Annotated in this window: 39 protein-coding genes (1 of these 39 running past the window's edge); 18 read left to right on the top strand and 21 right to left on the bottom strand. The window is 70.9% G+C overall.

Annotation, left to right across the window (positions count from 1 at the left end; genetic code table 11):
- The 3 genes from WH85_RS31005 to WH85_RS30995 all read left to right on the top strand — a co-directional run.
- Nucleotides 1-1,469, top strand: the 3' portion of a protein-coding gene (locus WH85_RS31005) for an FAD-linked oxidase C-terminal domain-containing protein (protein WP_083449386.1). It extends 145 nt beyond the left edge of the window; only the last 1,469 of its 1,614 coding nucleotides appear in the window; its start codon lies beyond the left edge, outside the window; it ends in the stop codon at nucleotides 1,467-1,469.
- Nucleotides 1,469-2,620, top strand: coding sequence for an FAD-binding oxidoreductase (locus WH85_RS31000; protein ID WP_045745592.1), 1,152 nt, complete (start codon nucleotides 1,469-1,471; stop codon nucleotides 2,618-2,620). Before WH85_RS31005 ends, WH85_RS31000 begins: the two co-directional genes overlap by 1 nt.
- 325 nt (nucleotides 2,621-2,945) lie before the next feature.
- Nucleotides 2,946-4,307 carry a (Fe-S)-binding protein gene (locus WH85_RS30995; protein WP_045745607.1) on the top strand — a complete coding sequence of 454 codons (1,362 nt, stop codon included), beginning with the start codon at nucleotides 2,946-2,948 and terminating at the stop codon, nucleotides 4,305-4,307.
- A 314-nt stretch (nucleotides 4,308-4,621) separates the two neighbouring features.
- Here WH85_RS30995 and WH85_RS30990 read toward each other — a convergent pair whose 3' ends face one another.
- Nucleotides 4,622-5,542: an alpha/beta fold hydrolase gene (locus tag WH85_RS30990; protein ID WP_045745591.1), complete on the bottom strand. Its 921-nt coding sequence runs from the start codon at nucleotides 5,540-5,542 to the stop codon at nucleotides 4,622-4,624.
- 87 nt (nucleotides 5,543-5,629) lie between these two features.
- Here WH85_RS30990 and WH85_RS30985 point away from each other — a divergent pair, with 87 nt between their 5' ends.
- Entirely contained in the window at nucleotides 5,630-6,106 is a 477-nt protein-coding gene (locus tag WH85_RS30985; RefSeq protein WP_045745606.1) for a MarR family winged helix-turn-helix transcriptional regulator, read from the top strand.
- Between the two features lie 345 nt (nucleotides 6,107-6,451).
- Here WH85_RS30985 and WH85_RS30980 read toward each other — a convergent pair whose 3' ends face one another.
- Complete coding sequence (locus WH85_RS30980; RefSeq protein ID WP_045745590.1) at nucleotides 6,452-8,266, bottom strand: rhamnogalacturonan lyase; 1,815 nt, start codon at nucleotides 8,264-8,266, stop codon at nucleotides 6,452-6,454.
- A gap of 80 nt (nucleotides 8,267-8,346) precedes the next feature.
- On the opposite strand from WH85_RS30980, the gene WH85_RS30975 reads away from it, so the two are divergent.
- The 3 genes from WH85_RS30975 (at nucleotide 8,347) to WH85_RS30965 (ending at nucleotide 12,929) form a co-directional block, all read left to right on the top strand.
- The gene (locus tag WH85_RS30975) at nucleotides 8,347-9,375 is read left to right on the top strand and encodes a cellulose binding domain-containing protein (protein WP_045745589.1); all 1,029 of its coding nucleotides are present in this window, start codon (nucleotides 8,347-8,349) and stop codon (nucleotides 9,373-9,375) included.
- A gap of 114 nt (nucleotides 9,376-9,489) precedes the next feature.
- A complete protein-coding gene (locus tag WH85_RS30970) occupies nucleotides 9,490-10,296 on the top strand; it encodes an IclR family transcriptional regulator (protein ID WP_045745588.1) in 807 nt (268 codons plus the stop codon).
- A 962-nt stretch (nucleotides 10,297-11,258) separates the two neighbouring features.
- A complete protein-coding gene (locus WH85_RS30965; protein ID WP_157411309.1) occupies nucleotides 11,259-12,929 on the top strand; it encodes a hypothetical protein in 1,671 nt (556 codons plus the stop codon).
- 30 nt (nucleotides 12,930-12,959) lie between these two features.
- On the opposite strand, the gene WH85_RS30960 is transcribed toward WH85_RS30965, so the two are convergent.
- A complete protein-coding gene (locus WH85_RS30960; RefSeq protein ID WP_245674163.1) occupies nucleotides 12,960-13,727 on the bottom strand; it encodes a suppressor of fused domain protein in 768 nt (255 codons plus the stop codon).
- Between the two features lie 92 nt (nucleotides 13,728-13,819).
- On the opposite strand from WH85_RS30960, the gene WH85_RS30955 reads away from it, so the two are divergent.
- The 3 genes from WH85_RS30955 to WH85_RS30945 all read left to right on the top strand — a co-directional run bounded on the left by WH85_RS30955 (nucleotide 13,820) and on the right by WH85_RS30945 (nucleotide 15,854).
- Nucleotides 13,820-14,119: a hypothetical protein gene (locus WH85_RS30955; protein WP_045745586.1), complete on the top strand. Its 300-nt coding sequence runs from the start codon at nucleotides 13,820-13,822 to the stop codon at nucleotides 14,117-14,119.
- A 78-nt stretch (nucleotides 14,120-14,197) separates the two neighbouring features.
- Nucleotides 14,198-14,692, top strand: a complete 495-nt coding sequence (gene smpB / locus WH85_RS30950) for an SsrA-binding protein SmpB (protein ID WP_045745585.1) — start codon at nucleotides 14,198-14,200, stop codon at nucleotides 14,690-14,692.
- A 142-nt stretch (nucleotides 14,693-14,834) separates the two neighbouring features.
- The gene (locus WH85_RS30945; protein ID WP_045745584.1) at nucleotides 14,835-15,854 is read left to right on the top strand and encodes an LLM class flavin-dependent oxidoreductase; all 1,020 of its coding nucleotides are present in this window, start codon (nucleotides 14,835-14,837) and stop codon (nucleotides 15,852-15,854) included.
- Between the two features lie 202 nt (nucleotides 15,855-16,056).
- Here WH85_RS30945 and WH85_RS30940 read toward each other — a convergent pair whose 3' ends face one another.
- Nucleotides 16,057-17,181, bottom strand: coding sequence for a sugar ABC transporter substrate-binding protein (locus tag WH85_RS30940; RefSeq protein ID WP_045745583.1), 1,125 nt, complete (start codon nucleotides 17,179-17,181; stop codon nucleotides 16,057-16,059).
- 683 nt (nucleotides 17,182-17,864) lie between these two features.
- The gene (locus WH85_RS30935) at nucleotides 17,865-18,383 is read right to left on the bottom strand and encodes a hypothetical protein (RefSeq protein ID WP_045745582.1); all 519 of its coding nucleotides are present in this window, start codon (nucleotides 18,381-18,383) and stop codon (nucleotides 17,865-17,867) included.
- Between the two features lie 436 nt (nucleotides 18,384-18,819).
- On the opposite strand from WH85_RS30935, the gene WH85_RS30930 reads away from it, so the two are divergent.
- A complete protein-coding gene (locus tag WH85_RS30930) occupies nucleotides 18,820-19,356 on the top strand; it encodes a GNAT family N-acetyltransferase (RefSeq protein ID WP_045745581.1) in 537 nt (178 codons plus the stop codon).
- Here WH85_RS30930 and WH85_RS30925 read toward each other — a convergent pair.
- On the bottom strand, nucleotides 19,346-20,773 hold the full coding sequence (locus WH85_RS30925; protein WP_083449388.1) for an NAD-dependent succinate-semialdehyde dehydrogenase: 1,428 nt from the start codon (nucleotides 20,771-20,773) through the stop codon (nucleotides 19,346-19,348). The two genes, WH85_RS30930 and WH85_RS30925, sit on opposite strands and share 11 nt — an antisense overlap.
- Before the next feature lie 102 nt (nucleotides 20,774-20,875).
- On the opposite strand from WH85_RS30925, the gene WH85_RS51775 reads away from it, so the two are divergent.
- Together WH85_RS51775 and WH85_RS53290 are read left to right on the top strand one after the other, a co-directional pair.
- Nucleotides 20,876-21,025 carry a hypothetical protein gene (locus WH85_RS51775; protein WP_169792503.1) on the top strand — a complete coding sequence of 50 codons (150 nt, stop codon included), beginning with the start codon at nucleotides 20,876-20,878 and terminating at the stop codon, nucleotides 21,023-21,025.
- 147 nt (nucleotides 21,026-21,172) lie between these two features.
- Nucleotides 21,173-23,137, top strand: coding sequence for an alpha-amylase family glycosyl hydrolase (locus tag WH85_RS53290; RefSeq protein ID WP_045745579.1), 1,965 nt, complete (start codon nucleotides 21,173-21,175; stop codon nucleotides 23,135-23,137).
- 226 nt (nucleotides 23,138-23,363) lie between these two features.
- Here WH85_RS53290 and WH85_RS47560 read toward each other — a convergent pair whose 3' ends face one another.
- Together WH85_RS47560 and WH85_RS30910 are read right to left on the bottom strand one after the other, a co-directional pair.
- On the bottom strand, nucleotides 23,364-24,638 hold the full coding sequence (locus tag WH85_RS47560) for an HNH endonuclease signature motif containing protein (RefSeq protein WP_052720924.1): 1,275 nt from the start codon (nucleotides 24,636-24,638) through the stop codon (nucleotides 23,364-23,366).
- A 95-nt stretch (nucleotides 24,639-24,733) separates the two neighbouring features.
- A complete protein-coding gene (locus WH85_RS30910) occupies nucleotides 24,734-25,180 on the bottom strand; it encodes an NUDIX hydrolase (RefSeq protein ID WP_045745578.1) in 447 nt (148 codons plus the stop codon).
- Between the two features lie 23 nt (nucleotides 25,181-25,203).
- Between WH85_RS30910 and WH85_RS30905 the strand changes: the two genes are divergently transcribed.
- Nucleotides 25,204-25,827 (top strand): L-threonylcarbamoyladenylate synthase, encoded by a 624-nt coding sequence (locus tag WH85_RS30905; protein WP_045745577.1) that lies wholly within the window; start codon nucleotides 25,204-25,206, stop codon nucleotides 25,825-25,827.
- A 100-nt stretch (nucleotides 25,828-25,927) separates the two neighbouring features.
- Here WH85_RS30905 and WH85_RS30900 read toward each other — a convergent pair whose 3' ends face one another.
- The 5 genes from WH85_RS30900 to WH85_RS30880 all read right to left on the bottom strand — a co-directional run bounded on the left by WH85_RS30900 (nucleotide 25,928) and on the right by WH85_RS30880 (nucleotide 38,006).
- On the bottom strand, nucleotides 25,928-29,203 hold the full coding sequence (locus tag WH85_RS30900) for an AfsR/SARP family transcriptional regulator (protein ID WP_083449384.1): 3,276 nt from the start codon (nucleotides 29,201-29,203) through the stop codon (nucleotides 25,928-25,930).
- A 427-nt stretch (nucleotides 29,204-29,630) separates the two neighbouring features.
- Nucleotides 29,631-30,968, bottom strand: coding sequence for an SGNH/GDSL hydrolase family protein (locus tag WH85_RS30895; protein ID WP_052720923.1), 1,338 nt, complete (start codon nucleotides 30,966-30,968; stop codon nucleotides 29,631-29,633).
- A gap of 249 nt (nucleotides 30,969-31,217) precedes the next feature.
- Nucleotides 31,218-32,276: a lytic polysaccharide monooxygenase auxiliary activity family 9 protein gene (locus tag WH85_RS30890; RefSeq protein ID WP_045745575.1), complete on the bottom strand. Its 1,059-nt coding sequence runs from the start codon at nucleotides 32,274-32,276 to the stop codon at nucleotides 31,218-31,220.
- A gap of 4 nt (nucleotides 32,277-32,280) precedes the next feature.
- Nucleotides 32,281-35,205, bottom strand: coding sequence for a glycoside hydrolase family 48 protein (locus WH85_RS30885; protein WP_425394675.1), 2,925 nt, complete (start codon nucleotides 35,203-35,205; stop codon nucleotides 32,281-32,283).
- 98 nt (nucleotides 35,206-35,303) lie between these two features.
- Complete coding sequence (locus tag WH85_RS30880; RefSeq protein WP_045745574.1) at nucleotides 35,304-38,006, bottom strand: cellulose binding domain-containing protein; 2,703 nt, start codon at nucleotides 38,004-38,006, stop codon at nucleotides 35,304-35,306.
- Between the two features lie 373 nt (nucleotides 38,007-38,379).
- Here WH85_RS30880 and WH85_RS30875 point away from each other — a divergent pair, with 373 nt between their 5' ends.
- From WH85_RS30875 to WH85_RS30860, 4 genes are all read left to right on the top strand, one after another.
- Nucleotides 38,380-39,744, top strand: coding sequence for a UDP-glucose dehydrogenase family protein (locus tag WH85_RS30875; protein WP_045745573.1), 1,365 nt, complete (start codon nucleotides 38,380-38,382; stop codon nucleotides 39,742-39,744).
- A 408-nt stretch (nucleotides 39,745-40,152) separates the two neighbouring features.
- A complete protein-coding gene (locus WH85_RS30870) occupies nucleotides 40,153-41,514 on the top strand; it encodes an ABC transporter substrate-binding protein (RefSeq protein WP_045745572.1) in 1,362 nt (453 codons plus the stop codon).
- A 196-nt stretch (nucleotides 41,515-41,710) separates the two neighbouring features.
- A complete protein-coding gene (locus WH85_RS30865; protein ID WP_045745601.1) occupies nucleotides 41,711-42,646 on the top strand; it encodes a carbohydrate ABC transporter permease in 936 nt (311 codons plus the stop codon).
- Nucleotides 42,646-43,557, top strand: coding sequence for a carbohydrate ABC transporter permease (locus WH85_RS30860; RefSeq protein WP_211275499.1), 912 nt, complete (start codon nucleotides 42,646-42,648; stop codon nucleotides 43,555-43,557). The genes WH85_RS30865 and WH85_RS30860 overlap by 1 nt, the downstream gene beginning before the upstream one ends.
- Before the next feature lie 1,625 nt (nucleotides 43,558-45,182).
- Here the strand turns inward: WH85_RS30860 and WH85_RS30855 are convergent.
- The 8 genes from WH85_RS30855 to WH85_RS30825 all read right to left on the bottom strand — a co-directional run bounded on the left by WH85_RS30855 (nucleotide 45,183) and on the right by WH85_RS30825 (nucleotide 57,589).
- Entirely contained in the window at nucleotides 45,183-45,851 is a 669-nt protein-coding gene (locus tag WH85_RS30855) for an ABC transporter ATP-binding protein (RefSeq protein WP_045745570.1), read from the bottom strand.
- Entirely contained in the window at nucleotides 45,848-46,789 is a 942-nt protein-coding gene (locus WH85_RS30850; protein ID WP_045745569.1) for an ABC transporter ATP-binding protein, read from the bottom strand. The genes WH85_RS30855 and WH85_RS30850 overlap by 4 nt, the downstream gene beginning before the upstream one ends.
- The gene (locus tag WH85_RS30845) at nucleotides 46,786-49,452 is read right to left on the bottom strand and encodes an FtsX-like permease family protein (protein ID WP_045745568.1); all 2,667 of its coding nucleotides are present in this window, start codon (nucleotides 49,450-49,452) and stop codon (nucleotides 46,786-46,788) included. The genes WH85_RS30850 and WH85_RS30845 overlap by 4 nt, the downstream gene beginning before the upstream one ends.
- Entirely contained in the window at nucleotides 49,449-52,400 is a 2,952-nt protein-coding gene (locus WH85_RS30840) for an ABC transporter permease (protein ID WP_045745567.1), read from the bottom strand. Before WH85_RS30840 ends, WH85_RS30845 begins: the two co-directional genes overlap by 4 nt.
- 330 nt (nucleotides 52,401-52,730) lie before the next feature.
- Nucleotides 52,731-54,632 (bottom strand): zinc metalloprotease, encoded by a 1,902-nt coding sequence (locus WH85_RS30835; protein ID WP_052720922.1) that lies wholly within the window; start codon nucleotides 54,630-54,632, stop codon nucleotides 52,731-52,733.
- 156 nt (nucleotides 54,633-54,788) lie between these two features.
- Nucleotides 54,789-55,622 (bottom strand): hypothetical protein, encoded by an 834-nt coding sequence (locus WH85_RS52425; protein ID WP_052720921.1) that lies wholly within the window; start codon nucleotides 55,620-55,622, stop codon nucleotides 54,789-54,791.
- Between the two features lie 367 nt (nucleotides 55,623-55,989).
- On the bottom strand, nucleotides 55,990-56,511 hold the full coding sequence (locus WH85_RS51770; RefSeq protein WP_169792502.1) for a hypothetical protein: 522 nt from the start codon (nucleotides 56,509-56,511) through the stop codon (nucleotides 55,990-55,992).
- Between the two features lie 100 nt (nucleotides 56,512-56,611).
- Nucleotides 56,612-57,589 carry an aldo/keto reductase gene (locus tag WH85_RS30825; protein WP_045745566.1) on the bottom strand — a complete coding sequence of 326 codons (978 nt, stop codon included), beginning with the start codon at nucleotides 57,587-57,589 and terminating at the stop codon, nucleotides 56,612-56,614.
- Between the last annotated feature and the right edge of the window lie 82 nt (nucleotides 57,590-57,671).

The raw sequence follows: 57,671 nt of genomic DNA, 5'->3' as shown, positions 1-57,671 counted from the left end.
CGGTCCGATCGCCGGCCATCGACGCCCTCGCGGCGCGGCTGCGGGACGTGCTCGGGCAGGGGCAGGTGCTCACCGACCGGCAGCAGTTGCGTACGTACGAATGCGACGGCCTCGCCCAGTACAGGGTCGTCCCCGCGCTCGTCGTCCTCCCGCGTACCGCCGGGCAGGTCGCCGCCGTGGTCCGCGCCTGCGCCGACGGCGGTGTCCCGTTCGTCGCCCGGGGTTCCGGCACCGGACTGTCCGGCGGGGCGCTGCCGCACGCCGACGGGGTGCTGATCGTGACCTCGCAGCTGCGCGACATCCTCGCGGTGCGGCCCGCCGACGAACGCGCCGTGGTCCAGCCCGGTGTGATCAACCTGCAGGTCAGCCGGGCCGCCGAACCGTACGGCTACTACTACGCCCCGGACCCGTCCAGCCAGCAGATCTGCTCGATCGGCGGGAACGTCGCGGAGAACGCCGGCGGCGCGCACTGTCTCAAGTACGGCTTCACCACCAACCACGTGACCGGGCTGGAGATCGTCACCCCGGACGGTGAACTGGTCCGGCTCGGCGGGGACGCCCCGGACACCCCCGGATACGACCTGCTCGGCGCGTTCGTCGGCTCGGAGGGGACGCTGGGCATCGCCACCGAGGTCACCGTCCGGCTGACCCGGCTGCCGGCCACCGTACGGACGCTGCTCGCCGCCTTCCGCACCGTCGACCAGGCCAGCGCCGCCACCTCGGCGATCATCGCGGCCGGGGTGGTGCCGGCCGCCGTCGAGATGATGGACGCGCTCGCCGTCGAGGCCGCCGAGGCCGCGGTGCACTGTGACTATCCGGCCGGGGCGGGCGCGGTCCTGATCGTCGAACTGGACGGTCCGGCGGCCGAGGTGCAGGCCCAGTTCGAGCAGGTCACCCGCCTCTGCGACGAGGCCGGCGCGTTCGAGACCCGGGTCGCCGCCGACGACACCGAACGGCAGCTGATCTGGCGGGGCCGCAAGTCGGCGTTCGCCGCGGTCGGCCGGATCAGCCCCAACTACCTGGTGCAGGACGGGGTGATCCCGCGGACTGCACTGCCCGAGGTGCTGCGGCGCATCGGTGAGGTGGCCGGCGTGCACGGGTTCCGGGTGGCGAACGTGTTCCACGCCGGCGACGGGAACCTGCACCCGCTCGTCCTGTTCGACGACTCCCGGCCCGGGGAGGCGGAACGCGCCGAGTCGGTGTCCGGGGCGATCCTGGAACTCTGCATCGAACACGGCGGTTCGATCACCGGGGAGCACGGGGTGGGGATGGACAAGTCCCGGTACATGCCGCTGATGTTCTCCGCCGACGACCTGGAGACCATGCATCTGGTGCGGTGCGCGTTCGACCCGGACGGCCTGGCCAACCCGGGCAAGGTCTTCCCCACGCCGCGGCTGTGCGGGGAACGGCCGGGTGTGCACTCCGGCGCCCACCCGCTGCAGGAGGCCGGGCTCGGGGAGGTCTTCTGATGAGCGCCCTCGACGACCTCGCCGTCCCGGCCGGCGACGACGACCACGTCGCGGGGGTGCCCGCCCACCTGGTCGCCGCGCCCGCCGACACCGCGCAGGCCGCCGCCCTCGTCGCCGCCGCCCGGGACCTGCACGTCGTGATCCGCGGCGGCGGCACCAAACTCCACTGGGGACCGCCGCCGCGCGCCCTCGACCTGATCATCGACACGCGGCGGCTGACCGGGGTGGTCGAGCACGCGGCCGGGGATCTGATCACCGTGGTCCGGGCCGGCACCCCGATGTCCCGGTTGCACCGGCTGCCCGGCCAGCAGCTGGCCCTCGACGCCCCGGACGGCGCCACCGCCGGCGGCACGGTCGCCGCGAACGCCAGCGGACCGCGCCGCCTGCGCTACGGCACCGCCCGCGACCTGCTGATCGGCATCACCGTGATCCGCCCGGACGGGGTGGTCACCCGTTCCGGCGGCAAGGTCGTGAAGAACGTCGCCGGTTACGACCTGGGCAAGCTCTACACCGGCGCCTTCGGCACCCTCGGGCTGATCACCGAGTGCGTGTTCCGGCTGCACCCCGAGCCTGCGGCGCATTCCTTCGTACGCGCGAAAGCACCGCCCGGTCAGGCCGCGCGGGTGCTCGCCGCCCAGCCGGCCGCCAGCGCTCTCGAGGTGCACGCCGTCCCCGGCGCCGACCCGGAACTGGCGGTGCTGCTCGAAGGCACTCCCGCCGGTGTCCGCGACCGGTCCGCGGAGATGGCCCGGCTGCTCGACGGCGAGGTGTCCGCGGACCCGCCACCGTGGTGGGGTGCGATGCCGCCGGGTGACGTGACCGTCAAGCTGACCGGGGTGCTCTCCCAGGTCCCGGCACTGGTGGCGACCGCGGTGGGCGCGGGCGCGACGGTCAGCGGCTCAGCCGGGGCCGGTGTGCTGCACGCGGGTTTCCCGGCCGACGGCGGCGACCCGCACGCCCGGGTCGCGCTGCTGCGCGCGGCGGCCGTGCGGGCCGGCGGGCACGCGGTGGTCCTCACCGCGCCGGACGGGGTGCGCCCGGCACTGGACATGTGGGGCCCGGTTCCGGGGCTGGCGCTGATGCGGCGGGTCAAGGACCGGTTCGATCCGGGGCACCGGTTCGCCCCGGGCCGTTTCGTGGGAGGGATCTGAGCCGATGGCCGATGTGGACGCCAACCCGGGACCCGGAACTCCCCCACCCGACGGCCTCGCGAACGCAACTCCGCCACCCGACGGCCTCGCGAACGCAACTCCCCCACCCGACAGCCCCACGAACGCAACTCCACCGCCCCGCGCCCCTTCCGTCGGCGTCGACCCGGTTCAGGATCCGGCTCCAGCTCCGGATCCGAAAAAGGTTCCAACCCCTGCTACGGCCCCGGCCCCGGCCCCGGTTCCGGCTACTGCCCCGGCTACAGCCCCGGATCTCTCCAGCGCACGGCTCCCGGGTTCCGCCGGTGCTCCCCCTCCGGCCGACGCGCTGCGAGCCGCCGAGCGGGGTGGACCCGTCGTCGGTGGCCCGGCCGGCGGCGGAACGGATCCCGCGTTCGACGGCGACCGCCCGCCGCGGGCCGACCTGGTGGCCGACTGCGTGCACTGCGGGTTCTGCCTGCCGAGCTGCCCGACGTACACGCTGTGGGGCGAGGAGATGGACTCGCCGCGCGGCCGGATCCACCTGATGGCACAGGGTCTCGAGGGCGAGCCGCTCAGCGCCCGCATGGCCGGTCACTTCGACAACTGTCTCGGCTGCATGGCCTGTGTGACCGCCTGCCCGTCGGGGGTACGGTACGACCGGCTCATCGAGGACACCCGGGCCCAGGTGGAACGCCGCCACGACCGGCCGCTGCGGGAACGTGCCCTGCGGCGGGCGGTGTTCGCCCTGTTCCCGTACCCGCGACGCCTGCGTGTTCTGCGGGGGCCGCTTCACGCGTACCAGAGAACGGGTCTTCAGAAGCTCGTGGGCCGCAGCGGCCTCCTGCGCCGGGTGGCACCCAGCCTCGCCGCTCTGGACGGCCTGGCGCCGCGGCTGCGCAGCGTGCCCCGCACGCCCGGTCGCGTGCCCGCGCGGGGGCAGCGGCGTGCGGTCGTCGGCATGCTGACCGGTTGTGTCCAGTCGGCGTTCTTCCCGGAGGTCAACGCGGCGACCGCCCGGGTGCTCGCCGCCGACGGCTGTGACGTGCTGATCCCGCCCGGTCAGGGCTGTTGTGGCGCATTGAGTGTGCACAACGGACGGCGGGCCGAGGCGCAGGGTTTCGCCCGCCGCCTGATCGACCTGTTCGAGATGACCGCGATGGACTACATCGTGATCAACGCGGCGGGGTGTGGTTCGTCGTTGAAGGAGTACGGCGAACTGCTCGCCGACGACCCGGAGTACGCGGAGCGGGCGGCCCGGTTCGCCGCGCGGGTCCGCGACCTGGCGGAGATCCTGGTCGAGCTGGGTCCGGTGGCGCGCCGGCATCCGCTGCCGGTCACCGTGGCCTACCACGACGCGTGCCATCTGGCGCACGCGCAGGGCATCCGCGCGCAGCCGCGGCAGTTGCTGGCCGGGATACCGGAGTTGGAGGTCCGCCCGATCGCCGACGCGGACATCTGCTGCGGCTCGGCGGGGGTGTGGAACGTGCTGAACCCGGAACCCGCCGCCGAACTGGGCGACCGGAAGGCCGCGGCCGTGCTGGACACCGGGGCGTCGTTGCTGGTGACCGCGAATCCCGGTTGCCTCATGCAGGTGGCGTCCGCGATCCGCCGGCGCGGCGACCGGCCGGTGGCGCTCGCGCACACCGCGCAGGTCCTGGACGCCTCGATCCGCGGACTCCCTGTCGAACGCCTGACCAGACCCGCCTAGACACCTGTCACGGTCAGCGTCCGTGTGGTGATTTGGGGCGGCACAGCGCGTTCGTAATCACCACGGTCCACGACGGGTGTGGCGACTACGGGCACCCAGCACGGCCGTGTTCACCACAGTCCACGACGGGTGTGGCGACTTCGGGCGCCCAGCGCGCCTGAAGTCACCACACGGACGGGCTTCGCACCCTGACCATGAACACGTGTACAGGTGACTGGTGTCGAACGCGCCGTGTTCGATGGATCAGGCTCCGGTCCCGCCGAGGCGTATGTGCTCTGCCGTCCCGGCGCGGTGGTGGGGTGGCCGGCGCAGGTTCACGGGTGGCGGTGCGGGGACTCGGCCGTTGCGCGCCTCCGGTCGACACGGTCGGTGAAGGCGCCGACCGCGGTGGCGAAGGCGGCGGGCGCCTCCTGCGCGACGAAATGCCCCACGTCCGGGACCGTGACCGCGGTGACGTCGCCGGCGACCTGGCGCATGGTCAGCTCGGTGAAGGGAGCGTTGACGCCGTCGACGGCGAGCACGGGAACGGTCAGCGGCCGCGACTCGGCCAGTGCCCGCATCCGGTCGCCGCCGGTCAGGGAGGAACGGTAGAGCCCTGCGGTGCCGCGCCAGCCGTCCGGCCGCGCGTAGGTGCGGGCGAACTCGTCGAGGTCGGCCTCGGTGACCCCGCCCGGCACCGTCGTCATCGCCGAGACGGCCCAGTCGATGATCACTCGTTCGCGGCCGGCCAGGAACAGCTCCGCAATTCCCGGGGCGGCCAGGAATCCCACGTGCCAGGAGCCGCCGTTCTTCACGTCGGCCAGCATCTCCCAGCCGTACCCCGGAAGGGTGGTCTCGACGGCGGTGAGGCTGAGGACGTCGCCGGGGTGCGTGGCCGCGAACGCGAAGACCGGCCCGCCGCTGATGTCCTGGCAGGTCACGTGCACGGGCCCGACGCCGAGGTGGGCGACCAGCCGGTGCAGGTCCTCCGCCATGGTGGTCAAGTCGTGGTCGCCGTCGGCGATGCCGGAGTCGCCGAAGCCGCGCAGGTCGACGGCGAACACCCGGTGGGTGGCGGCGAGCAGCGGGATGACGTCGCGGAAGGCCCACCAGGACTCCGGCCACCCGTGTACCAGCAGGATCGGGGAGCCGGTGTCGCCCGCCGAGACGTAGTGCAACGTGGTGCCGTTGACCTCGGCGGTGTGGTGCGTGACGCCCGCCACGGCGGGCGAGGCGGTCACGAAAGAGCTGGTCATGCGATGACTCCCGAAATAGACAACCAGGTTGACTTCAGTGTTGGTCAACCTGGTTGTCCATGTCAAGGCGGGATCTAGACTGTGGTCATGTCCTCACGATCCGGTGCCGATCTCGCCCTGCTCCTCCTGGGCAGTTATCGCAATCTGGTGGACGAAGTGGTCCGGGAGCTGGCGAACCGGGGATACCCCGACGCCCGGCCGTCGCACGAGTACGCGATCCGGGCCATCCGGGCCGGCGCCGACAGCGCCTCGGACCTGGCCCGCCGACTCGCCATCACCAAGCAGGCCGCGGCGAAGACGATCGCCGCGCTCGTCGAACGCGGGTACGTCACCACCGAGACCGATCCCGCCGACATCCGCCGCAAGAACATCCGGATCACCGATCACGGGATCGGGCTGATCACTGAGGGCACGGCGATCTTCGACGAGGTGCGGGCCCGCTGGGAGACGCGCCTGGGCACCGCCGAACTCGCCGAGCTGGAAACGCAGCTCGAACAGTTCGTCGGCGACTCGCCCATCAACCTCGACGCTCCGGGCTGGGCGGCGGGACAGGAACTGCGCTAGGCGCCCGGCGCCGCACGCGGGTCGATCAGGGTTCTCGATCGGCCCGCACCGGTCTTCGAGAACTGCTGGACACCGCACGGGTGACCAGCCGCCGTGCCACACCGGTCACCCGGTCATGGGGAGTGCGCGGGCCAGGGTCGGGACCACCCCTCCCCGCGCACTCCCCACAGGCTGCGGCACACGCGCCGGATCGCGACTGCTCCATCCGGCGCGTGCCCAGGCCCGCAGCCGGCGTGGCCGCCCGGGCGCCCTCCGCGCCCGGCGACGCCCACACCGTGCCGGACGCGCCCCGGCATGCGAGACAAACCCCCCAGCTCCCCACGCTGCCCGGACGCGCCCGGTTGCTCAGCCGATCGAGAAGCTCGGGTGCGGCGGCTGGTTGTAGGCGGTGTTCTGCCAGGCCAGCGCCTCGCGGTACTGGATGTCGTGCAGCAGGGTGATCGCCCGGATGCCCGTCGACGTCGGCGTGCTGAAGATGCGCAGCTTCGTGTTGTCGGTCGTCGGCCAGATCACCTCCTCACGCCAGTCGCCGAGGATGTCGCCGGACAGCGACGGCGTCGCCTTGGTGCTGTTGTTCGAGTGCACCCCGGAGGCGGTCAGCAGGTTGGTGTCCGCCGACGTGCCGTACTTGTCGATCCGAGTCTGGTCGAGCAGTTCCCGCTGCGCGTCGCCGTCCCACCAGATCACGAAGTTCGCACTCGACGGTTTGCGCCCGATGTTGGTGCCGGACGTGTTGAACAGGCCGGACACCGCCGACGACCAGGACTCCGCGCCGGCACTGCCCGCGTAGATGTCCGCCGACACGCCGCGACCGTTGTCGCAGCCGCACGTCGGGTTCGACCAGATGATCGCCCCGGTGCGGGCGTCGGCCATGTACGCGGCGAGCTTCGTCGTGCTCTCGTTGACGTGCCACAACTCCAGCCCGGCGCGGCTCGGAATCAGGTCGCTGACGTGGTACGCGTCGCCGTGCCCCTGCCCGTTGGTCCACAGCCCGTAGCCGTTGTCGTCGATCGCCATCGACCCGTACAGGATCTCGTCCCTGCCGTCGGCGTCCACGTCGGCGATGGACAACTGGTGGTTGCCCTGTCCCGTCCAGGCCGAGCCGTTCGTCGACGAGTTGCTGTCGAACGTCCACCGCCGGGTCAGCGTGCCGTTGCGGAAGTCCCAGGCGGCGACGACGCTGCGGGTGTAGTAGCCGCGCGCCATGATGATGCTGGGCCGGGCCCCGTCCAGGTACGCCGTGCCGGCCAGGAACCGGTCGACGCGGTTGCCGTACGAGTCGCCCCACGACGAGACCGTCCCGCGCGCCGGCACGTAGTCGACCGTCGACAGGGCAGCACCGGTCCGCCCGTCGAACACGGTCAGGAACTCCGGACCGGTCAGGATGTACCCGCTGGAGTTGCGGTAGTCCGCGGCCGCGTTCCCGATCACCTGACCGGTGCCGGAGACGGTGGCGTCGGCGGTCTTCATGGCGATCTCGGCGTCGCCGTCACCGTCGTAGTCGTACACCTGGAACTGGGTGTAGTGCGCACCGGCCCGGATGTTGCGGCCCAGGTTGATGCGCCACAGCCGGGTGCCGTCCAGTTTGTAGCCGTCGATGTAGACCACATCGGTGACGCCGGACTGCGAGTTGTCCTTGGCGTTCAGCGGTTCCCACTTGAGGACCAGGTCCAGTTTGCCGTCGCCGTCCAGATCGCCGACGCTGGCGTCGCTCGCCGCGTACAACGAGCTGTTGGGGTTCTGGATCGGCACGTCGAGGTACCCGTTGGCGAAGCTCAGTGACGCGGCGGACGCGGCCTGTTCGGTGCCGTTCACGACGGGACGGATCGTGTACGACTCGCCGGCCGCCGCACCGGCGTCGAGGTAGTTCGTCGAAGTGGTCACCGGTGACGCGGTGAGTTTGGTGCTGCCACGGTAGACGTTGAACCCGACCGCGGCCGGGTCGGTGGCGAGCAGCCGCCAGCTGACCAGGTTGCCGGCGCCGGAGTGGACGCTGACCACGCCGCGGTCGAGGTTCTCGCGCTGTCTGCCGTCGGTGAGCGGCGGGGGTGGGGGTGCCGCGACGGCCTGCGCCGCGACCAGAGCTCCGGCACCGACGGTGACGACGGTGAGGGCCGTCGCCAGGGATCTGCGGGAAACAGCTCTCGGGGATAGAGCCATTTCTCCCTCCTCACATAGATGTACATTGATGGGAGCGCTCCCAGCCTGCGCGTTCTCCGTCCTCACGTCAAGGAGATCCCATGCGAGGTACCATCTCGGCCGCCCTCACCGTCCTCCTGGTGTCCGGCAGCCTCACCGTCGCCACCAGGGCCGACGCCGCAGCCGGCTGCACGGTGAAGTACACCGTCGGCAGCCAGTGGGCCGGCGGTTTCGGCGCCGCCGTCGACATCACCAACCTGGGCGATCCGCTCACCTCCTGGTCGCTGGTGTTCACGTTCACCGCCGGGCAGAGCGTCACCCAGCTCTGGAACGGCAGCGTCACCCAGTCCGGCGCCGCCGTGACCGTCCGTAACGCCGCCTGGAACGGTGCCGTCCCCACCGGCGGCACCGCCTCGTTCGGCTTCAACGGCTCCTGGACGGGCTCCAACCCGGCCCCCACGTCGTTCGCCCTCAACGGCGTCACGTGCACCGGTTCGACCACTCCCGATGATCCCGGCTCCCCTTCGCGAGTCAAGATCATGCCACTCGGAGACTCGATCACCGGCTCGCCCGGCTGCTGGCGGGCCCTGCTCTGGCAGAAACTCCCCGCCGACGAGGTCGACTTCGTCGGCACCCTGCCCGGCCAGGGCTGCGGCTTCGACTACGACGGCGAGAACGAGGGCCACGGCGGCTACCTGGCCACCAACGTCGCCTCGCAGAACCTGCTCCCCGGCTGGCTCGCCGCCACCGACCCGGACGTGGTGCTCATGCACTTCGGCACCAACGACGCGTGGAGCAACCTGTCCACGTCCACGATCCTCGCCGCGTACACCACCCTGGTCCAGCAGATGCGCGCCACCAACCCGGCCATGAAGATCATCGTCGCGCAGATCATCCCGCTGAACCCGTCCACCTGCACCGACTGCGGGCAGCGGGTGGTCGCCCTCAACGCCGCCATCCCGGCCTGGGCCGCGTCACTGACCACCACCGCCTCCCCGATCACCGTCGTCGACCAGTGGACCGGTTTCGACACCACCACCGACACCTACGACGGCGTCCACCCGAACGACGCCGGCAACGTCAAGATCGCCGACCGCTGGTACCCCGCCCTCGCCGCCGCACTTCCCTGAAAACCACATTTCCGGGGTACGCGCTGACGGCCGCAACCCGTCCTGCGCCCACGTTGTTTCGCGCCATCGGTCGGGTGGGTTCCGCCCGGCCGACCGGCCCACCACTCTGGGGGCATGACTGGGGGCATGACCGGGGGCGGAACCAGCGGCGGCAGCGGTGTCCTGCAATCCGTGGAACGGGCCATGCGCGTCCTCGACCGGGTGGCCACCGCCGACGGCCCGATCACCGCCCGTGAGGTGGCCCGCGACCTGGGCCTGACCCTGCCCACCACGTACCACCTGCTGACCACCCTGGTCACCGGCGACTACCTGGTCCACCTCGCCGACGAACACGCGTACGCCCTGGGCCACCACGTCGACGACCTGGCCCGCGCGCTGCACCAGCAGATCGCCCCGCCGCCCGCGGTCCGCCGGGTCGCCGCCGTGGTCCACCGCCAGGCCCACGCCGCCGCCTACTACGCCACCCTGCGCAACACCGAGATGATCGTCGCGCACGTCGACGCCTGCCCCGCCCACCCGAGCGCCGACACCCTCAGCGTCGGCTTCCACGGCGCCCCACACGCCACCGCCTTCGGCAAACTGATGCTGGCCACCCTGGACCCCGCCGACCGCGAGGCCCTCCTGAACCGCACCGGCACCCCCGCGGTCACCCCCGACACGGTGACCGACCGCGGCCGCCTCCTCCGGCAACTCCACCAGGTCCGCGGCTCCGGCCTGGCCGTCGAGGTCAACGAGTTCCGCCCCGACCTGAGCTGCATCGCCGCCCCGGTGAACGACGCCGCCGGCCGCTTCATCGGGGCGGTCGCGGTCTCCCTCCCGACGGCCCGCCTGCAGACCGACCGGCGCGCACTGGAACGCGTGGTCCGCCTGGGCGCCGTACGCGCAAGCCGCGCGGTGGTGGCCCACGCCAGCCCCAACTGACCACCCGCCCCACGCCGGCTGTGGGCGTCGCTTCGTTCGCGCGCACGCCGCAGTCCCCCGGCCCGCATGGACCCACTCCGCGTGGACCCGCCCCGCGTGGACCCGCCCCGCGCGGACCCCACCCTCCCTGGGGGAAGCCCCCGCAAACATTGTCCCGCGAAGCGCGGACCTCGGCGGGCGGCCTGTGGACAACGACCCGATGTGGACAACGACCGGACCCGTACAACAACCGAACCCGGACGACCGGATTCTCGCGGCGCGGGAGCGGGCAACGGGTGGGCGATGCCCGGGAGCACGGGCGGGGGATCCCGGGCATCGGCCACCGTTGAGCCGGGTCAGGCCGGGCGCACGGACGGCGCGTCGGCAAACGCGGTCCACGCGCACCCCACCATCGTCGCCGCGCCGCCGGGGCTGCGACGAGAGCCCGGCTCGGAGGACGTTCTCGTCGGTGGGACGTTCTTACCAGCGGACTCTGCTCGGCCTGCGAGCCAGGCGGAAGCAGGCGTTCAGATGGTGACAACGACACGGGACCCTGCTCGCCTCTTCCCATATGCGTTCAGGCTCCACGTGCGTTCAGGCTCCACGTGCGTTCAGGCTCCACGTGCGTTCAGGCTCCACGTGCGTTCAGGCTCCACGTGCGTTCAGGGCGACTCACCGCACCGACCATCTCGATGCACTATGAAGGCTCCGGCAGCCGGCGGGACGACGAGAGCGCCGTACGACGGCGACGACCCTGAGAACGGCATTGACGTTCACCGACGGGAAACACCTATCATCGGGGCATGCCGTCCGGGTTCAGGCGGAAACTGATCAACAAGATGAGAGCCACCGTGGTCGCGGTCTCGACCCAACCGACATCCTCGTCATTCACGTGGGGCGGGCGACTTTCACCGCTCCCACTCGCGACCTTCTACGCCGTACACTATCTGCGCCTCGCCTCCCCGCTGCAGTGGATAAAGTTCGTGGTTCGTCAGCGCATCACCGCGCGCCCGACCACGAATCTCCGTCCGGACTTCCCCTCGGCATTCACGGAGTGGTATTTCCTCGCGCTCCTCGCCGTGGTCCTGTCCGTCTATACGGCGCGGTCCAGCCTGGTGGGCCGCCATCCCGCGGTCGACGTCCTGCTCCTCGGCGGCGAGTGGCTGTTCCTCGTCGAGGCCAACGTGTGGATCTTCTATTACTGCCTGCTCCGGGGATTTCTCGAGACCCGCTACACGATTTTCCATCCTGCGGAATATCTCCTCACGCTCCCCGTGGTGCTGACGATCATCGCATTGCTCGGTGCGCTGATATCCGGACGCCACATCAGTGCGCTGCTCGTCGACGCCGTGGGAAATCCGGAACGCGGCGACCCGGTAGGTATCGGCGTGGCTATTGCGTCATTGTTCTACTTCGGTGTAGCAATTACAGTCGTGCTCAGCTCACACCCGGGTATCGAGACGCGCCTCCCGCAGAATCTGATCATCATCGGGGCGGGTGACGTCACCATCAATCGCACGCTTCCCGCGCTGCTCTCCCTGGGTTACGACCGTGACGACATCGTGGTCGCCACGGTGGAGCAGACCTCGGAGAGCGACCGTGCCGCCATCGCCCGGCGGGCCGCCCGGCTCGTGGTGGCAAGTCCGGACACGGTGCTGCAGACGTCGCTCCGGGACCGGTCACCGACGATCATCGCCTCGCCCACCTACGCGCACTTCCGGCAGCTGGTGACGCTCTCCGGGGCGGGCGTGCGCTTCGCCGTGGAGAAACCGATCACCTGGTCACGGGCCGAACGTGACATCCTCCGTGCCGAACCCGGGTTGATGTCGAACGGATTCGCCCTCAGCTACTACACGCTGGAGAAGGCGCTGCCCCTGACGTACCTGATGAACCCACTGCCCGCGTATCGCGGATTCCTGACCAGCGAGCCGGGTTCCCTGCTCGACAGCATCGAGCTGGCCACCGTCCGGGAACGCCTGGGCCGCCTGGAGTCGGTCGACGTCGAGCTCCTGGAGGGCCGGTCCCGGTCACCGGTCGGCGACAGCCGCCTCTGGACGGAGCTGCCGGGGACGCTGCGGCCGTTCGTCGAGACGACCGTTCATCCGCTTCTCGTCATCCGGCACGTGGTGGGTCCCGGCGAGCCGACCTGGACCGGTTGCAGCATCGGCCGGTACACGCCCCGCGCGGACGAGATCCGCGCTGCCACCGGGCAGGAGATCGCCCCCACGTGGATCGTCGCGGAAGGCGTGACACGGGACATCCGCCTCCGTTTCAGTGTGGGCAAGTACGTCCCGGACAGCCTGGCCACGAGGAGGGCCGTCTTCGCCTTCGCCAGGGGCACCATCGCCTGCGACTTCGACGCACGCTCGGCGACGATCACCACTGACGGCGGCCTGCACGGGACGATCACGATCGACGAGAACGCGGCCGGCGGCAGGTACCGCAAGAACTACGCGGTCCTCATGTCGATGTTCATCGACTTCTCCCTGAACGGGTGGGGGCCGGTCCGCTTCGACGACTTCCAGCGCCAACTGGACGCCCTGGACTGGTGGGACACGCTGTGCGACCGGGTGGACGAGGCGGGCGTCCCCCTCCGGCCGTACGACGAGGCCCCACCGCAGGACGACCGCCTCAGTCCTCTGCGGGACACCTGACCGGCCGTCCCCACCCGAGGAGGACGACGGTCAGGCGTAGGAGGGGCGGGACGGGTCCAGCAGCTCCGTGATGGCGCCGCGGTCCAGGATGTCGATCAGGGCGTCGGTGCCCTGCTCGAGCTTGACCGTCACCTCGCCGGGGTGGAGCGGGACCAGCGCCAACAGCGAGATCTCCGTGCCGTCGCCCACGACGACGGTGCGGGCCTCGGCGGGTACGCGGAGCATCGGCGTGACCACGACGCCGGTGAACGGTACCGACGGGGCGTAGGGCAGCATCGGGTCGCCGTTGGGCAGCGAGTGCCACGGGCCGATCCAGGTGGCGTACTCGTGCGGCAGCCGGGCCACCTCCTTGAGCAACCGGATCGGCCATTCCCAGGTGTCGTCGCCGGCGGGGTGGACCGCCTCGGTGAACTGCCAGTCGGCGGGCAGGGCGATCATCACTTCCGCGTACGGGCTGATGCCGTGCCCGCCCGGGACGGTCATCGGCAGGTCGCTCATGCCGGAGGTGATCAGCGTCCGGAACGGTCGTTCCTCGGTCGGCTCGGTGACGTAGACGTGCACGCCGACGAGGTGCGACCCGAGCTCGTGGAGGACGAAGTCGACCGGGCCGAAGTGGGCGGCGATGTGCCTGTCGATGGCTTCGGCCATCTCCTCGCGCTGGCCGGGCGCCGCGACGAAACCGTCGTGCACGGGCACGTGCCGCAGGATGCCGCTGCCCCGTGGACCCGCCTCCCCGGGCGCGCCGCCGATGGAGTCCGCCGACCCGCCGATACCTGTCTCACCGCTGGTGTCCGTCACGTTGGGGCAGCCTAGCCGCAGGTGGGGCCGGGACCGGGAACCGGCGATCTCCCGGGCGGGCGAGTGTCCAGTCCGGACGGCATAATCATCCGGTGGACAACTGGGAATACGCGCGGCTCGAGTACCGTGCGGCGGGCACGCTGGGATCCGATCGGTTCATGGACTGGACCGCCACGTTCCACCACCCGGGTGGGGTGCTGCGCTGGGGCACCGACGAACGGTTCGACGACCTGCGTCACCTGAACCGGGCGGGACTGGCCGGCTGGCAGGCGTATGACCGTGCGGTCATCCATGTCAAGGATGAGCCGCACCGGCTGAGCAGCGTCACGTACGCGATGCGCCGCCCGATTCCGCTCGACCCGGAACCGTCCTCGACGCCGGGCGTGTCCTGACCTCGACGCCAGGCGTGTCCTGACCTCGGAGGCGGATGCATCCTGACCGTTGGGGCAGGCGTGTCTTAATCTCTGAGGGTGGTCAAGGAAACCGGCACCAAGCTGATCGCCTCGAACAAGAAGGCACGGCACGACTACGCCATCCTGAAGACGTGGGAGGCGGGGCTCGCGCTGGCCGGGACCGAGGTGAAATCGTTGCGCTCCGGCCACGCGTCGCTGGTGGACGCGTTCGCCGGGGAGCACGAGGGTGAGCTGATGCTCTACGGGCTGCACATCGCGGAGTACGGCTTCGGCAGCTGGACGAACCACGCGCCCCGGCGGACCCGCAAGCTGCTGCTGCACAAGGCCGAGATCATCAAGATCCTGAACCAGCTGCACGACGGCAACGGGCTGACCCTGGTGCCGCTCTCGCTGTACTTCCGGGACGGCTGGGCGAAGGTCGAGCTGGGCATGGCCCGGGGTCTCAAGTCCTACGACAAGCGTCAGGTGATGGCCGAACGGGACGCCAAGAACGAGATCGCCCGGGAGATGGGCCGGCGCCTCAAGGGTCACAGCGCACGCGGGCGGCGCTGACGCGTACCCCGGAAAAAGAGTGACCAGCGCCCCTGCCGGGACCATGGGCCGGGTTCGCGGGCATGCCCGGAAAAGAGTGACCAGCGCCCCTGTCTGGGGCATAGGCCGGGTTCGCGGGCGTGCCCGGACCTAGGATTCGCTGATGGAATTCGGACTCGACACCTTTGGTGACGTCACGGTCGGCGCGGACGGCAAACCTCTCTCCTACGCGCAGGTCATCCGCAACGTGGTGGAACAGGCGGTGCTGGCCGACCGGGTCGGGGTGGACGTCTTCGGGGTCGGCGAGCATCACCGCGACGACTACGCGATCTCGTCGCCGGAGATCGTGCTCGCGGCCGCGGCCGCGAAGACCGAGCGGATCACCCTGGGCACGGCCGTCACGGTCCTGAGTTCCGATGATCCGGTACGCGTGTACGAGCGCTTCGCCACGCTGGACGCCGTCGCGGGCGGCCGGGTCGAGATCATTCTCGGGCGCGGCTCGTTCACCGAGTCGTTCCCGCTGTTCGGTTTCGACCTGGGTGACTACGAGCGGCTGTTCTCCGAGAAGATCGACCTGATGACGCATCTGCTCACCGAGGAGCCGGTGAACTGGTCCGGTTCGATCCGGCCGGAACTGCGTGACCAGCACGTCTATCCGAAGACCGAGTCGGGGCGGATCCGCACCCTGGTCGGGGTGGGCGGCAGCCCGGAGTCGGTGGTCCGCGCCGCGGGGTACGGCCTGCCGCTGGTCCTGGCGATCATCGGCGGGGCGCCGGCCCGGTTCGAACCCTACGTCGAGCTGTACCACCGGGCGCTCAAGGAGCTGGAGCAGCCGGAACAGCCGATCGCGGTGCACTGCCCGGGCTTCGTGGCCGATACGGATCAGGAGGCGCTGGACATCCTGTGGCCGCACGCCCGGCGCAATCTGGACCGGATCGGCCGGGAGCGCGGCTGGCCGCCGGCGACCCGGGACCGTTTCGAGGCGGACATCACCGACGGCGCGTGGCATGTCGGCTCGCCGGAGACGGTGGCCCAGAAGATCGCCGAGACGGTGAAGGTGCTGGGTATCCAGCGGTTCGACCTGAAGTTCTCGCACGGGACGCTGCCCCACGAGCAGCTGATGAGATGCATCGAGTTGTACGGGACCGTGGTGATCCCGCGGGTGCGGGAACTGCTCGCCTGATCCAGCGGACGGGTTCCGCTCGTACCCGCCGGGGCGCTGTTCCTGACCATGCCCTGAGCGGGACCCGAACCGGCTTCACAACGACATAAAAGGGCCGGCGGACGATTTCGTCCGCCGGCCCTTTCGCTGTCTCTTGCCCGGTGCTGCCGCTCACCCTGAGGGCCGCCGCTCACCCGGTAGCTGCCGGCTACCGATTGATGCTCTACTTGTTGATGCCGTACTTCTTGCAGGCCCGGGTGTACTTCGTGGTGCAGAGCTTGTCGTAGCTCACGTACCCGCTGGCCACGATCGACTTGATGTTGTTGGCGGTGATCGCCTTCGGGTCCAGCTTGCGGAACGGGACGTAGGCGCCGGACTCCGGGTCCTTCAGCTTGTCGGCGATCTGCGGCTTGACGTCCTTGTACAGGCTGATCGCCAGCTCGGCGGCCGCGTCGGCCTCCTGCTTGATCTCCTTGTACACGGTCATGCACTGGTCGCCGGCGAGGATGTTCTGCAGACCCTGGGTGGTCGCGTCCTGGCCGGTGACCGGGACCTTGCCGTTGAGGCCCTTCTCCTTGAGCACCTCGATCGCGGCGTTGCCGAGGCCGTCGTTCGCGGACAGGACGCCGCCGATGTTCGGGTACTGCTCGATCATCTGGGAGAAGATGACCTTGGCCTGCTCGTTGTCCCAGTCCGGCACGTACTGGTCGGGGCCCTTGGTGTAGGCGGCGTTGTCGTACATCGGCTGGAGCACCGAGTCGTAGCCGTCCTTGAACAGGTGCGCGTTGTTGTCCGTGGGCGACCCGTTGAGTTCGGCGATGACCGGGCTGCCGGTGGTCTTCGAGGAGAGGCAGCTCTTCAGCGCCTGCGCCTGCAGGACGCCGACCTGCTCGTTGTCGAAGCTGACATAGTAGTCGGCGCCGCCGTTGAGGGTCAGCCGGTCGTAGTCGATCACCGGGACGTTCTTGGCCTTCGCGGCGTCGATGACCGCCTTGCCGCTGGCCGAGTCCAGGTTCGCGATGATCAGGACTTTGACACCGGCGGCGAGCATGTCGTTGCCGAGGGCCTTGAACCGCTCCTTGTCCCCGTCCGCGTTGACGATCTCGTGCGGGGTGTCGCCGAACGCCGCCTCCAGGTAGCGCGGGTCGGCCGTGGTCCACCGGTCCGAGCTCGAGGTGTCGGGGAGGATCACGCCGATGCCGTTCTTGCCGGTCGCACCGGTCCCGCCGCTGCCGGTGGTGGCGGCGCCGCCACTGGTGTCGCTCGGGTCCGCGCCGTCGTCACAGGCCGTCAACCCCACCGTGCTCAACAAGCCGGCGGCGACCAGGGCGATCAGGGACTTACGCATGGCGTTGGGTGTCCTCTCAGGGTATATCCCGAGCTGCTCGGAGACGCTGAACGGTCGGCCGGACGATGGGCAGCGTCCCGTGGCGGCGACATCGTGCGGGTCCGGGAGCAAGATTATTCACATCTCACCGGTAACTGCCAAACAATCACTGCCAGCGACCAATGCAAGGTGTTATCTGCACTCACCGTCACTCAATACGCCTAAGCGGGCATTAATGCGGCGGTGGAGCCGGCCCCGCGGGTGACGCGGGGGCCGTCCGACGATCGGGCCGCGCGAATACGATCACCGATCTTGGGGTGGCGGCGGAACCGGCCGAGCGGTTGATCATCTTTGACCGCCCGCGGGTGGCGATCACCCCTTGGTCCAGGTGAGGCGACTACCGAGGGGCGAAAGCGGACGGCGATGACCGAATTCGGTCATCGCCGCCATGTGTTGCAGGAGGGGTCATTTCTCGCAGTGCCAGGGGTCCGTCACACGCCATTTTGATCTTGATCGGTGCGGCACCTCGAGGAGATGTTCGCTCTACTCTTTTGCTCCTTGGGCAAGCTTTTCCGTGCAGGTTTACCCCTACGGTCGGCGCCACCCTTTTGTTGGGTGCGGCAACAATTAACGAGAGCCGAGGTCCGCACGTTTCCGGAACAAATTTTGCCGTTCACGGGAAAGCAGGGCTCAGGCTGATCACTTCACGACAGGCCGCGGCGTACCCGCCAGACGGCAAGACCGACCGGAAGCCCGGCCGGCGCAACCCGGATGCCGAACTCCCGCCATGGCAACGACCAGAACCGGGTGCTCGGCACGTAGACCAGCTCCTGGCGCAGACCCCGCTCGCCGAGCCACGCGGAGCAGGCCTTCGAAGCGCCCTGACCCAGGCGCCGGCCGCACTTGGTGCGATCGACCGGCCCGGTGAGCACCGCCCCGGGCGCGTCCACCGTCCGGTTGCTGAGCACCCACCCACCGGTCGGCGAGTGCTCCCGAAGGACACTCATCCGCCCGCTGTCGACGTCGAAGTCGAGCCGCTCCGCCCGATCAAAATCGGCCACCGTCGGGGTCGTCGTCGGGCCAGCCAGCAACGGGCGAATCATCAGCGGAGCATCCATCTGCACAGCGCCCACGATCAGCAGCGCCACCGCCATCGTCAACGCCAACGCCAGCACCAGCACCAGCACCAGCACCAGCACCAGCACCAGCACCAGCACCAGCACATCGTCGCCTCCCCGTGGTCGTGCCGCTCGTACCCGTCGTCCCCGTGCCACTCATGACTGGCGCTCCAGGACCCGCCGAGGCTCCGCCGCGCCGCCCGTGTAGGCGAGCACGATGCCCTTCAGGTCGAGGGGCCGACCTGCCGGGACGGGTCGTCGATCGGGGCGGTACCGCGCACCACCAGCGTCGACTGCATGTCGGCATAACTCTCGTCCACCACAAGCCGGACACCCCTCGATATGACTCTCGGTCCATCACATGCCGGCCACCCCTCGATATGACTTTCGGTCCACACAAGTCGGCCCACACCCCGAGGTCGTCCAGTTCACGGCGGCCCGGGTCACGGCCTGCCTGATCCGCCAGATCCCCGCCCGTCAGGTCGCGGATTTGGAACGACCTCGCCGCCGCAGAGAGCGCGGGTCATCGCAGAATGACGGCATGACACTGGTGATCAGGAGAGCGACTCCGGACGACGTCCCGGCGCTGCGCGAAGTGATGGGTGCCGCGATCGCGGAGCTGCAGAAGGCGTTCCTCAGTCCGGAACAGATCGCCGCCAGTCAGGCGATCATGGGTCTGGACACGCAGCTCATCGACGACGGGACGTACTTCGTGGTCGAGGAGCCCGGCGGGACGGCGGTCGGGTGCGGGGGCTGGAGCCGCCGGGCCACGCTCTACGGCGGGGACCACTCCGCCGGGCGGGACGCCGCGCTGCTCGACCCGGCACGGGACGCGGCCCGGGTGCGGGCGATGTACACGCACCCGGACCACGCCCGACGCGGGATCGGGCGGATGGTGCTCGCCGCGTGCGAGCAGGCAGCCGCGGCCGAGGGCTTCCGGTCCCTGGACCTGATGGCCACCCTGTCCGGCGAGCCCCTCTACACGGCGGCCGGGTTCACCGTCGTCGAACGCCTGGCGGACGACCGTACGGGGGTGCCCGTGCCGCTGGCCCGGATGCGTAAAAAGATCACCAGTTGACGGCGATGTACTTCGACTCGAGGTACTCCAGCAGGCCCTCGTGCCCGCCCTCCCGACCGATGCCGCTCTGCTTCACGCCGCCGAACGGGGCCGCCGGGTCACTCACCAGGCCCCGGTTCAGGCCCACCATGCCCGCCTCGATCGCCTCGCTCACCCGCAGACCGCGCGCCAGGTCACCGGTGTACACGTACGCCACCAGGCCGAACTCGGTGTCGTTGGCCAGGCGTACCGCTTCGTCCTCGCCGCTGAACGTCACGATCGGCGCGACCGGCCCGAAGATCTCCTCGCGCAGGATCGGCGCGTCCGCGGCCACCCCGGTGAGCACCGTCGGCGGGTAGTAGAACCCCGGACCGGACGGCCGGGCACCACCGGTGATCGCCTCCGCGCCGGCGTCCAGCGCGGACCGCACCAGGCCGTCCACCTTCGCCACGGTGTCCTCGTTGACCAGCGGCCCGACCTGCGTCGCCTCGTCCGTGCCCGGACCGACCACCAGGGCGGACATCCGCTGCGCCAGCCGTCGGGAGAACTCCGGGGCCACCGTGGACTCGACGTAGAACCGGTTCGCCGCGGTGCACGCCTCACCGCCGTTGCGCATCTTCGCGAGCATCGCGCCCTCGACAGCGGCGTCCAGGTCGGCGTCCCCGAAGACCACGAACGGCGCGTTGCCACCCAGCTCCATCGACGTGTTCACCACGTTCTCCGCGGCCTGGGCGAGCAGTGTCCGGCCCACCTCGGTCGAACCGGTGAACGACAGTTTGCGGACCCGGGCGTCGCGCAGCATCGCCGCGACCACCTTGCCGGAACTGCGCGACGGCAACACGTTCACCACACCCTCGGGGACGCCTGCCTCGGCCAGGATCGCCGCCATCGCCAGCGCCGTCAGCGGCGTGTCGCTGGCCGGTTTGAGAACCACCGTGCAGCCCGCGGCGAGCGCCGGCCCGATCTTGCGGGTGGCCATCGCGGCCGGGAAGTTCCAGGGCGTCACGAGTACGCACACGCCGACCGGCTGGCGGACCACCAGGATCCGGTTCGCCCCGGACGGCGCGGTCGCCACGACCCCCTCGCCCCGGACCGCCTCCTCGGCGAACCAGCGGAAGAACTCCGCCGCGTACGCCACCTCGCCCTTCGCGTCGGTGAGAGCCTTGCCGTTCTCCAGGCTGATCAGCCGGGCCAGCTCGTCGGCGCGGGCCGTCATCAGCTCGAACGCCTTACGGAGCGCTTCCGAACGTACCCTCGGAGGGGTCGCCGCCCAGGCCGGGCCCGCCGCGGCCGCAGCGTCCACGGCGGCGATCGCGTCCGCCTCCCCACCGTCGGCAACCGAGGCGATCACCTCGCCGCTCGCCGGGTCGAGCACGTCGAAGCGGCCTCCCGCGGTGGCGGGCACCCACTTGCCGGCGATGAACAGTTCGGTCTCCACGGCGTAGCTCCTCACGTGTTGCAGCACGGATCCGGTCCTCAGCATCGTCCTGATCTTCGGCGCGCGCCACGGTTCCTGGACGGAGACGGGCACACTGGAGGTATGCCCACCTTCACGCAGCGCATCCAAACGTTCCTGAACAGTCCCCGCGGCCGCCGTCTGGTCGAGCAGGGTCGCCGCCAGCTCGCCAAACCCGAGAACCAGCAGCGCCTGCGCAGCCTCCTCACCCGCCTGCAAGGCCGCCGCCGGTAGCCCGGCCGGTTGTCCGGTCAGTTGCCAGGCCAGTCGTCTGGTCGGCGCTGTGAGCGATCAACACGGCAGGCTCGTCAGTCGTCCGGCCGGTTGTCAGGCCGGTTGCCAGGCCGGTTGCCAGGCCGGTTGCCAGGCCGGTTGTCCGCCGTGGACGGCGAGTGGTGGCGAGACGGCGTCGTCTACCAGGTCTACCCCCGGTCCTTCGCGGACGCGTCCGGCGACGGGGTGGGCGATCTCGCGGGCCTGACGGCCCACCTCGATCACATCGCCGGCCTGGGTGCCGACGCGATCTGGGTGACGCCCTTCCAGCCGTCTCCACAGGCAGATCATGGGTACGACGTCAGCGACTACACCGGCGTCGACCCGCTGTTCGGTGATCTCGCCACGTTCGACGACATGCTGACCCGTGCCCACGAGCGGGGCCTGCGCCTCATCATCGACATCGTCCCCAACCACTGCTCGTCGGAACACCCGCTGTTCCGGGCCGCGGTGGCCGGGGACGCCGCGGCCAGGGCCCGTTTCCATTTCGCCGCGCCCGCGGACCGACCGCCCAACAACTGGCCCAGCGTGTTCGGCGGTCCCGCCTGGACGCAGACTCCAGACGGTTCCTGGTACCTGCACCTGTACGCCCCCGAACAGCCCGACTGGAACTGGCGCGACCCGCGCACCGCCCCGTTCTTCGACGACGTGCTGCGTTTCTGGTTCGACCGGGGCGTGGACGGTGTCCGCATCGACGTGGCGCACGGCCTGTTCAAGGCGCCCGGGCTACCGTCCCTGCCGGCCGAGGACCTCGCCCGGATACAGCCGGGGCGGCTGCGCGCCAACCCGCTCGCCTGCGACCAGCCCGAGGTGACCGGCGTGTACCGGCGGTGGCGGACGATCGCGGACTCCTACGACCCGCCGCGGGCACTGATCGGTGAGGTGAACCTGGAACCCGAGCTCGCCGCCCGCTATGTCGGCCCCGACCGGTTGCACCAGTCGTTCGCTTTCGCGTTCCTGCTCGCGCCGTGGGACGCCGGTACGTGGCGCGATATCGGGGACCGGCTGCTGCGCCACTCTCCGGTCACCTGGGTGGTCGAGAACCATGACGTGGTACGCACCCCGACCCGCTACGGCAACGAGGCCCGCGCCCGTGCCGCCGTGCTGACGGTGCTGGGCCTGCCCGGTGCGGCGTACCTGTATCAGGGGCAGGAGTACGGCCTACCCGAAGTGGACGTGCCCCCGGACGCCCGCCAGGACCCGGCCTGGCTCCGGTCCGGCACGTCCCGGGACGGCTGCCGCGTGCCGCTGCCCTGGACCCGCTCACCGGCTGGCACCTACGGCTTCTCCTCGGCGACAACCAACGACGAGTCACACCGTCCCGAGCACGAAGACGGACCGAAACCGGAACCGGAACCGGGGGAACCGGGGGAACCGGGGGAACCGGCGCCGGAACTGGATTCGGGGGAACCGAGGGAATCGGAGCTGGCACCGGCACCCACACCGGCACCCACACCGGCACCCACACCGGCACCCGCACCGGCACCGGCACCGGCACCGGACGAGCGGACACCCCGTTCACGGCAACCCTGGCTTCCCGTACCCGACGGTTGGGGTGATCACCTCGACTCGCTCACGCTGCCGCTCGTGCGGGCCGCTATCGCGTTACGCCGACAACTCCACGGCACGCCGCTGACGAGTTCTCCTACTCATGGCGGATCCGACTCCGCGTTCACCACGCCGCGCCCCGCCCAGGCCACCGGTGCCTGCGCTTACGCGGGCGCCGACAGCGACAGCCACAGCGACAGCCACAGCGACAGCCGCAGCCGCAGCCGCAGCCGCAGCGACAACGGAACAGCCCGCGCTACCGCTATCGGATCCGATGCCGTCCTGTCCCCCTACGATCCGGTCGTGTGGTCCGTCGATCACGACGCGCGCCTGACAGCCCGCCGCCCCCGCTTCTCTCTCGTCGTGGCCATGGGCATGCGGCCGGTCCCGCTCCCGCCCGGCGATCTTCTTCTGACCAGCTCGCCTCTCACGCCCGACGGCATGCTGCCACCCGACGCAGCGGCTTGGCTCACACACTGTGATGCCGCCTCCGGCGACATGTTGCCATCCGACGCCCCGGTCTGACTCGCGCCTTGATGTCACCCCGGACGGCATGCCGAGACCCGACGCCATGCTCCGACTTCACGCCCTGATGTCACCCCGGACGGCATGCCGCAACCCGATACCCGCAGAGTGACTCGCACACTGGCCGCCTCACCACTCCCACCGCTCCCATCAGTCCCACCACTCCCATCAGTCCCACCACTCCTATCGCTCCCACCGCTCCCACCCCGCTGGCCCCGCCCGCCCCTCACGTCCGCCGGTGGAACTGGTTGCGGCGCGGCCGGCGGGCCGGGTCCAGGTGGGGCGGCGGCAGGAACTCCGGATGTCCGTCGTCGCCCATCCGCACCTCCCAGCCGCTGTTCGCGTCGTGCACCACCCGATGGTGATAGCCGCACAGCAGCGTGACGTTGCCCAGGTCCGTCGTTCCGCCCTCGGACCACGGCCGCACATGGTGGCCGTCGCACCACCGCGACGGCCGGTCGCAGCCCGGGAACGTACACCCGCGATCCCTGGCGACGAGCGCCTGGCGCAGCGAACCACTGACGAGTCGCCGGGTCCGACCCGCGTCCAGCACCTGGCCCGGCCCGTCCATGACCAGGGGGAGGAGCCGCGCGTCGCAGGCCATCCGGCGGACGGTGGACGCCGACACCGGTTCACCGTCGTCGAGCACGCCGGACGTCAACTCGCCCTTCAACACGTCGAAGGCGGCAGTCACGGTCACCTGGGGACGGTCGCCGCCGTTCTCCGGAAGCGTGCCGCCGGCCAGCATCCCGCGACAGATCTCCACCAGCGCGTCCGCCCGGCGCTGTTCCGGGGTCCGCGCCTCGCCTGTCTCGGCCTGTTCGGCCGCCGCGCCCGCGGGGCTGCACAGCGGGTCCAGGGCGGCGCTCACCACCGCGGCGGACTCGGCGTCCAGCATGCCCCGCAGGCTGATCCGCCCGTCGCCGAGCGGGCTGAGCGTGAAGTATCGGTGGGCATGCACGTCCCGCTCGCGCCGCCGCAATCGCTCCTCCTCCGCGGCGTCGCCCTCGTCGGGCTCGACGTGGGCGAGGATCCGGTTCCCGGCACGGCGCAGTTCGACCGGGTCGAGGACCGGCGCCCAGTCACCGAGCAGCCGGCTCGCCTGGAGTCTGCTCTCCGCGTCCAGGCTCGCCGGCAGTTCGCCGAGGACCGAACTGATCACTGCCAGCTGCGACGCGTTGACCTCGCCGGCTTTGACGAGGGCGTCCACCGCCGGGTCGGCGTCGAGCAGTCGGGCCTGGGCGAGCAGCCCGCCGGCCTCCCGGGAGGTGATCAGCAACCGGGTGCGCATCCACATGTTCGCGGTGGCCACGTTCTCCTTCTGAGGGATGCCGCGACCCTCCACCTCGCGGACCGCGTGCAGCAGCGCGGCGTGGAGCACCTGCTGGGCCTGGTAGACGCCGTTGAGGAACCCCAGCAACTCCGCGTCCGGCAACGGCCACAACGGCGCCTCGGCACACGCCGACGCCGCCTCACTCAACTTCTCGACAACCTCCCGCACACCCCCATCTTCGAACACCTGTACGACTCACCGCAAGCTTCCACCGTCCTGACCGCTATGCCCGGGCGGCGCGCACCAAGATCGCCGATCCGCTACTACGGCCAGTCCGAATCCAAGAGTTCCCGCAGGCCAGGCGGTTCGACCGGATCGGTCAACGCCGCCAGTTCAGCCGGGTCGACCCATGCGACGGCCCGCAGTTCGCTCACCTCGTACTCCAGAAGCCCGTCCTTGACCACCAACGGCCTGGACGTGGCGAACCTGGCCCGGAAGAACTGTTCCGGCCCGGTCATCCGGCGCCCTTTCCACACGGAATCCCGATGGACCTCGACGTAGCCGGGGAGAATGGCCCCCGGATCGAGGCCGGTCTCCTCCATCAATTCCCGGCGGGCCGTTTCCAGTGGTGTCTCCCCGGGGTCGATGCCGCCACCCGGCGGCTCCCAGAGGCGGTGGCCGTCGGTCGGGTCTTCCCAGTTCATCAGCAGGATCCGGCCGTCGACGTCGATGCAGATCACCCGAACGGCCGGTCGGTGAACGGTCTCCATCTCCGGAGCCTAAGCTGCGTCGAGTGGCCAAGTACTTCGACGTGCACCCGGACAATCCGCAACCGCGCAGCATCCACCAGATCGTGGATCTGATCCGCGGCGACGGGCTGATCGCCTATCCGACCGATTCGTGTTTCGCACTCGGCAGCCGGATGGGCAACAAGGACGGCATCGACCGGATCCGTGCGATCCGGCACCTGGACGACCGGCACCATTTCACGCTGATGTGCCACGACTTCGCGCAGCTGGGTCAGTTCGTGCAGATCAACAACGCGCTGTTCCGGGCCGTGAAGGCCGCGACGCCGGGGCCGTTCACCTTCATCCTGCCCGCGACGAAGGAGGTGCCGCGACGGCTGCTGCACCCCAGGAAGAAGACCGTGGGGGTACGCATCACCGCGCACACCACCGCCCAGGCGATCCTCGCCGAGTGGGGTGAGCCGCTGGTCTCCAGCACGCTGCTGCTGCCCGGCGAGGCGGAGCCGATGACGCAGGGCTGGGAGATCAAGGAGGCGCTGGATCACGTGGTGGATGCGGTCGTCGACTCCGGCGAGTGCGGTACCGAGCCGACCACCGTGATCGACCTGTCCGGTGGCGTCCCGGAGGTGCTGCGGACGGGCGCCGGTGACCCGTCGCGCTTCACGGACTGACCCGTCGCACTTCACGAACCGGCACAACGCACCTAACGAACCAGCACAACGCACCTCACGAACCGGCACGACCAGGAACCGTCCCGCGTGTCACGGCGGTTCACCCGGTTGACGGGCCGGCCTTCGCGCGCAGGGTGGCCGCCCCCGGATGGTCCAGCTTCTCCAGCAGTGCGAGCGCCAGCGCGAACTGTTCGTCCGCCGCCGCCCGTTTCCCGGCGGCGGCGAACGCGTCCCCCAGATGCTCGCGGATCTCCGCCTCACCGAGCAGGTCTCCCGCCTCCACGTACAGGTCGAGCGCCTGCCGGTAGGCGTCCACCGCCGGTCCGTGATCGCCCCGCTGGTGGCGGGCCCAGCCGATGCTGTCCCAGGCCGCCGCCTGCCCGTAGCGGTCGCCGAGCTCGCGCTGCAACTCCAGCGCCTGCCCGCAGTGCTCCAGGGTGAGGTCGTGGTGGCCGAGCTGTCCGAGGTACCAGCCGAGCGCGTTGAGTGCCCGCGCCTCGCCGACCCGGTGCCCGGCCCGCCGGTACAGGTCGAGCGCCTCGGTGGTGTACCGCAGACAGTCGTCGTGGCGTCCCTGCTGCTCCCGCATCCAGCTCATGCTGAACAGGGTGTGCGCCCGCCCGGCCGGGTCGTCCGCGGCCTGGTAGAGCCGGTCCGCCTCGTGATAGTGCGGCTCGGCCTCGTCGTACCGGCCGACCTGTACGTACCCGCGGGCCAGACTGCGCTGGGCGAGCCCCTCAGCCCGGATCGCGCCACTGCGCCGGGCGGCGGTGACCGCGATCCGCCCCGCGGTGATCCAGTCGTCCCAGTGCCCCTGCCGGTCCAGGAAGTCGAGCATCGCCCACGGCAGCTGCCAGCCGTGCTCAGCCCCGGCCGGAGCCCCCACGTGGTGAGGCCCCGGCTCACCACCGAGCTCAGCCGACCGGCGGGGTCGGGGCAGCGCACGCCCGTCGGACGATCGGCCGGTTCCGGAACTCTCCGCGGCGAGCTGGATCAGCGCCATCAGCGTGGCATGCTCGGCCGTGAACCACTCCAGCGCCGCCGCCTCCCCGTCCAGGCTCTCCGGTTCCGCCCCGTCCACCGGCACGCCCAGCCGCAACGGCTCCCGCTGCGGGTCCAGCAGCAGTGCCGCCGCATGGCCGGTGTGCAGATAGTGGTCCAGCAGGCGGCGCACCGCCGGGCCGTTCTCCGCCAGGGTCGAGAGATCTTCGGCGTACGCGCGGAGCAGATCGTGCGTGACGAACCGCCCCGACCGGTGCTCACTGATGAGGCTGGCGGCGACCAGTTCGGCAAGCGCATCCTCGGTCCCGTCCGTACTCGCGGCAACCCCGCCGACGGCCTCACCGGCAGCCCCACCGGTAGCTTGCAGCAGTTCTTCCACCTGGTACGGCCCGCGATCGGTCCCGTCCGCCCCGCCGAGCCCGCCGGCCATCCGCTCTTCGTCGACGCTCTCAGAACCGCCGGACACCCCGAGAACACCCGAGCGACTCCCACCGCCGGAATCGCCGTCCCCACCCGAACCGTTCAGTGCCCTGGCGGCGGCCACCGAGATGTCCGGCCCGGGATGTACGCCGATCAACCGGAACAGCCGTGCCGCCGCCGGACTCAGTGCCCGGTACGACCACGAGAACACCGTCCGCGGGTCGGTAGCCGCGTCCGTGCTGCGCATCCCGTCCAGCCGGGACGCCGCCAGTTCCGCCGCCACCTGTGCCAGCGGCTGGCCGGCCCGGAGCGCCGCCCGCGCCGCGACCGTCACGAGTGCCAGCGGCAGTCCCGCCGTCGCCGCGGCCAGGGTCGCCGCCATGCCCGGTTCGGCCGCCAGGCGTCCCGTCCCCAGGCGTCCGGCGAGCAGTTCCTGTGCTTCGCCGTCGTCCAGCGGCTCCAGCGGCACCGGCAGTGCTCCCGGCGAGGCGACCAGCCCGGCCAGCCGGTCCCGGCTGGTGACCACCACGACGCAGCCGCCGGCGCCGGGCAGCAGTGGCCGTACGTGCCCGGAGTCCCGTGCATTGTCGAGCACCAGTAGCGTCCGGCGCCCGGCGAGCATGCTGCGCAGCAGGCCCGTGCGGGCGTCGAGTCCCGGCGGCGCGGGCCGGTCCGGGGCCAGCGCCGCCAGCAGGGTCCGGGCCGCCTCCTCGGGTGTCATCACCGCGCCTCCGGAGTCGAAGCCGCGCAGGTTCAGATAGAGCTGGCCGTCCGGGAACCGTCTCCGGGCGCGGTGCCCCCAGTGCACGGCGAGCGCCGACTTGCCCACACCGGGAGGCCCGGTGATCGCCACGACCCGCGGGCCGGAGCCGATCAGTGCCTGTTCTCCGGTCAGATCCTGGCCTCCGGACAGCGCCCGCTCTCCGAACAGGGCTTGGTCTCCGAACAGCGCCCGCTCTCCGGTCAGGGCCTGGCCTCCGACCAGCGCCCGCTCTCCGGTCAGGGCTTGGCCTCCGACCAGCGCCCGCTCTCCGGTCAGGGCTTGGCCTCCGGACAGCGCCCGGCCTCCCGTCAGAACCTGGTCTACCAGTGCGAGTTCCCTGCGCCGCCCGGTGAACGCGACCGCGTCCGCCGGCAACTGGGCGGGCGCTCCCGGACGGGGCGCCGGATAGGCCGTGTCCCCGCGCAGGATCCGGGTGTGCAGGGCGATCAGTTCCGGTCCCGGTTCGCTGCCCAGTTCGTCGGCGATGGCGTCCCGGGTCCGCGCGAACGTCTCCAGCGCCTGGGCCGGCCGGCCCGCCACCACGAGCGCGTTCATCAGCGCGGCGGCCAGGCCTTCGACGGTGGGGTGGGCATCGGCGTACGGCCCGAGCCGCTCGGCCACCTCGTCGGCGCGCCCCAGCCGCAGCGCGGTACGCCCGAGGCGCGCGAGGACGTCCAGGCGTTCCCGGCCGAGCGCGTCGCGGACCCGTCCGGCCCAGGGGCCCGGTACTCCGGCCAGGGCCGGGTCCTCCCACCCGGACAGTGCCCGCAGCAGCAGGGCGGTGGCGTGCCGGTCGTCGCCGGTGTCCTCGGCGGCGCGGGCCTCGGACACCAGCCGGCGGGCCCGGTGCAGGTCGACCTGATCCGGGTCGCAGTCGATCAGGTAGCCCCCGGACGTCCAGCGCAGGATGTCCTGCTTGCCGGTGCCGGTGCCGGTGCTGATGCCGGTGTTGATGCCGGTGTTGATGCCGCCCAGGATGCGTCGCAGGCGGGTGGCGTACGGGGCGACCGGCGTACCCGAGCGCGGCGGCGCGTCACCCCAGACCCGGTCGATGATCGTGCTCGCCGGCACCACCTGGCGCGGAGTGAGCAGCAGGGCGGCGAGCACGCAGCGCTGTTTGCCCGGACCGAGGTCGACGGCCGTGCCGCCCTCGCCGATCAATCGCATCTGTCCGAGTAACTGCCACTGCATCCGCTTTCGTCTCCCGTGGGCACTCCGTACCGCCGAGTCCACACGATCGCCCACGATGCAAACGTTTTGCAAACCATGATCGTCACCATGGTCCGGCGTCCACGGGGCTCACGGGGGGTCGTGGGCGCTCCCAACTTTCCGCCGCACCACCCGGCGGCGCATCACGCAGCTCTATCCGAACGCCGGGCGAACAGCCCGGACAGAAAGCTCGAGAGCGGTCCGAGCAAGCGGTCCGAGCAAGCGGTCGGAGCGAGCGGTCGGAGCGAGCAGTCCGCGCAAGCAAGTCCGGGCGAACGGTCCGAACAAGTGGTCGGGCGAGCAGTCCGCGCGAGCAAGTCCGAGCGAACGGTCCGGGCGAACGTTCCGCGCGAGCAGTCCGGGCAAGCGGTCCGCGCGAGGCCAGCCGACGAGGCCGGCCCCGGGCGGCTCAGGCGAACAGGTCCAGCGGCACCGCGTCGGCCAGCGCGCCCATGCCCGCCTCGTTCGGGTGCAGGTGGTCGCCGCTGTCGTAGTCCGGCCGCAGCCGCCCGTGTTCGTCCGGGTCCAGCACCGCCGCCGCGAAGTCGATCACGCCGTCGCATTCGCCGCCGTACCGGATCCAGGCGTTGAACGTCTCCCGCCGGGCCCGGTTGGCCCGGTTGTCGTAGAGGGCGCGGGCGCCACCGAACGGCAGCAGTGTCCCGCCGAGGACGGCCAGTCCGGCGATCCGGGCGCGGGCGATCACCTGCCGGTGCGCGGTGATCAGGTCGTCGGCGCTCGCCGACGGTACGTGGCCGAGGTCGTTCACACCGAGCAGGGTGATCAGGTAGCGGGCGCCGGGCAGGGTGAGCGCGTCCCGGTCCAGGCGGTCCAGGCCGGACGGGCCGACGTGCGCCTCGTCGGGGGCCTGGCCGGTGGGCCCGTCCGAGCCGGTGAGCAGCCGGTTGCCGCTGATCCCGGTGTTGAGTACGGCCCGGTCCAGGCCGGCGTGCCGGAGGCGGGCGGCGAGCAGGTCGGGCCAGCGGTGGTTGACGTTGTTGCGGGTGCGGGCACCGGCGGTGATCGAGTCGCCGAACGCCACGACGGCCGCAGCGTTCCGGTCGGTGCGGACGGTGACTGCGGCGAGGAGCAGGAACTGGCTGACCGGGGCACCGGACACCTCGGCCGCGCCGGTGACGTCGCCGGGGCAGATCAGGTTGGTCTGGTACGCCTTCGGGCTGATCGTGCCGAGTTCGGTGCGGTCCGGCAGGTACAGGTCGACGATCAGGTCCGCGGCGGGTGGCAGGTCCAGGCCTGCGGGGTCGCTCAGCACGGTGCCGCCGGCCGGGACGGTCACCGTGGGCGACCCGTCGAAGGTGAGGTCACGGCCGGTGCCGGCCAGCATGTCGGTGCTGGTCACCGAGCCGGTGCGGCGGCCGATCCGGGCGCCGCCGATCCGTATCGGGCGGGTGCCGAACTCGTTGGTCACCATGACGCACGGTTGGTCTCCGCCGGTGCTCAGGTGCACGATCTGGCGCAGGGTCACGTCGGTGACGGTGGTCGCCCGGCCGGCGGCGACGGCGGTCGGGGCGGTGGCCCAGGAGCAGACCCGGCGGCGCCGGTCGGCGACCGGGTCGCGTTGTCCGGCGGAGCCGGGGGTGGCGGCCAGGGCGGTGGCGCCGGCGCCGGCCAGCAGCAGGGTGCGCCGGGTCAGGCCCCGGCGGAGTTCCTGCCACCGGAAGCGGTCGGGGGTGAGTCTTATCTGCGTTATGTCGGTAACGTACGGATTGCTGTCCGGAGCCGTCAAGCGGTCTCCGTAGACCGGGGGACGACGTCCGGACGACCCCGACCGGGGGACCCCGCGGCACGTCGGTGGGCGCGCCGCGAGATCCCCGGAGGTCAGGCCGTCGTCATGGCCCGGCCGTCATACGGGTCGGGCCATGACGAACAGGTCGGGCCGTCGTCATGGCCCGGCCGCCGTGCGGGTCGGACCATGACGAACAGGTCAGCCCGCCGTACAGATCAGGCCGCCGTACAGATCAGGCCGCCGTACAGATCAGGCCGCCGTACAGGTCAGGTTGTTCACCTGCGGCGGGGCCGTCCCGGATCCGAGCAGGCCGAACGTGACGTGCCCACCGGCCGGGACCGACGCGTTCCAGTTCTCGTTGGCCACGCTGACCAGCGAACCGCTGCTGGTCGCCTTGCCGCTCCAGGCCGACGCCAGGGTCTGCGTCCCCGGCCACGTCCAGGAGACCGTCCAGCCGTTCACCGCGGTCTCCGCGGCGTGCACCATCACCTCGGCCTGGAAGCCGCCGGTCCACGCCGAGACGATGTTGTACATCGCGGAGCAGCCGGCGCCGCTGGGCGGGTTCGTGGTGGTGGAGGCCGACGGCGTCGGCGAGCTGGGCGTGGTGCCGACCCCGGTGACCTCACCGTTGCCGCCGTCGAAGATCACGTCCGAGCAGCCGTAGAACGTCTCCTGGCTGTCCGACCGCGCCCACACCGAGTAGATCAGGTGCTTGCCGGTCTTGCCGGCCGGCAGCTGACCGTTCCAGTAGTAATGGCCGTCGTCGGTGCCCGGCCCGCCGGTCTCCGCCGGGTTGGTCACCTGGTCGAACGGGGTCGGCTCGAGGTCGCTCCAGGCCAGCGGCTTCGTCGGGTCGTACCCGTCCTTGGTGATGTAGAGCGAGAACGTACCCGGGTGCCGGGCCCAGTTGTTGTACTTGAACTCCACCGTCGCACCGGAGGTCAGGTGGGTGAGCGGCCAGTCGGTGCGGCCCAGGTTGAACCCGGTGAAGTTGTACGGCCCGCCGGTCCCGCCGCTGCACAGCTGGCCGTCGGGCAGGAACCCGCTGACCCGGCCCGCGCCGTCCGAGCGCAGCACCGCGAACCAGTTGTAGAGCGAGTTCGTCCCGCTCTGCGCCACCGCCGCCGCGCACGCCGCGTTCTTCGGCTCGATCGCGCCGGTGTTCGGGTTGCGCCCGTCCTGGTAGCACAGCCAGGTCCGGCTGCCGGGCATCTGCAGCGCGCCGTGCGCCTCGGCCGCCCCGGGCAGGGCGACGATGCCGACCGCGGCGGCGAACAGGAGCACCGCCAGGAATCTCAGCTTTCTCATGTCATCACCCCTGCGGGAACAGCCGGGCGTAGTCGGCGTAGCCGGTGGCGACGTCGACCTGGGCCCAGAACCGGTGGTAGTTGAAGGTCGGTGCGGCGCCGCCGTTCAGGTAGGCCTGGACCTTCGGGAAGTCCGGGTCGTCGCGGTAGAAGGAGCGGATGTCCAGGAACGAGACGCCCGGCTTGATGACGTCACCGTTGGGCATCTCGCCGGTCCAGCCCGGCGGGATGTAGATGCCCTGGCCGGTGGAGGCGTTGTAGACGTCGTCGAACCGGTTGTAGTCGGCCCGGGTCTCGGAGACCGACACACCCTTGCTGTCCTTGTACGCCCAGATCGCGTCGAGCAGCCCCTTGGCCGCCGTCTTCGCCTGCGTGTTGCCGGACTTGGCCGCGTAGTAGGTCAGCAGTTTCGCGTACGAGCCGGCGACGCCCAGGTCACGGCTGTGGTTGACGACGCTGACGTGCAGGCCGGTGTTGGCCGCCGGGCTGGACGGGTTCCAGGTGGCGGGTGCTCCGGTCCAGGCCAGGTCGGACGGGATCTGGAAGTCGGTCGCGCTGATCGTGGTGTTGGCCAGCGCCCACGGCACCCACTTGTCGAGTACCGCCTTGGCCTTGGCGTTGCCGGTCACGTAGTACAGCTCGGCGAGCCGTTCCAGGGACCAGGCCTGCATGCCGAACCACCGGTTGGACGGCGGGTCCTCGTAGACGGGGGCCTCGACGTAGGCCAGTCCGTAGAAGGTCGGCGTGCCGGACGGCCGTGCCGAGTAGTCGCCGTTCCAGCTGTTCGTCGCGCCACCGGCGATGGCGCCCTCGGACGACTGCAGCCACTGGTAGAACTCGAGCTGCCGGTCGAGGCTGGCCTGCCAGTCGGCCTTCGCGGTCGGCGACTTCGGGCTGAAGGCGCTGACGTTGGACAGGATGTACGCGGCCATCGGGTTCTGGTAACCGAAGTGGCTGGTCGACGAGCCGATCCGCCACGCCCAGCCGGCGCTGGTGTCGTACGCGCCGCCCCAGGCGTAGTACCAGGACATCAGGTTGCTCGAGGCGTTCTTGCCGGTGCCCGCGGCGCAGCTGGTCGACGCGCAGCCGGGCTGTTTGAAGTACTTGTCGTAGAACGAGTAGCGCAGGTAGTCGCCCATCTTGGCGGCGTTCGCCACGGCCGACGAGAGCTGCGACTGCTTGCCCTGCTCGGTGGCCCACTGCAGGGCCCAGTAGGCGACCTGCACGACCCGGGCGTCGGCGTCCGGGGCGTTGGTGTACTTCCACTGTTTGGCGTACGAGGCGTCCTTGGTGAACAGGTCGAGGTAGCCGTTCGGGCCGCCGTGCGCGAACGTGTCGCAGGACGGCTGCGGGACGGTCTCCCACGTCGACTCCTGCGGCCCGCGCTGGAACGTGTTGATGTACGCGACCCGGGTCGTCCCGTCACCGCAGTGGCCGAACCCGTACGTGTTGTCCACGTCGAGCAGCCAGTGCATGCCGTAGATGTCGTCGGTGCCGTACGCCGTCTTCAGCTCCGCCGCGAGGGGGTCCGTCCCGACGCTGACGCTGGTGTCGAGCTGCGACGGGTACTGCGACGGCTGCGGGTGCTCGGCCGCGTACGTGGCCGGTTTGGCGGGGTTGTAGTTGGCGTTCGTCGGCTGGTCGGCGTGCGACGGGATGATGTACTTCTCCATGATCGCCCAGGAGGCGTTGAACGGCGCCCAGTCCCCGGTCGACTGCCCGTGTTCGGCCTCCAGCCACAGCCAGTAGCTGAACGCCTCGCTGGTGGTCTCGTGGCCGTGGTCGGGCGCCTCGTCGATCAGCGTCTCGATCGAGTGGTACGGCACGCCCTCGGGGCTGAAGTAGCCGTTGGCCGGGTTCTTGATGTCGTTGTAGAGCTGGGTGAACCGGGCGTCGACCGCGCCCGCGTCGACGACCGAGACGCCGACCTGCGCGGTGGTGTACCCGGTGGCGCTGGCGGCCAGGGTCGCCGACAGGCCGGAGGTGGCCGCCGAGGTCGCGGCGACCGTGACGGTCTGCGCGGTGTTCCAGTTCGACGGGGTGAACGTCAGGGTCGCCGGGGTGGCGCTGACCGTGGTGCTGCCCGCGGTCCGGGCCACCGCCACGCTGACGTTGGCCGTCGGTGCGGCCGGCAGTTTCAGCGTGAACGTGGACGAGGCGCCGGGGGCGACGGTGACCGAGGTGGCGCTGCTGACGATCGCCGGGGTGGTCGACGCGTCCACGAAGACCGGCACGTCGGCGGTGGTGCTGCGGGCGCCGGTGCCGTCGTAGGAGACCGCCTGCACGTGGTAGGCGGCGCTCTGCGCCGGAACACCGCTCCAGGTGTACGCGTACGGCGCGGTGGTGTCGCTGCCCAGCAGCAGGCCGTCGTGGTAGAACTCGACCCGGCTGATCGTCTGTCCGGTGGCCGCCGCCGCGGTGGCGGTGATCGGGATGGACGCCGGGGCGGTGTACCGGGTGTTCGCGGCCGGCCCGGTGATCTGCACGGTGGGTGCGGCCGCCGCGCCGTTGCAGGCGGTCCCGTTGACGCTGAACGCGGTGGGCACCGGGTTGGCGGAGCCGGCGGTGGCGTTGAACCCGGTGCTGACCGACGCGCCGGTGGCCAGGGTGCCGTTCCAGGTCGCGTTGTTCACGGTGACGTGCTGGCCGGACTGGGCGTACACGCCGCTCCAGCCCTGGGTCACCTTCTGGTTGGCGTCCGGGAAGTCGTATTCGAGTTTCCAGCTGGACACCGGGTCGCCGGTGTTGGTGATCGCGATGTCGCCGGTGAAGCCACCGGACCACTGGCTCTGCACCTTGTAGACGACGGTGCAGCCGGCCGCCGCGTAGGCGGGTGCCCCGGCTGCCAGGGCCGCACCGGCGCCGAGGACGGCGACGCCGGTGACGGCGAGTCTGCGGCGCAGGCGGAACTCTCTGCTTCCGGGGAGCAGCCTGCTTCGGGGGAACGGTCTCAAGGGGGGTTCCTTTCCGCCGGTCCCGGTGGCGGCGGACGCCACCGGGACCGGACTGCGGGGAAGGGACTGCGGGACTACCTGGTGGTGCAGGTGACGGGCGACGGGACGGGGTTGGTGGTGCCGGTGGTGCCGCCGAGGAATCCGAAGGTGGTGGAGGCCCCGGACGCGAGTGCGCCGTTGTAGGAGGCGTTGACGACGCTGACCGCCGTGCCGGACTGGGTGGCGGTGCCGCCCCAGCTCTGGGTGACGGTCTGCCCGCCGGTGAAGGCCCATGTCACGGTCCAGCCGGTGATCGCCGCGGTCCCGGCGTTGCGGACCGTCACCTCACCCTGGAAGCCGCCGCTCCACGACCCGGTCACCGCGTAGGTCGCCGTGCACCCGGAGCCGGTGGACGGCGACGTGGACGGGCTCGGCGAGGTGGACGGGCTCGGCGACGTGGACGTGGAGGGTGAGACCGAAGTCGACGGCGAGGCGGAGGAAGACGGGGACGGGGACGTGGAGGCGGACGGGGACGTGGAGGGCGTCGGCGAGGTGGGGCCGCCGGCCCGGTCCGCGTAGAGGATGCCGCGCCCGTTGGTGCCCAGGTAGACACGGCCGTAGACCCGCGGGTCCCCGGCCAGGGCGTCGCCGGCGTTCCCGTACCGGTGGGCGTCGTCGTTGATCCGCACCCAGTAGGCGCCGTCGTTGTCGGAGCGGTACACGCCGTCCACCCCGTCGACCGTGCCGACCAGGAACACCGCCGGCCGCGATGCGCCCGGCGCGCCCTTGCCGAAGGCCACGTTGATGCCTTCGGTCACTGTCGCAACCGAGGTGAAGGTACGCCCGGAGTCCACCGACCGCAGCAGTCCGGTCTCGCCGGCCAGCCACACCTCGCCGGCGGCTCCGGGGACGGCGTGGAAGTTGACCCGCCCGGTCGCCGGCACGGTGGCCGCCGACGCGGTGAACGTGACGCCCCCGTCGGTGCTCCAGTAGAACCTGCCGGCGGCGTACCCGTAGAAGATCTTGGGGTCGGCCCTGTCGGCCTCGACCTTCGCGCCGGCCGGGATGCCGCTGGAGGCCGACCAGGAGCCGCCCCGGCTGCTGGAGTAGTGCACGGCGGCGCCGGCCGGTGACCAGACGAGCGAGCCGGCGTCGGCACCGACGGCGATCGTGCCGCCGCCGGTGACGCCGGACGGTTCCTGGCCCTGGTACCAGGTCTTGCCGCCGTCGCCCGAGATCCCGATGTGCGGGGCGGCGGTGTTGTTGCCGACCCGGACGAAGAAGCTCGGGTCGAGTTCGGCGAAGTCCAGGCTGGTGTTGCTGCCCAGGCTGGGGGTGTCGTGGAAGTGGGGCTGCACCGCGTCCAGGTCGGCGTGGTGGAAGCCTCCGACGTCGCCGAGTGCGCTGACCAGGGGCGCGCCGCTGGGCGGGCTGGCCAGGTCGAGGACGGCGGTCTCCTCGAGGCCCTTGGCCATCGGCTTGATGGTGACCGTGGTGTTGCTGTCCCAGTCGGTCAGCCGGGTGGTGCTGTAGACGGTGGCGCCGGTGCCGTAGAGCAGGCGGTTGGAGTCGAACGGGTCGATGGCCAGGGACTCGTTCATCCAGCCGAGTTTGGGGCTCTCCTCGGGGGCCTGGGCGGTGCTGTTGAAGTCCAGCCACGGGTTCGCGCTGATGTCCATGGTGTAGCGCTTGGTCCGGTTCGGGTAGCCGTTCCAGTCCCAGGCGCGGGTCCACGTGGCGCCGTAGTCGGTGCTGCGGAAGAAGATCGCGTCGGGCCACCAGGAGATCTGGGTGGCGACCATCAGCGTGCCGGGTCTCTGGGCGTCGACGGTGAGGCCGGAGTAGCCGTAGTACCGGTCGGCGACCGGGGTCGGCGAGATGTCGGTCCAGACGCCGGTGGTGGTGTCCAGGCGGGCGACCTGACCGGCGGTGCCGTCGTAGGGCCCGCCGGTGTCGCTGGTCGCGATGAACAGGTATTTTCCCTGGATGACGCCCTTGTGCGCGAGGTACCCGGTGGGCTGGCCGGCGATGCGTTCCCAGGTGGCGCCGGAGTCGAGCGAGCGGTAGACCGGGTTCTCCTTGTCGGCCACGCCGACGTAGACGGCGGTCGACGCCGGGTCGAAGGTGACCCAGGTCAGGCCCTGGTTCTGGCTGAGGTAGCCGTTGGTGTCGGCGGGGTCCTGCACGTAATTGCCGGCGTTCGGGAAGTTGCTCACCTCGGCCCAGGTGACGCCGTGGTCGGTGCTGCGCCAGAGACCGTTGCCGCCCTCGGCCGCGAAGTAGACGTTGCGGTTGTCACGCGGGTCGACGGCGAGGCGTTCGCCCATGCCACGGCCGGGCATGTTCCCGCCGACCTTGAACGGCAGGGCGGTGCGCTGCCAGGTGGCGCCCTTGTCGGTGGAGCGCAGGATGGCGCCGTTGTTCGGGTCCCAGCTGTTGGTGTACATGCCGACGGCCGCGTAGACCCGGTTGGTGGCGACCGGGTCGGGGGCGATGCTCAGCACGCCGTTGTGTCCCCAGTCGTCCTGGCCGACCCAGTCCAGCAGTGGGGTCCAGCTCTGGGCTGCGGGGTTCCAGCGGTAGGCGCCGCCGATGTCGGTGCGGGCGTAGATCAGGTCCTTCTCGCCCGGGTTGAAGACGATGCCGGGGACGAAGCCGCCGCCGTCGATGCGGACGTTCTTCCAGGTGTACGGCTCGGTGGGGGCCGCGGTGGCGGCGAGCGGTCCGGTGGCCACGGCGACCGCGGTGGCACCGAACACCAGGGCGGCGACCAGCGCGCCGCCGAGGGACCTGCGCATGCGAGACCCTTCCATCGATGGGCATACATGTGGGAGCGCTCCCAGCAGCGTCGACCCTTTGTCATCGCCATGTCAAGAGCTGGAAACATCGACAGAATTTCGCATGTCGTCATTCGATTACGCTGAGTAATAGATGGTGATCACGTCGGGCAAAGCGAGATATTTTCGCCACACTCCGGAACCCGTCACGGGAGGAATCGGACTCAGCGCGACAAAATGCCGTCAAACCAGCTGTGTATCATTCGGCGGAACATGCAGGCCGCCGCCACCGGGACATGCCTGCCGACCGGCCCGAGCACCGTCCGTACGGGCGAGGCGGGCCCCGGCCGGTACGTGGCGTAATCGCGGCCGGCGTCGCGGTGGAGGAGTTTGCATGAAGGTTTGCGTTGTCGGCACCGGGTACGTCGGCCTGACCACCGGCGTCAGCCTCGCCTTCCTGGGCCACGAGGTGACGTGCGTCGACCTCGACCAGACGAAGGTCGACATGCTGCGCGCGGGGAAATGCCCGATCTACGAGCCCGGCATGGAGGATCTGCTCGCCGAGGCCGCGCCGAACCTGACGTTCACCACTTCGTACGCGGATGCGGTGCCCGGGGCGGACGTGGTGTTCGTCGCGGTGCAGACGCCGTCGGCGGCCGACGGCAGTCCCGACCTGCGCTACCTGCGCAGTGCCGCGGAGACGGTGGCGCAGAACATCGACCACGACTTCACCGTGGTGGTGAACAAGTCGACCGTGCCGATCGGCAGCGGCAACTGGGTCGATGCCATCCTGCGTGACTCGTTCGCCTCCCGCCAGGACCGGCCGTCCGGCGCCGAGTTCGCGGTCGCGTCGAACCCGGAGTTCCTGCGCGAGGGCAACGCCATCGCGGACACCCTCTTCCCGGACCGGATCGTCATCGGCTCGGACAACCCGCGCAGCCTCGAGGTGCTCAACCGCCTCTACCGGCCGATCATCAACCAGACCTTCACGCCCCCGACGTTCCTGCCCCGCCCGGAGGACGTCAACGCGGTGCCGCTGGTCTCCACCGACCTGGCCTCCGCCGAGCTGATCAAGTACGCGGCCAACGCGTTCCTGGCCCTGAAGATCAGCTATGCGAACGAGATCGGCCAGCTCGCCGCCAAGGTGGGCGCCGACATCACCGAGGTCGCCCGGGGCATGGGCCTGGATCAGCGGATCGGCTCGCGGTTCCTGCAGCCCGGCGTGGGCTGGGGTGGTTCCTGCTTCGGCAAGGACACCAAGGCGCTGATCGCCACCGCCTCGGAGTACAACCTCGAGATGCCGATCGTGAAGGCGGCCCGCGACGTCAACCAGCGTCAGCGCGCCATCGCCGTCGAGCGCCTGCAGGACGAGCTGCGCATCCTGAAGGGCCGCAAGATCGGCCTGCTCGGCCTGGCGTTCAAGCCGAACACCGACGACCTGCGGGACGCCCCGGCGCTGGACATCGCCCAGTCGCTGCTGGCCCGCGGCGCCCGGGTCAAGCTGCACGACCCGGTGGCCACCGAGCGGTTCCGCGTCGAGCACCCCGGGCTGGCCGGCTACCTCAGCGAGACGATCGACGACGTGTTCGCCGACTGCGACGCGGTCGTGCTGGTCACCGAGTGGGCGCACTACCTGGAGCTGGACTGGTCGAAGTTCGTCGGCCTGATGCGCAACCCGCTGGTGCTCGACGGGCGGCACGCGCTGGACGCCGAGCGCATGCGCCGGCTCGGCTACAAGTACCTGGCCGTCGCCGGCTGAGGCCCGCGCGATGGCGTGAGTGAACGCGCCCTCGTGCAAGACGTAGACCGCCGTGGTGGCTCCCGCTACCACGGCGGTTTCCTTTTTGTGGCTTCCGCCCGACCGTCGACTCACTGCCGGAAGTGGCTTACCACGAACACTTACAAAACCGACTCACCCGCTTCTGAGTGCCGGTTTGAGACTGAAAAATATGGGTATGCCCGGCAGGCAGCACGACGCGCGACTAGACTCTTTCGCCAATCCCCTTAACCGGTTAAGGTGCCGGGGTGTCGCAGCGATATCGTTACCGACTCGATCGCGGCGAAATCATTGCGCAACGTGCTGGTTACCTCTTGACTGTGGGGCAAGAAGCGCTTCGGACGGCGGCGTCGACAGACGCCGGAGGCGCTATATGACATAGGGAGCGGTATGTTCGGTCACAGTTCGCGATCTCGGGTCGCGCTCGCCGGTGCCCTCAGCGTCGGGCTGGCGTTCAGCCTGACCGCTTGCGGCGACAGCGACTCCGACAGCAGCAGCGGCGACGACAACAAGGCAGCGGCGATCGACTGTGCGCCGTACGCGGCGTTCGGCGACATCAAGGGCAAGACGGTCACCATCTACACCGGAATCGTGACCCCGGAGGACACCCCGCACAAGGAGTCCTACAAGCCCTTCGAGGACTGCACCGGCGCCACCATCAAGTACGAGGGCGACAAGGCGTTCGAGACCCAGATCCTGGTCCGCGCCAAGGCCGGCAACCCGCCGGACCTCGCGTTCGTGCCGCAGCCCGGCCTGCTGCAGCAGCTCGTCGCGACCGGCAAGGCCGTCGAGGCCCCCGCCGAGACCGCGGCCAACGTGGACAAGTTCTTCGGTGAGGACTGGAAGGCGTACGGCACGGTCGACGGCAAGTTCTACGCCGCGCCGCTGGGTGCCAACGTGAAGTCCCTGGTGTGGTACTCCCCCACCGAGTTCAAGGACAAGGGCTACACCGTCCCGACCACTCTGGACGAGCTGAAGGCCCTCTCCGACAAGATCGTCGCGGACGGCGGCAAGCCGTGGTGCGCCGGCATCGCCAGCGGTGAGGCCACCGGGTGGCCCCTCACCGACTGGATGGAGGACTTCATGCTCCGGCTCAGCGGGCCGGAGACCTACGACAAGTGGGTCAAGCACGAGATCGCCTTCAACGGTCCCGAGTCCACCGCGGCCCTCGAGGCCGTCGGCTCGTACCTGAAGAACGACGCGTACGTCAACGGCGGCCTCGGTGACGTCAAGAGCATCGCCAGCACCACCTTCCAGGACGCGGGCCTGCCCATCCTCGAGGGTTCCTGCTCCCTGCACCGCCAGGCCAGCTTCTACGCGGCCAACTTCCCCACCGACACCAAGGTGGCCGAGGACGGCGACATCTACGCCTTCTACCTGCCCAGCAAGGACACCACCAGCAAGCCGGTTCTCGGCGGCGGCGAGTTCGTCCTGTCCTTCGCGGACCGTCCCGAGGTCAAGGCCTTCCAGACCTACCTGTCCTCGGACGTGTGGGCCAACACCAAGGCCAAGGTCTCGTCCGGCTGGGTGAGCGCCAACAACGGTCTCAAGGTGGAGAACCTGACCAACCCCATCGACAAGCTGTCGGCGGAGATCCTGCAGGACCCGAACGCGACGTTCCGCTTCGACGGCTCGGACATGATGCCCGCCGCGGTCGGCTCCAACGCGTTCTGGAAGCAGACCACCAACTGGATCACCGGTCAGGACACCAAGACCACGGTGGACAACATCGAGAGCGCCTGGCCCAAGTAATCCCCCCTCCGCGGTCGTTCTACCGCAACGGGTCAGACAGCACTGGTTAGACAGCATCGCCAGGGCCGGTCGGGTTCAAAGCCCCGACCGGCCCTGGCGGATTCTTCTCTTTCTCCTCCACGCCACTTGGATAGACCAAGGAGGAACGGGCCGCGTGTTCACCACCGCCTCCACCGCTTCCGACAAACTGCTGCAGATGTTCGCGGCGATCCTTCTGTTCGCCGCCGTCGTCGGCGTCATCCTCTTCATCGCCGGGCGTTTCACCGGCAAACGCGACCCGCTGGTCGCCTACCTCTACCTCACGCCGGTCATCATCATGCTCAGCGTGGGGCTGCTCTACCCGGGTCTGCGCACCATCTACGAGTCGTTCTTCGACGCGGCCGGCAACACCTTCATCGGCATCGACAACTACACGACCATCATCGGGGACGCCGAGCAGCGCACCGTGCTGCGCAACACGGCGTTCTGGGTGCTGCTGACCCCGTTCCTGGCGACCGGCGTCGGCCTGCTCTACGCGATCCTGGTCGACAAGGCGCGCGTCGAATCGTTCGCCAAAGCCCTGATCTTCCTGCCGATGTCGATCTCCTTCGTGGCGGCGTCGGTGATCTGGAAGTTCATGTACGAGTACCGCCCCGACCAGGGCAACGTGAAACAGATCGGCCTGATCAACCAGATCATCGTGTGGCTGGGCGGCAAGCCCGTACAGCTGCTCATCGAATCGCCGCTCAACACGTTCCTGCTCATCCTGGTGATGATCTGGATCCAGGCCGGCTTCGCGATGACCGTGCTGTCGGCGGCCATCAAGGCGATCCCGGACGACATCGTGGAGGCCGCCCGCCTCGACGGCGTCACCCCCTGGGGCATGTTCCGGTTCGTCACCCTGCCCGCGATCCGGCCCGCCGTGGTCGTCGTGCTCACCACGATCGCCATCGGCACCCTCAAGGTCTTCGACATCGTGCAGACCATGACCGGTGGCCGCTTCGACACGAGCGTGATCGCCAACGAGTTCTACAGCCAGAGTTTCCGCAGCGCCAACCAGGGACTCGGCGCCGCCCTCGCGGTGGTGCTGTTCATCCTGGTGATCCCGATCGTGGTGTACAACATCCGGCAGCTGCGCCGTTCGGAGGCATGATGACAACCTCGACCCCTGTCGTTATCGAATCTCCGGACGTACCCGGTAAGAAGGTCTCGGCCGCAACCGCGGCCAAACGCAAACTCACCTCGCCGTGGGCGTCCCTCGCCGCGATCGTCATCGCGGTCCTGTGGACACTGCCCACGTTCGGCCTGCTCGTCTCCTCGTTCCGCCCGGAACGCGCGATCAAGACGACCGGCTGGTGGACCTTCTTCTCCGACCCCAAGGTGACCTTCGAGAACTACGAGGCCGTCTTCGACCCGGACAGCATCAACCTGGCCGACTTCTTCCTCAACTCGATCGTCATCGCCCTGCCGGCCGTGATCATCCCGCTGTGCCTGGCGTCGCTGGCCGCGTACGCGTTCGCCTGGATGCGCTTCCCCGGCAAGAACTTCCTGTTCATCGTGATCTTCGCCCTGCAGATCGTGCCACTGCAGGTCACGCTGATCCCGCTGCTCACCCTGTACGTCGACATGGGCATCGCGAACACCTTCTGGACGCTGTGGCTCTCCCACTCCGCGTTCGCCCTGCCGCTGGCGATCTACATCCTGCACAATTTCATCAAAGAGGTCCCCGCAAGCCTCATCGAGGCGGCGAGGATGGACGGCGCCGGCCACGTGGCGATCTTCTTCCGCGTGCTGCTGCCACTGCTGACGCCGGCCCTGGCCGCCTTCGGCATCTTCCAGTTCCTCTGGGTGTGGAACGACCTGCTGGTCTCGCTGACGTTCGCCGGCTCCCCCGAGATCTCCCCGATCACGGTCCAGCTGTCCAACCTGAGCGGCACCCGCGGCACGGCCTGGCACCTGCTGTCGGCCGGCGCCTTCGTGTCCATCCTGGTCCCGGTGACGGTGTTCCTGCTGCTGCAGCGCTACTTCGTGCGAGGTCTGCTCGCAGGCAGCGTCAAGGGCTGACGTTCCACCCGTTCCACCCGTTCCACCCCGTCCTCAGGACAGTGAAGGGCCGCGCTCACGGGCGCGGCCCTTCAGCTTTGTCAGCACCGGAGCAGACCGCCCCGAAGGGTCCGCTCAGAGCACGCAGGCGAGGCCCACCACTCCCACCACCAGCACAGAACGAACCGAAGACCCCGGCTGTCAAGCGCAAGGCAAGGCCCGACGACCCGCACCCAGCGAAACCGAGCCGCCGCGGCCGGGACGCCATCGCAAGGCCCCGCCTGGGTCTTGGGGTTCATCCAACGAATCCCCACCCAGCGCATGAGCGGCGACCAAGAACAACCCAGCGATGCCCCGGGCGCAGCTCGTCGCGGCTCGGCGCGGGCTCGGCACGGCTCGTCGCGGCTCGGCACGGCGCAGCTCGGCACGGGCTCGGCACGGCACGGCGCAGCACGGCACGGCAGGCACGGCGCAGCACGGCACGGCACGGCACGGCGCAGCACGGCACGGCGCAGCACGGCACGGCTCGGCACGGCGCAGCACGGCACGGCTCGGCACGGGGGCTCGGCACGGCACGGCTCGGCACGGGGCTCGGCGCAGCTCTCCGAGACGGCCGGGGCACCCGATCAAGGGACCGCCATCGGTCAGTGGCGTTGTGGCTGGAGGAAGTCACGAGCCAGCCAGGCTACGGCCGCACCCGATCATGCGCTTGGGGACGGTCACCATCCGTTTTAGGGCGGTAAGCGCACCCATACACATGATCGGGAACGCCCACCGCCCGCTCCCCGGACCAGCAGACAGCCCGCGCACCCAAACACATGATCGGGCACACCCACCGCCCGCTCCCCGGACCAGCAGACAGCCCGCGCACCCGGATTCGACAATGGGTGCCGCCGCCATCCGACTCAGGACGGTGAGAGCACCCGACCGCTTGATCGGGTGCGACGGCAGCCCTTCGATCGGGTGCGACCACCAGCCCTCTCAGGCGATGGCTACCCAGGGCGCTGTCGCGTGGGGCCGTCGCCGGGGACCGACGCCGCATGGGGCCGCCGCATGGGGCCGCCGCATGGGGCCGCCGCATGGGGCCGCCGCATGGGGCCGCCGCATGGGGGCCGCCGCATGGGGCGTCGACGGGGACACCGTCGAAGGCTGTGGCTCAGGCGAACAAGGTGTACACCTCGCGGAGGGTGAGCTCGGGATCCGCGGGCGGTAGAACCGGCGCTACGACGTGCATGTGCGTTCGGCGTTCTGATTTGCGGACCTCACAGCATGAACCCCAAGACGCGGGCGGGTCCTTGCGGTGACGTCCCGGCCTGAGCGGGACGGTTCCGCTGAGTGCGGGTCGTCGTGCCGGACGTTGCGCTTCACCATCTCGTTCATGTCGCCATCTCGCTCGCCTCACCAGCTCGCTCGCCTCACCTCGCCAGCTCCATCGCCTCCTCGAGCTCCATCGCCTCCTCGAGCTCCATCGCCATCGCCATCGTCAGCGGGATTCGCCGCGACACCCTCTCGTGATGTAGCGGGAGGCCGCAGGCAGGGGGCAGCTGAGGGCCGGGGCGAGGCAGTGGGCGGCGGGGAGCCTGGGGCAGCTCCGAGTAGGTGTGGTTTCTGAGGGAGGTGTGGCTCGTACCATTGAAGGTGGTGTATCAAGAGAGGCGGCCGTCGCGCAGGGTGAGTACCCGGTCGGCGCGGTCGATGAGGGCGCTGTCGTGGGTGGCCACCAGGGCGGTCATGCCGCGGGCGTCGACTACGGCGCGGAGCAGGTCCATGACGGCTCGGCCGGTGTCGGAGTCGAGTTGGCCGGTGGGTTCGTCGGCTATCAGCAGTTCGGGGTCGTTGGCCAGGGCACGGGCCAGGGAGACGCGCTGCTGCTGGCCGCCGGAGAGTTCGCCGGGGCGCTGGTTGGCCTGGGCGCCGAGGCCGACCAGTTCGAGCAGGACCGCCACGCGTTCGTCGCGTTCGGCGGGTTTGCGGCGGGCCAGGCGCATCGGGATGCTGACGTTCTCGGCGGCGGACAGGATCGGGATCAGGCCGAACGACTGGAAGACGAAGCCGATCACGTCGCGGCGCAGGCCGAGCAGGTCGTTCTCGGAGGCGCCGGTGACGTCGCGGCCGGCGACCCGGATGGTGCCGGCGGTGGAGCGGTCGAGGCCGCCGATCAGGTTGAGCAGGGTGGTCTTGCCTGCGCCGGAGCGGCCGCGGACGGCGACCAGTTCGCCTTTGGCGACGCCGAAGCTGACGTCGCGCAGGGCGTGCACGGTCCGGTCGCCGGTGCCGTAGTCGCGGCCCAGGCCGTTCACCTCGACGACGTTCATCGGTTGTTCTCCCCGGGCCGGACTTCGACGTGGTCGGTTTCAAGGTTGAGGCGTACCCGGTCGCGCAGCGACAGCGCGTCGACGAACCCGGCGGGCAGTTGCATGCGGCCGGCCCGGTCGAGGACGGCGTACTCCTCGGAGATGTGGTGTTCGGTGCCGTCGGCGGCGATGCGGGCGGAGCGGCGCACCTCGGAGGCGGTCTTGCCGTCGCGGATGGCGACGGCGCGGCGCACCTGCCCGGAGACGTTCATGTCGTGGGTGACCACGACGACGGTGACGCCCAGTTCGGCGTTGACGGTGCGCAGGGCGCCGAACACCTCGTCGGCGGTGGCCTCGTCGAGTTCGCCGGTGGGTTCGTCGGCGAACAGCACCTCGGGGTCGTTGGCCAGGGCCACGGCGACGGCGCAGCGCTGCTGTTCGCCGCCGGACATCTGGTCGGGGCGGGCGCCGGCGCGGTGCGCGACGCCGACCATCTCCAACAGATCGGTGGCGCGGCGGCCCCGTCCGCGCCCGGCCAGGGTCATCGGGAGTTCGACGTTCTCCCGGGCGGTCAGGTAGGGCAGCAGGTTCCGCGCGGTCTGCTGCCACACGAACCCGACGACCTTGCGACGGTACGCGAGGCGCTTCTTCGCGGTCATGCCGAGCAGGTCGTAGCCGGCCACCGTGGCGACCCCGGCGGTCGGTTCGTCCAGCCCGGACAGGATGTTGAGCATGGTGGACTTGCCGGAGCCGGAGGCGCCGACGACGGCGAGTAGCTCACCGCGGTCGACGACCAGGTCCAGGCCCTGCAGGGCGACCACTTCGACGCCCTCGGTGCGGAAGATCCGTACCAGGCCGTCGCAGACGATGTGGCCGTGCAGCCGGTCGTGGCCGCCGGCACGGGCCGACGCCTGTTCCGCGGCCCGGCGTTCCAGGTCGGCCAGATCGGTCGTCGTCATAGCTGCTCCTCTCCGAGCCGCAGCACCGTGCCGAGGCGCAGGCGGCGGTTCGCGACGTTCTCCACCAGCAGGGCGGCGATCACGGCGAGTGCCGCGACTCCCAGCACCCCGGCGGCGGTCGACGGGTCGACGCTGACGCCGGTGGGTACACCGGCGGTGAAGTCCGCGAGCCCGAGGGCCGTGCCGATGAGCGCGGGCAGGGCCACGCCCACCACGCCGCCGGCGAGGACGGCCGCGGCGAGCACCGGGACCAGTTCGAACACCAGCAGGCGGCGGCCCTGCCCGGCGGACAGTCCCATGGTGCGCAGCCTGGACAGGGTGCGGCCGCGGGCGGGCGCTCCGGCCAGCACGGTCAGGGCGACGGCGAGCAGGGCCAGGCCGGCGGCGGCGATCAGGCCGGCGGTGAAGGTGACGCTGAGGACGCCGTCGACGCCGCGTTCGGCGAGGGCGGACCGGGCGGCGTCGCGGGTCAGCACGGTCGCCGGGACGGTCAGTTCCCAGGGTTCGATGGTACGGGCGACGAGCTGCCGCATCTGGGCGATCTGCCCCTGGTCGGCGGCGGCGCGTACCGCCTGCGGGTCGAAGCCGTCGCCTTTGACCAGGATGTGGTTGGGCACGATCGGCTGGAAGTCCGGGACGGCCATGGCCTGCTGGGGCAGGACGATGAAGTCGCGGACCCCGGTGCCGAGGCCGGGCACGAGGTCGCTGACGACGGCGGTGGTGAACGGGTACCGGCGGCCCTGCACCTCGACGGTGCCGCCGGCGGCGGCCTGCCCGGCCAGGTGCGACGACACGATGGCGGGGACGGCGTCGCCGCCGGGCCGGGCCGCGGTGACGGCGGCGGGCAGCGCGGCGCTGGAGACCGTGGCGAACGCGGCGGTGTCCACCACCATCACCTGGGCCTGCAGGATCGTCGGCCGGCCGGTGACCCGGACGTTGGCGGCGGAGGCGGTGAGCATCGGTGCGGCGGCGGTGACGCCGGGCAGGGCGGCGATCGTCGCGGCGGTGTCCGGGGCGAAGAAGTAGCCGTCGACGATGGCGTCGGCCGGCACGGCGAGTTCCGCGGCGCGGCTGCGGGCCGTGTCGACGGTGCTGGTCACGGTGCTGGTGAAGATGCCGGTGGCGACCGCGATCACCAGGACGGCGAGGGGCCCGGAGCGCAGCGGGGAGCCGCGGCCGGCGCCGCTGAGGCCGAGGAAGGCGACGGCGCCGCGGGTCCGGGCGGCGATCCGGCCGGCCCAGCGCAGCGGGAACGGCATGATCCGCAGGGCGATCAGGGAGACGGCGAGGGCCAGCAGGACGGGGACGGCGATCAGGTACGGGTCGACGCCCGCGCCCGCGTCGAGGCCGCGCAGCCGCACCAGGTAGACGCCGCCGGCGGCGAGCGCGACGACGGACGCCTCGGCGGTGAGCTGCCGTGGCGAGGGGCGGGCGGTGATCAGGTCGCCGCGGTGGCCGGTGAAGTCGGGGCGGCGGGCGAGCGCTGCCGCGTACCCGGCGGGGGCCAGCAGGCCCAGCAGCAGCACGCCGGCGACCAGGGGGATCTCGATCGGTTCGGCGCGCCCGGGGGTGAGGATGCCGGCCGTCCAGCCGAGGGCCGCGGCGGGCAGGACCACGACCAGGGCTTCGGCGAGGCCACGGCGGCCGATCAGGGGTACCGAGCCGCCGCGGGCGCGCAGCAGGGCGTATTCGCCGCGGCGGCGTTCGACGGCGAGGCGGGCGGCGAGCAGGATCAGCCCGGCGAGGGTGGCCAGGATGCCGGCCTGCACGACGGCGATCAGCGACCGGGCCGCCCGCAGCCGCTGGTCGAAGGCGGCGAGGGTGCTGTCCAGGCTGGTCAGCATGCTGGTGCCGTCGGCGGGCGGTGTGCGGCGGGCTGCGGCCAGTGCCTCGTTCACCTCGCCGATCCGGTCGGCGGTGAGTGTCCGCTCGTCGATCCGGTACCGCCAGCGGTGTTCCAGCGCCTCGGCGTCGGTGCCGGCCGTGTCGGCGCCGACGGCGTCGGTGAGCAGGACGGCCCGCCAGCGGGTGCCGTCACGCGGGTCGGGGCAGGCGGCCCGGACCAGGCGCATGTCGTCCCAGATCGGGGCGGCCGCGTCGACCGGTTCGAACACGCCGACGACGGTGATCTCGGCGACGCCGAACCGGTCGGCGAGGGCGAACTTCTCGCCGGTGCGCAGGTTCAGGGCCGCGGCGGCGTCCGCGCCGATGATCGCCTCGGAGCGCCCGGCCCGGGATGCGGGGCGGCGGCCGTCGACGATGCGGGTGGCCTCGTCAGCGCCGGTCTGGCGGCGGGCCGCGGCGAGCTGCGGGCAGGACTCGTTGCGCCCGCCGCGGACCACGGCGGCCGGCCCGACCTCGGCGATGAACCACGCGCCGTCGATCATCTCGGGCAGCGGGGCACGCAGCCCGTCCCGGATGGTGGCGAGCAGCGGGGCGCCGTCACCGGCCCGCGCGATCAGCGGCGGTTCGAGGTTGTGGCTGAAGGTGACGTCACGGGCGCTGGAACCCAGCTCGCCGACGTCGCCGCGCAGGCCGAGGTCGATCTGGTCGTTGATCAGCCGGGCGGGCCCGGAGGCGAGGAACGCGGCCAGCCCCACCAGGGCGGCGAGCAGTCCGAGCTGCCCCGCGTACGCGCGGACCCGGCGCAGGACGGCCTTCATCGGTCGGCCCCCAGCCGCAGGCGCGACGCGGGCAGCCGGCGGGCGGCCGCGGACGCGCTGAGCGCGCTGAGTCCGAGAGCGATCAGCACCAGCAGGACCGCGCTGCCGATCGTGGGCAGCCAGCCGACGGCCAGGACCGGTTCCGGCACCGGCCGGGCGGCCGCCGGGGTGAGCACCAGCAGCGGCGCCATCGCCCCGGCGACGAGCAGCCCGACGCCGAGCCCGGCGAGCGCGCCGAGCCCGGCCAGGAACGCCTGCTCGACCACCAGCGAACGGGCCAGCAGACCAGGGCCGGCGCCGAGGGTGTGCATGACGGACAGTTCCACGGCCCGGCGCCGGGCGGTGGCGCGGGCGTCCGCGGCGATGCCGGCGGCGGCCAGCAGGACCGCGCCGAGCGCCGCGCCGAACAGCGCGAACCGGGCACCGGCACCGAACGGGTCACGTCCGGCGGCCGCCGCGATGTCCCGCTGGTCGAGCACCTGCAGCCCGGTGAGTTCGCCCATGCCGCGCGGTTCGCCGCTCACCCACCACTCCTCGTTGCCGTACGCCACACCGAAGTTCTCGAACAGCCGGGCGTCCAGGGCGACCCGGTCCGCGAGCAGCGCCGACCCGCCGGCGGTGCCGGGCACCCGGGACACCGTGGCGACCACGATCGCCTGAACCGTGCCCCCGGGCAGACCGAGCAGAGTGTGCTCGCCGACCTCGGCGTTCAGCACGGTCAGCACGTCCGGGGTGACCACGAGCGGCACCGCGGTGCGGCCCGGCTCGCGGGTCACCGCGACGCGCCCGCGGACCCGGATGCCCTTGTCCAGGGCCGCGATGCTGGTGGAGCTGCCCTGGGCGAGGGCGCGCCAGTCCCGGCCCTGCCCGGTGATCAGCCAGGACGCCTCGACGTCCGGGGAGGTCTCGGCGACGAACCCGAGCAGGCCCGCCCCGCCGGCGTCGAACCGGACCGGGCGCCCCGCGTCGCTGACGCCGAGGTCGATGCGGCGCCCGCCGGTGAGGACCGCGGTGGTGTGGACCGGGCGGTCACTGCGGATCGTCCCGGCCGCCAGGGTGCCCGTGGTGACCGTGCCGCGCTGGGCAGCCACCTCCCCGAGCAGCGCCGCCGGGGACCTGCCGAAGGCGTCGTCGCGGGCCTGCACCACGCCCTGCGCCGCGGCGGTGTCCAGGGCGATCAGCTCGGCGGGATCCCGGCCGGCGGACATCGTCAGGCTCTCCCGCCAGGCGGGCACCACCTGCCCGGCGCCGGGCAGCGCGGCGATCTGGGCGGCCCGGCCGGCGGGAGCCGAGCCGGCCGCCTCGACCAGGCGCACGTCCGCGCCGACCTGCTGCACCGCCTGGTCGCCGATGGACCGTTCGGCGGTGCCGGTCAGGCACCAGGAGACCGTGGCTGCGGCGACCGCGAGGGCCAGCAGGACCATCGGCCCGGCCTGGGCGCGGCGGCCCGCCTGCCAGGTGCCGAGCAGCCACGCCCGGGTGGTGCCGCGGCCCAGCCGGGCCCCGGCGAGCCTCGCCACCGGCGGCAGCAGCCGGATCGCCACCACCGCGCCGGTCAGCACGCCGAGGATCGGGGCGGCGGCCAGCAGCGGGTCGATGCCCAGGCCGGCGCCGACCGGCGACGAGTACTGCCGCAGCTGCATCCAGGCGAGCACGGCCAGGACCACGACGACCAGGTCCAGTCCGGCGCGGCGCAGCATCGGCAGGCGCGACCGGCCGGACGTCTCGGCGATGTAGGTGCGGCCCTTGCGGACCGCGGGCAGGGTCAGGGCCAGGACACCGCCGGCGACGGCAAGACCGGCGGTCAGCCACACCGAGGCGTCGAGGCGCGGTTCGACGGTCAGCCCGGCCGGGAACGGCACCAGGCCGAGGAGGAACACCGCGAGCGGCGGCGCGACCAGGCCGGCCGGCAGCAGCATGGCCAGGCCCTCGACCGCGGCCAGTCGCCCGAGCTGCACCCGGGAGGCGCCACGGGCCCGCAGCAGCGCGGTCTCGGCCCGCCGGGCCTCGCCGAGCAGCAGGGCGACCAGCGACAGCGCGTACCCGCCGAGGACCACGATCAGCAGGATCGGGGTGACCATGGTGGACCGGCGTACCAGGTCGGCGCGGTCGAGGCGGCCGGCCAGCTCACCCAGGCCGGTGGTGACGGTCGCCGAGTTACCCAGGCCGGTGCTCTCCGGCAGGCCTTCCACGATCAGGGACGCCGATGCGGAGGTACGCGTGACGCGGGCCAGACCGGCACCGTCGAGGTCGGGTTCGGCGAGCCAGCCCGCCGAGGCGCCCGCGGTGAACCGCTTGGCGAAGGTGTCCGCGCCGACGACGATCGGCCCGTAGGTGGAGGTCTGCGCGGCCCGGCCGGCGAACACGTCCGGCACCAGCAGCCAGTACGGGTCGGTGAGGGCGGCCGGCCGCCACACGCCGGAGACGGTGAACGCGACGACCTTGCCGGTGCGCCGGTCCGCCAGCCGCAGCGTGTCGCCGGCCGTGACGCCGAGGGTCGCGGCGACCGGCTCGGCAAGCGCGGTCTGCCGGTCGGCTGCCGGCCACCGCCCGGAGACGAGGGTGGCGTGGGCGGCGAGGTTCTCCAGGGCGACGACGTCGGCGTACACGACACCGTCGTCGTCGGGGACGGCGTCACCGGCCGGCCCGGACAGTGCCCAGCCGGAGCCGTACGACGCGCCGGACACGGTGACGTCGTCGAACGTGGACCGGAACACGTCGCGGACGGCACGGTCCCGGGCCTGCGGGTCGCTGCCGCCCGCACCGCGGACCAGCACGGACCGGTCCTGCGGGCCGGCTGCGGCGATCGCGGCCCGCACCCCGGCGGCGCCGGACGAACGGGTGTACGCGGTCAGGGCGGCCAGCAGCAGGACGGCGATGACCATGACGGCCAGGGCGGCGGCGAGCAGGCCCTTGGCGGCCACGGCGCGCCGGATGATCAGCGCCATGAGCGCCCTGCGGAAAGCATGCGGCGGATCTTGCCACAGGAGGCCGGGGCCGGTGTTCCCACCAGCCCTTTCTGACCGGGATCCAACAGGTTTTTCGCAAGTGCCACCGGGGGCCGTCTGGTACGGCCCCCGGCGCGGGGTCTGCCGCGCTCGGGGCTCTTCGTGGTGGCCGGCTGCGCGGACTGGTTCCGTCCGCGCAGCCGGCCACGGGCTACGACCGGCCACGGGCTACGACCGGCCACGGGCTACGACCGGCCCGGCGCTACAGCCGACCCGGCGCTACAGCCGACCCGGCGCTACAGCCGACCCGGCGCTACAGCCGACCCGGGGTTACGGCTGGCTGCGGGGGCTGTCCGGGGACAGCGTGTCGATGAACTCGTGCGGGTCGTGCACGCCGGTGGTGCGCCGTGCCGCGTCCGCCTCGGCCTTCGCCGTCGCCGCCACGCCGGCCCGGTCCACGCCCGGGATCGCCGACACCGTGTCGTACGCCTTCTCGGCCAGCGCGTACGCCGACCGGTAGTCGTGCTTCGCGAACGCCGTCGCGGACAGGCCCAGCAGTCCGTCCGCGGTCAGCAGCGCCGTCCGGCCCTTGCCGGCCGGGACCGTGGCGGCGAGCCGGTTGGCCGCCTCCCAGTACGCGGCGGTCAGGAACCGGTCGCTGTTGTCCCGGTCGAACTGGCTGAAGTCCCAGTTCAGGTCGATGTAGCTCATCATCGAGTTGTTCTCGTCGCCGGCGCCCGCGAACAGGAACTCGTTGGCCGGCGAGTAGTCGACGCCGGTGGCGCTGTCGTACCCGTCGTGCGGGTGGCTCAGCCCCAGGTGGTGGCCGACCTCGTGGATCTGGGTGGTGGTCAGGCCGTACCCGGACGCGACGACCTCCGGGGAGATGAAGGAGAACACGTACGTCTGGTCGCCGCTGACGTAGTCGTCGTCGGCGAAGCCCAGCGCCGGGACGCCGACTCCCGCCCCGACCGCATAGTTGATCATCGGGACCTCGTAGTCGACGCGGCCCTCGTCGTCCAGGATCGCGTCGATGTGCTCCCGGTTGTACAGGTAGAGGTTGGCGAACGCCGGGTAGCCGCTCTCCGGGTAGCACGACTCGTCGGCGAGCAGACCGACGTAGCACTCCTCGGCCTTGGCGCCGTACTCCAGATCCTGGGTGTCGTAGTCGAGGCGGTTGCGCCAGCGCAGCTCGGAGAGTTCCTGGACCAGCAGTGCCGGAGTGGTGTACTCGGCCGAGGCGTCGACGCCCGGCCAGCCCTCGTAGGTGTTGTCGTCCAGGTTGATCGACTTCGGCGGGGTGTCGGCGGGCAGCTCCACCGGGTAGATCGGCGACGTGGTGAACAGCAGGTTCAGCGCCACATAGCGGGTGATCTTCCCGAGGTCGCCGGCGAGCGCGGACAGCGGCCGGTAGCCGTCCGCGGTGTACTCCCAGGTAGGCGGCATCCGGTAGTCCTCGACACCGTCACCGTCGAGGTCCCGGTTGTCCACGTCGTAGTTGCTGGTCCACGACTCGGGACCGGCCGACAGGTCGTGGAACCAGACGCGACGGGTGCTGCCGAGCCCGGTCTCCTCGTCGTCGGCGGTGGTGCCGCCCCACGCGATCAGCTTGCGGGAGTCACGGTTGACACCGAAGTCGTAGCCGGTGTCCGGGTCGGGCTCGCCGGTCTTCGTGTACACGTGGTGCTGGAAGTCGGCACGCCCGTACCAGTTGATGAAGAAGACCGTGTTGCGGCGGGTGTCCACACCGGCCGGCGGGTGGAAGGCCAGCCACTTCTCCACGCTGGGCGCGTCGATGGTGTGGTTGTCCGCGATGTCCAGGACGTTGTTCTCCTGGTCGTTGTACGCCTGCTGGTAGGTGGTCAGCGGCGCGGGCTCCGCGATCTTCTTCAGCTGGGTGAAGAAGCCATTCTCGTACGATTTATCGGTGTACGTGAGTTTATAGTCGTATTTGTAGGTGATGCCGAGCTTCTCGGTCTCGCCGTACCACAGGCGGGAACGCACGACCGGCTCGTAACCCGTGGCCAACTCGGCGAGGAACGGCTGCTTCGCCACCTGCTCCGGCTCGTAGCCGACGAAGACCACGTTGACCGGCACCTTCTCCACGAGGCGGGGCTGACCGCCGGGATCCAGGTAACCGAGTTTCGGCGCGGCCGCGGCACCGGCGGGTCCCGCCGAGGCCGCCACGAGGGCCGCGACGAGCGGCGCGATGATCGAGCGTCTCCATCTCATGCGGACACGCTGCCATCCACCACAGTAGATGTGAAGGGGTGTCGCGTGCGTGTGTTCTCCGGCAGGCTGCTCCCCTACTGAACGAGAGGCCGGGAGCCCGGCGCTCCAGGCGCACGGTTCCCGGCCGATCGACAGTGATCTGTAGGAGCGTAAGGGTCACTTGGCCGTCGCGGGCAGGCTGCCCGGCTTGGCGGCGGGCGCCGCGGGCACACCGGCCGGCTTGGCCGCGGCCGCGGCTGCCGCCGGGATGCTGGCGGGTTTCGCAGCGGCCTCTGCGGCAGCGGGCACAGCCGGTTTCGCGGCTGCCGGGAGGGCCGGAACAGCGGGAAGCGCCGGCAGGCCGCCCGGCGTGACACCGGCCGGGAGCGCGTTGCCGAGGCCACCGGTTACGTCACCAGCCCCGCCGCCGAGGCCACCGGTGAGACCTCCGACAGCGCCGGTGGCACCACCAAGTCCACCGTTCGCACCACCCAGACCACCGGTCGCACCACCGAGGCCACCAGTGGCACCGCCCAGACCACCGGTGGCGCCACCGAGACCACCGATGCCGCCGGTGAGGCCGCCGAGGCCGCCGCCGCCGAGAACACCTCCGAGACCACCGGTCGAGACCGGCAGGGCGGGCAGGTTACCCAGGGACGGGGCGCCGGACACTCCCGGAAGCTGCGGCAACTGGCCGCCGAGCAGCGGGAACACGAACAGGTCGAACCGGCGAGGGTCGAGCAGATTCTGCAGGCACTTGGCGTCGAGGAGCGGCACTTGCTTGGCGACCGCGTCCGCTGCCTGGTTGCAGCCGACCAGTCCCCAGAAGGAGCCGGTCGGCACCCAGTCACCGGGCGCCGTCTTTGCGTCGGACCGCACGGCTCCGCCGGACTGCGAGGCCGCGCCGGGGTCCGCGGGCGCGGCCGGGGAAGCCGCCGCCGGACCGGCCATCGCGAGTCCCGCCACAGCCGCGACGCCGGTAACCACGATCCCCCGTGTCATCTTCTTCATTTACCTGACCTTTCCGTAATAGACATCCATGAGCGGATATGCCGATCGTAGGTGCGGTCAGGTGCACCTCTTGGAGAACATGAAAACCCGCTGCCGGTAAGCCCTTTCCCGCCGACCGGACCGGACACTCGCGCCGCCGGGCACACTCCGGTACGGGATCAGGCTCACCGCGCACGGAACCCGCCCGACCGGCCCACGCCTCACCGACCCGGCTCGGGTGGGAACACGGCAACTCGGGTGGGAGCACGGCGAACGGCCGAGGGCCGCACCCCCCGTGGGTGCGGCCCTCGGCCGATCGATCCCTGCTACTACCTGCTACGTCACTACTACCTGCTACGTCACTACTGCTGTTCTGCTTCTGGCGGGTTCAGTTCTTCTTCCACGGGGGCGGCGGTCCACCCGGACCACCGGGACCCCACGGACCGGGACCACCGGGGCCACCCGGACCCGGGCCACCCCACGGACCGGGGCCACCCGGGCCGCCGGGACCGTCCCACGGGCCGTGCGGCGGACCACCCGGACCACCGGGGCCGGGGCCGTGCGGGCCGTCCCAGTCCCAGAAGGCCTTCAGTCCCCACTCCCCGCGATGCGGGCCGCGCCGGACGTAGAAGCACTCGTAGTCGTCCCACCGGTGGCGCCATTCGCCCTCCCGGCCGTACCGCTCACAGGTGCGCGGCCCCGGGAAGAACCCGATGAAGCGCTCCCGGTCGGCGGGCTTCCCCTGACCGGCTTGACCAGCGGGCTTCCCCTGACCAGCAGGACCGGCCGCCTGCGACCGGTCCGACACCGCCGGGGCCGTCGCCGAGGACGCCGCGGCCGGGCCGGCCACGGACAGCCCCGCGGTCACCGCGACGCCCGTGAGCACGAGAGCGCGCGTCAGCTTACTCATGACCTCACCTTTCCGTAAATAATACCCTATTAACGGACAAGGCGACCATAAGATCATGACCACGAGTGACCGTGGCGACACGCGAATCACGATCGGGTGATCACCAGGCCCACGCTTCGGGGCCCGGTCCCCCGTTCCCCACCGGCGGAAATATCGCGTCCAGGGCTTGCAGGGTCGCCGCGTCGAGCTCCGTCTCCACGGCCGCCACCGCCAGATCCAGTTGCCCGGCCGACCGCGGCCCGATCACCGGTGCGGTGACGCCGGGCCGGGACAGCAGCCATGCGAGCGCCACCGTCACCGGGTCGAGGCCGATGTCGGCGCAGAGTTCCTCGTACCGGCTGATCGCCGCCCGGTGCGGCTCGACCCGTTCCGGCGCGTGCAGCACACTCCGCCCGCCGGCACCCTCCCGCTCCTTGCGCAGCGCACCGGAGAGCGCCCCGAAATGCAGCGGCGAATACGGCAGGATCCCGATGCCCAACTCACTCGCCGCCGGCAGCACCTCCAGTTCGACATGCCGGGTGAGCAGGTTGTACTTGCACTGCTCGGACACCACCCCGAGGAAGTTCCGCCGGTCCGCGACGGCTTGCGCCCGCGCCAGGTGCCATCCGGCGAAGTTGGACGATCCCGCGTACCGAATCTTGCCCTGCAGGGTGAGGGTCTCCATCGCCTGCCAGACCTCTTCCCACGAGGTCTCCCGATCAACGTGGTGCATTTGATAAACATCGATCCATTCGGTACGCAGCCGCCGCAACGAAGCCTCGCAGGAGGCGACGATGTTGCGGGCGGACAGTCCACGGTCGTTGGGCCCGTCCCCCATCGGCGCGTAAACCTTGGTGGCCAGCACCGTCCGGTCCCGCCGCCCGCTCGCCGCGAACCAGTTCCCGATGATCGTCTCGGTCAGGCCGCCACCCTCGTCTCCGTACATGTTGGCGGTGTCGACGAAGTCGATGCCCATCTCAGTCGCACGGTCCAGCACCGCATGACTCTCGGTCTCCGGTATCTGCCAGCCGAAGTTCATGGTCCCCACACAGAGGCGGCTGACACTGAGCCCGGCCCGGCCCAATCGGGTACGTCGCATGCCCCGAACCGTAGGCACCCCACGCCTCACCCGATAACCGTTCGACCACGCTCGAATCCAGTCCCGCCCACCGCCCGCCCAC

Source organism: Actinoplanes rectilineatus, from assembly GCF_000962825.1.
GTDB classification, from domain to species: domain Bacteria; phylum Actinomycetota; class Actinomycetes; order Mycobacteriales; family Micromonosporaceae; genus Actinoplanes; species Actinoplanes rectilineatus.
This window is presented reverse-complemented; position numbering and strand designations above follow the sequence as displayed.

Excerpts from the sequence above, each read along its gene's own strand:
- WH85_RS30860 (WP_211275499.1), top strand. The coding sequence starts at position 42,646 with ATGACAACCTCGACCCCTGTCGTTATCGAATCTCCGGACGTACCCGGT.
- WH85_RS30940 (WP_045745583.1), bottom strand. The coding sequence starts at position 17,181 with ATGCGTAAGTCCCTGATCGCCCTGGTCGCCGCCGGCTTGTTGAGCACG.
- WH85_RS51775 (WP_169792503.1), top strand. The coding sequence starts at position 20,876 with ATGCCCACCTTCACGCAGCGCATCCAAACGTTCCTGAACAGTCCCCGC.
- WH85_RS30840 (WP_045745567.1), bottom strand. The coding sequence starts at position 52,400 with ATGGCGCTGATCATCCGGCGCGCCGTGGCCGCCAAGGGCCTGCTCGCC.
- WH85_RS30835 (WP_052720922.1), bottom strand. The coding sequence starts at position 54,632 with ATGAGATGGAGACGCTCGATCATCGCGCCGCTCGTCGCGGCCCTCGTG.
- WH85_RS30970 (WP_045745588.1), top strand. The coding sequence starts at position 9,490 with ATGACTGGGGGCATGACCGGGGGCGGAACCAGCGGCGGCAGCGGTGTC.
- WH85_RS30975 (WP_045745589.1), top strand. The coding sequence starts at position 8,347 with ATGCGAGGTACCATCTCGGCCGCCCTCACCGTCCTCCTGGTGTCCGGC.
- WH85_RS30980 (WP_045745590.1), bottom strand. The coding sequence starts at position 8,266 with ATGGCTCTATCCCCGAGAGCTGTTTCCCGCAGATCCCTGGCGACGGCC.
- WH85_RS30890 (WP_045745575.1), bottom strand. The coding sequence starts at position 32,276 with ATGAGAAAGCTGAGATTCCTGGCGGTGCTCCTGTTCGCCGCCGCGGTC.
- WH85_RS30930 (WP_045745581.1), top strand. The coding sequence starts at position 18,820 with ATGACACTGGTGATCAGGAGAGCGACTCCGGACGACGTCCCGGCGCTG.
- WH85_RS30850 (WP_045745569.1), bottom strand. The coding sequence starts at position 46,789 with ATGACGACGACCGATCTGGCCGACCTGGAACGCCGGGCCGCGGAACAG.
- WH85_RS30825 (WP_045745566.1), bottom strand. The coding sequence starts at position 57,589 with ATGCGACGTACCCGATTGGGCCGGGCCGGGCTCAGTGTCAGCCGCCTC.
- WH85_RS30870 (WP_045745572.1), top strand. The coding sequence starts at position 40,153 with ATGTTCGGTCACAGTTCGCGATCTCGGGTCGCGCTCGCCGGTGCCCTC.
- WH85_RS31000 (WP_045745592.1), top strand. The coding sequence starts at position 1,469 with ATGAGCGCCCTCGACGACCTCGCCGTCCCGGCCGGCGACGACGACCAC.
- WH85_RS30990 (WP_045745591.1), bottom strand. The coding sequence starts at position 5,542 with ATGACCAGCTCTTTCGTGACCGCCTCGCCCGCCGTGGCGGGCGTCACG.
- WH85_RS30880 (WP_045745574.1), bottom strand. The coding sequence starts at position 38,006 with ATGCGCAGGTCCCTCGGCGGCGCGCTGGTCGCCGCCCTGGTGTTCGGT.
- WH85_RS52425 (WP_052720921.1), bottom strand. The coding sequence starts at position 55,622 with ATGAAGAAGATGACACGGGGGATCGTGGTTACCGGCGTCGCGGCTGTG.
- WH85_RS30865 (WP_045745601.1), top strand. The coding sequence starts at position 41,711 with ATGTTCGCGGCGATCCTTCTGTTCGCCGCCGTCGTCGGCGTCATCCTC.
- WH85_RS51770 (WP_169792502.1), bottom strand. The coding sequence starts at position 56,511 with ATGAGTAAGCTGACGCGCGCTCTCGTGCTCACGGGCGTCGCGGTGACC.
- WH85_RS30845 (WP_045745568.1), bottom strand. The coding sequence starts at position 49,452 with ATGAAGGCCGTCCTGCGCCGGGTCCGCGCGTACGCGGGGCAGCTCGGA.
- WH85_RS30855 (WP_045745570.1), bottom strand. The coding sequence starts at position 45,851 with ATGAACGTCGTCGAGGTGAACGGCCTGGGCCGCGACTACGGCACCGGC.
- WH85_RS30985 (WP_045745606.1), top strand. The coding sequence starts at position 5,630 with ATGTCCTCACGATCCGGTGCCGATCTCGCCCTGCTCCTCCTGGGCAGT.
- WH85_RS30945 (WP_045745584.1), top strand. The coding sequence starts at position 14,835 with ATGGAATTCGGACTCGACACCTTTGGTGACGTCACGGTCGGCGCGGAC.
- WH85_RS30910 (WP_045745578.1), bottom strand. The coding sequence starts at position 25,180 with ATGGAGACCGTTCACCGACCGGCCGTTCGGGTGATCTGCATCGACGTC.
- WH85_RS30875 (WP_045745573.1), top strand. The coding sequence starts at position 38,380 with ATGAAGGTTTGCGTTGTCGGCACCGGGTACGTCGGCCTGACCACCGGC.
- WH85_RS30900 (WP_083449384.1), bottom strand. The coding sequence starts at position 29,203 with ATGCAGTGGCAGTTACTCGGACAGATGCGATTGATCGGCGAGGGCGGC.